Genomic DNA, 57,131 nt, shown 5'->3' on the forward strand with positions numbered 1-57,131 from the left:
TGGCCAGGAAGGTGATCAGCGCCACGAAGGAGCCGATCATGTAAATCTCGCCATGGGCGAAGTTGATCATCCCGATGATGCCGTACACCATCGTGTAGCCGATCGCGATCAGGCCGTAGATCGCTCCAAGCGACAAGCCGTTGATCAATTGCTGAAGAAAATATTCCATATCCTCATCCCACCTTCAGCGCGGCGCAAAGGCAGGGTGCGGCGGCACGGGCACACTCGGCACACCGGTCTCGCAACAGCAGCCCCCCCTGTCTGGTGCACTCTGTCTGGTGCAGCCCATCCATTCACCAAACGGAATGCCGTATCGTCCGGAATTCCGTCTATTGGTCTGACGGACCAAGATTTTTCCTGTTCGGAGGCGGCTCCTGCAATCCGGCTGGGCCGTCCGGCAAGTGCCTCTCCTGACCTTTTCGGTAGTACCAGCCTGACGGATTTTTGCAAGACAGATTTGTGTTGTCCGCATGCGTCGTGGCGAAGGGCAAGGGCCGGAAACGCGAAACGCCCCACCGGCGGCTGCCGGCAGGGCGTTCTGCAAGACGACGCAAACCGTTGGAAGGTCAGCGGACGGCGACGGACTGCTTGGTCGGGGCGGCGGCGACCTTCTGCTTCGGCTTGGCCGGAGCGGCGGCCTTGGCCGGCTTCGCCTTGGCGGTCGTGGCCTTCGCCGCCGGAGCGGGCGCGGCCGAGGCGACGGCGAAGACGGGGTCCGGATTGCTGACAACCTTCACGTCGCAGAGCGGGCGGCTGGCCAGATGCATCAGGCCGGCGTTCTTCTCATCGCTGGTCAGGGTGCGCAGGTCGTCCGCCGTCAGGTCCTTCGCGGCGACCGAGCGGTCGACGAAGTTGGCGCAATATTGCGGGATGCCGATGGTCGCGGCGCGGCGGCTGATCTCGTTCGCCAGCTCCGTCCGGAACATGTCGAACTGGCGCGTGGCATTGCCGCCGGCGCCCGAGCGCTTGTAGAAGCTGATCAGCGACGCTTCCGAGCTGGACAGCAGGGCGCGGTTCTTGACCGAGAAATCCTGGTACAGGTCGAACGGCTTCTTGTCCGGCATGACCGTGCGGCAGGTCAGGCCGACCACCATCATCTCGGTGTGCATGCGCATCAACTGCTCGGCCGCATGTTCGGCGCGGTTGTAGCACGCGGGCGTGGCCGGGGCGCTGGACTTCGCCGGGCGCGCAGCCTTGGCGGCGGCCGGCTTCGCCGGCTCCTTGGCGGCAGCGCCGGCGGACGCCGGCAGGGCGAGCAGCGCGCCGAGGACGGCGGCGCCGGTCAGGGCTTTGAGGGAATGGCGGAGGGCGGCGCGCTGGCGACTCATCAGGGGCTCCGGTGGCGCGGTACGACAGGACGGGTTCGGGCGGGAAACGGCATTGCCCGACAGTCGGCGACCTTCTACCCGAACGCCGTGACGGGTCAATGGGATTTGGCCGATGCTTGCGTTTTGTCCCATCGGCGCGGCGGGCAGGCAACGTCGGATCGCCGAAGGTCCCTCCCCTTCCGGACGGAGGAAGCGTGCGCCGCTGGACGGGAGCGGGCCGGCGACGCTATGGATTGGCAGAGCACAGTCGGACAGGTGACAGGGCATGGCAGCCACCGGATCGCAATCGGCCGGCACAGGGGCCGCGACGGAGTACCGGAGCGGGCACCGCATCGGCATCGACCAGGGAGGCACCAAGACCGAGGGCATCCTGCTCGACCGTCAGGGAAACCAGCTGGCGCGCCACAGAGTTCCCACGCCGAAAGGCGATTATGACGGCACCGTCGCGACCATCCGCGATCTGGTGGCCCGGCTGGAACGGGAAATCCCTGCCGGAAGCAGAGCGACGGTGGGTTTGGGCATTCCGGGCGCAATCTCCCCGGCGACCGGGCTGGTGAAGAACGCCAACTCCACATGGCTGATCGGGCGCGACTTCACGCGCGACCTGACCCGGGCGCTGGCCCGGCCGGTGCGGATCGACAACGACGCCAACTGCCTTGCGGTGTCGGAAGCGACCGACGGCGCCGGGGCCGGCTGCGGCGTGGTGTTCGCGGCCATCCTCGGCACCGGCTGCGGCGCCGGCATCGTCGTTCACGGCCGGGTGCTGGGCGGGCGCAACGCCATCGCCGGTGAGTGGGGCCACAACCCGCTGCCCTGGCCGACCGACGAAGAGCGGCCGGGGCCGGCCTGCTATTGCGGCAAGCAGGGCTGCCTGGAGAATTTCGTGTCGGGGCCCGCGGTCGCGGCCGACCATTTCGCGGCGACCGGCGAGAAGCTGGACGCCGCGGCCATCCTGGCCCGCGCCGCCGCCCCATCGGCCGGCGACGCCGGGTGCCGAGCGACGGCGGACCGGCTGGTCGGCCGGCTCGCCCGCGGTCTGGCGGCGGTCGCCAATCTGCTGGACCCTGACGTCATCGTGCTGGGCGGCGGTCTGTCGAACGCGGAATTGCTGTATGACCGGCTGCCGGCGGCGATGCAGCCCTGGGCCTTCAGCGACCGGCTGGACACGCCGGTGCGCCGCGCCCGCCACGGCGATTCCAGCGGCGTGCGCGGCGCGGCATGGCTGTGGCGGCCGGGAGAAATGCCAAGCGAGTAACCGCAGCTCAGTCGCGGCGCGCAGTCCGCGGGACTGGCGGAGCGTCGGCACTCTGCGGCGCTGCCATAATGCGCTTGGCGGCGGCGGGATCCACCGGCGGCGGCGTCAGCGAATGGGACGCGGAGTAATGCTTGTCCGTCCGTTTCACGTCGGTTCCGTAATGCGCCATGCCGGCCCGGTCCTTGCCCGCCTTCATCGCCCCCCAATGGGACGGAGCCGGGCCGGGCAGCGGCTGGGCCTGATCCAGGTTGCGCAGCAGCGGGCCGGTCGGGACCATCTGGTCGTACACCCAGGGCGCATATTCCTGCTTCTGGGCGTGGGCCGGCAGCGACAGCGTCATCACCGCCAGAGCGGCGGCGACGGCGGTCCGGATGGCGGTATCGGCAGAGAAGGCAACGCGGGTCATCGAACAGGCACCTTTCGTCCGGGAAAACGGATCGGAAGGGGCAGTCGAACGCAAAGCACCCGCGCCGTCCAATGCGGAGGCGCGTTACCCACCCCGGTCGCCGCATGCCCAAGCGGGGCATGGCTCCCGTCTTACGATAGGGCGCCGGGGCTATTCCGTCAGGAGGCCCCGTCAGGAGGCCGGCAGGCGGTAGAGCGTCAGGTGAAGGCGCTTGCCGGTGTTGTAGTTGAAGCCCGACAGATCGGCCAGCGGCAGCGGCGTGGCGGTGCCCAGGCTGTCGAGGAAGGCCGGCGCCTCGCGGTCCTCCACCAGGGCCAGCCCGCAGGCACGGTCCGCCGTCAGATGCGCCGCGGCGCCGGCACCATGGACCAGCCTGGTCGGCGTGCCGAGCAGGAAGACCAGGCTCGGCTCCGAATAGCCGGCGGTCGCCACCACGCTGTCCGGGCAGGGCCGGACCTGCGCCACCGCGCGCGCGGCCTGCCGGCTGACCCACACGCCGTCGATGTTCGGCAGCACGGCGGCATAGGTCCCGGCATAGAGCAGCGCCGCGGCACCGACCCCGGCGGCGAGCCCGCTCCGCCGCTCCCCACGCAGAAGCGAGCGCAGGGCGAGCGCGAAGAGGCCGCCGACCGCCGGCACCAGCGCCACCCCGACCGGATCGATCCGGCCATCGACCAGCCAGGGGATCACCGCCACCGCCAGCGTCAAGGCACCGAAACCGATCGTGCCCAGCGCCACCGCGGCGGCGACCAGCCAGCGGCGCGGCTTTTCTCGGCTGCGGTCGAAACCGTCGATCAGGGCCGCCGCAGCGATGGCGGCGATGGCCGGGAAAACCGGCAGGGTGTAGTGCAGGAGCTTGGTCGGCACCGCCTCGAACACCAGCCAGCTCGGGATTATCCAGGCGATGCAGAAACGCACGGCGTCCAGCCGGCGGCGCGCCCACACCCAGGGAACGGCCAGCAGGGCCAGCAGCGACCAGGGGGCGAAGGTCACCCAGAAGGTACCGAGGTAATAGCCGGGCGGCAGCCCCTTGCCCTCCTGCCCGCCCGACACCTTGCCCAGCATGTCGTGGCCGACGGATTCGGCGAAGAAGGCGCCCTTGCTCTTGATGGCGATGGCGATCAGCCAGGGGGCGGCGATGGCGACGACGATGCCGAGCCCGGCCAGCGGCTTCAGCCGCTTGAGCCACCCGGCCTCGCGGTCCCACAGGGCCAGCACCAGCACCGTGCTGCCGGACACCAGCAGGACCATCGGCCCCTTGACCAGCACGCCGATGCCGGCGGCGATCCAGAAGACCAGCGGAGCCACCCAGGCAGCGCGCCCGGCGGGAACGGGCCCGCGGCGGCCGAGATAGAGGTGGGCGAGCACCGCCTGCCCGATCACCACGGTGGAAAGCAGCACGGCGTCGGTCTTGGCCATCCGCGCCTCGACCCCCAGCACGACGCAGGAGGCCATCATCAGCCCGGCGATGAAGCCGGCCGGGCCGCCGAACAGCCGGGCCGCCGTCCAGGCGCTGGCGAGGACGGCCAGGATGGCGCCCAGGAACGAGGGGATGCGGTAGGTCCAGATGACCTTGTCGGCGCCGACCGGAATGCCGCGCACGGCATCGGCGGCGGCGGTCGCGGCAGTCTGCAGCCAGTAGATGCCGACCGGCTTCTTGTAGCGCGTCTCGTCCTGGAAGCGGATGTCGACATAGTTGCCGCTGTCCAGCATCTGCGACGATGCCTGGGCGAAGCGCGCCTCGTCCCGGTCGAAGGGCGGCAACACGGTGAAGCCCGGCAGGAACAGCGCCGCGGCGATCAGCGCCAGCAGCGCATAGGCCCAGATCGGCAGGCGGCTGGCCGGCAGATGGCCTTGCGGCGAGGACGCTGCGGTCACGGCTTGCTCGGCACCGCGCCGCCGGTGGCCTGCGACTTCTTGTGCGACCAGACGAAATAGACGTTGCGGGCGTAGATCACCAAGCCCATGCCCTGCCCCAGCATGAAGACCGGGTCGAAGCGGTAGAAGGCGTAGGCGAACAGCATGACGCCGCCGCCCAGCGAGAAGTACCAGAACATCTCCGGCACCACGCTGCGGCGCGCCTTTTCACTGGCGATCCACTGCACGATGAAGCGCATGGTGAACATCAGCTGGGCGAAAAAGCCGATGCCGACCCAGATCAGGTCGGTGGTGCTTTGCCCCTGGAACCACGCTGCGGCGCGCTCAATCATCGTTGAATCCTGTACCGAATGGGTCGCTGTGAGGGTCGATCGGCTTTGAAAGACGTCAGAGGCGTTCGGAGACCGGCGACATCTTCGTCCGCCGCTTCAACCAGTAAACGCCCAGCAGATCGATCACGCCGATCAGCCCGCGCCGCCAGTTGTTGTATTTTGACACACCGCGTTCGCGTGGGCGATGGTTCACCGGCACATAGGCCACCGGGTGGCCGTGGGCGCGGAACAGCGCCGGCAGGAACCGGTGCATCGCCCCGAAGAAAGGCAGGTCGAGGAAGGCGTCGCGACGGAACAGCTTCAGCCCGCAGCCGCTGTCGGTGCAGCCGTCCTGCAGGAAGGACTGGCGGACGGCATTGGCGATCTTCGAGGCCCAGCGCTTCGACAGCGTGTCCTGCCGCTTCTTCCTGAGGCCGCCGACCAGCACCGGCGCTCCCGCCTCGCCCGTCGACACCAGGGCGAACAGCGCCGGAATGTCGGCCGGATCGTTCTGGCCGTCGCCGTCGAGCGTCACCACGAACTCGCCGCGCGCCGCCTTGACGCCGCTGCGCACCGCGGCACTCTGGCCGGAACGCCGGACATGGCGCAGCACGCGCAGCCGGCCGGATTCGACCGCCGGGGCAAGGCGCGCCTGGGTGTCGTCGTCGGACTGGTCGTCGACGAAGATGACCTCGAAACCGCCGACCGGAGCCAGTGCCCGCTCGATCTCTTCGAGCAGGGGCAGCACGTTCTCGGCCTCGTTGAAAACGGGGACAACGACCGACAGCCGCACCGGCTGGCCGCTCTCCGGATAAATGCTCACGGTTTGCCATCCCATTCGCCAAACGGGCGGCAAATTACTCTCGCGGCGCGGCGAACGGTAGCGGAAAAGGATGAGACGGAAGCGGGGCAGATCCCCGCTTCCGTCCGATATGCGGATGCAGAGGCCGGATTACCCCTTCTTACCGGCGGTCTCGGGGACCAGCGGCAGCGGCACATAGCGCAGGTCGCCACCGCGGCTGACCAGCATCAACAGGGTCTTGCGCCCCTGTTCCTTCGCCTTGGCGATGCGGGTTTCCAGATCGGCGGCGGTCGCCACCGGCTCCTGCCCGGCCTCCACGATGACGTCGCCGAGATCGAGCCCGCGCTGCGAGGCCGCGCTGTCGCGGTCGACCTCGGTGACCACCAGACCGTCGACATCCTCGCCGATGGCGAAGGTCTCGCGCAGGCCGGGGGTCAAGGGAGCCAGCTTCAGGCCGAGCGCCGACTTGCTCTCCTCCGGCTGGGCGGAACGGGGGGCGCCGCTCGATCCCGACATCGCCAGCTGCTGCGGCTCGTCGCGCAGTTCGCCGACGGTGACCTGGATCGATTGCTGCTTGCCGCCACGCAGCAGGGTCATCGGCACGGTGCGGCCGATCTGCGTGGAGGCGACGAGGCGGGGAAGCTGGCGCATCTGCTCCAGCGGGTCGCCGTTGAAGGCGGTGATGACGTCGCCCTGGCGCAGGCCGGCCGAGGCGGCGGGACTGTCGGGCGAGATGCTGGTGACCAGAGCGCCGCCGGAGCCCTCCACGCCCAGGCTTTCGGCGATGTCCGGCGTCACCCGCTGGACCTGGACGCCCAGCCAGCCACGGCGCACCTTTCCGCCGTCCTTCAACTGGTCGATGATCGGCTTGGCCAGCGAGGATGGGATGGCGAAGCCGATGCCGACCGATCCGCCGGTCGGCGAATAGATGGCGGTGTTGATGCCGATCACCGCACCGCCGGCGTCATAGAGCGGACCGCCGGAATTGCCGCGGTTGATGGCGGCGTCGGTCTGCAGATACTCGTCATAGGGGCCCTGCTGGATGTCGCGGGCGCGGGCCGACAGGATGCCGGCGGTCACCGAGCCGCCGAGGCCGAAGGGGTTGCCGATGGCGACCACCCAATCGCCGACCTCCACCGCTTCGCTGTCGCCCCAATGGGCGGCGGTCAGCGGCTTGGCGCTCTCGACCTTCAGCAGGGCAAGGTCGGTCGGCGCGTCCGATCCCACCAGCTTGGCCGGCAGCCTGGTGCCGTCATGCAGGGTGACGGCGATTTCGGCCGCGTCGGAAACGACATGGTTGTTGGTGACGATCAGGCCCGACGGATCGATGATGAAGCCGGAACCGAGCGCCATGCTCGGCAGACCTTGCGGACCGCTCCCCTGCGGACCGCCATTCGGCCCGCTTTCCGGCGAGCCGTTGCCCTGGCCACCCCGCTGCCGGTTGCGGAATTCGCGGAAGAATTCCTCCAGCGGCGAGCCGGGTGGAATGTTCATCCCTTCCGGCAGCCTGCCACCACCCGCCGAGGGCTGGGGCGCCTGGGTGCTGGAGATGTTGACGACGGTGTCGATCTGCGTGCGGGCGAGGTCGCGGAAGGACGGCGGCGTGTATGTTCTGCTCGCTCCCGGCTGTGCCCCGACGGCGGGCGCGTCCTGTGCGGCGGCCGGCAGCGCTGGCAAAAACACCGCGCCGGACAGCAACGCGCACAGCGCCGCGGCCGGAAGGCGTCGGAAGATCGGGTACGAACGCGGCACGGGCGCATGCGGCATGGACGGTCTCCGCAAAAAAACGGTTGGGCGAATGCAGAAGAGTCGCGACCGACGGCTCCCCAAAAGACCCTGGGCCAAAAACCACCGAATGGCGGGCCCCGGTCGGGTTTGTTCTGAAACTGCAAACACGGAACCCCCCGTCCAGGGTCCATCGCACTTTTCAAAAGTCCGGCGACCGGAAGATGCCGGCGGCGGATTCGTTCCACTCTGGGTTTCGGAAAGCCAGCAGTTTTTAAAACCGCAGGCCTTCCACCAAGCATCGTGACCAGTTGTGACACCGGATACAAAATCACGATTCCGTGCAAAGTTATGCTGGCATTTTTGAGAAGAGTTTCCGATAGTCATCCATACCGAAAACATCGCCCGCCAGCGTGAAGCCTCGATGCTGCTGACGCACGCGCCCGCGTGGTCCCGCGTCCGAAGCGTGCGGTCCGGGTGGACATGCTGACGAATGACTGAAAATTCACTTTGGCAACCGAGCGATATAATGAACGCAGAAACCGGGAGCGAACCGGAGTCTCCCAAGAAGCGTGGGCGCATTCCGCAGTCGGCGTGGCCCCAAATTCTTGATCGCTACCGCAGCGGTGCAACCCTTTCGGCCATCGCACGCGAATTCGAATGCACCCCCAGTGCCATCTCCTACATCATCAAGAAGGCGGAGGCCGCCAGCGGCCAGGGCGATGCCGTCTCCGGTGATGCGCAGGACGATGCACAGATCGCCGACGCCGGCACGTCCGCCGACGCGGACACGGCAGGCGAAGCCGCCGCTCCGGTGACGGCTGTTCCGGAAACGCCGGCCGAAACGCCGGTGGCCGCGCCCGCCGAACCCGCCCCGGCGCCGGCTGCCGAGGCGCCGGCCGAACCGCGCCGCGCCGCCGGCCGCACCGGCCGGACCACGCTGACCCGCGCCTCCCGGCCGGAACCGGCTGCCGAACCGGCCCCGGCCGAAGCACCGGCAGCGGCACCGGCGCCCGCTCCGGCGCCGACGGAAACGCTGCGCCTGAACCGTCCGGACGCCACCCCGGCGGCCCCTGCCGCCACGCCGGCTCCGGCCGCACCGGTGGCCGCCGCGCCGGAGGCCCCGCGGGCTCCCGGCCAGCCGACCCCGCCGGTGGATGCGATCGAGGGCCGCCTGCGCGACACCGCCAAGGCCTGCATCTCCGCCTATCGCGGCTGGCGTCAGCAGCCGAGCGAGGCGACGATCCAGTCCCTGTCCGACACCGTGCACGAACTGCGCAAGGCCCTGGCCCGCGTGGAAATCGACATGTCGGCCAGCCGCCGCGAGGAACAGGCGATCCGCCCGATCCCGATCCCCGCGCATCGGGCTTCGCGCCGCCCGAACTGAGTGGACTTTTGAAAAAGCGGGTTTGAAAAAGCCCCTTTGAAAAGCCTCCGTCCCCCCGTGGGACGGAGGCTTTTTCTTGCCGCTTTTGCTGCCGCGCCTCGGCTTGCGTTTTTCGTGCAAAAGGGTCTTGACGGCCCCCTATCGAAAGGCTACTCCTCAGCGCCCCGATGGAAGGGTGGCCGAGTGGTTAAAGGCAGCAGACTGTAAATCTGCCCGCGTTAGCGTACGCTGGTTCGAATCCAGCCCCTTCCACCATCCCTGCGAAATCAATGCTTCGCAGGGCCGCCGTTCCAGACGGCGACTGTGTTGCAAACTCTCCCCTGGTTACAGCGATCCTGCGCCGTCGATGCGCGTCTTTATTGCTCGTTCGGCAGCGAGACATGCCCGACGGTGTAAAGTTGCATCGTCTCCGTCACCACCGGCGGCAGCCCGGCCCAGAGCGCGACTTTCGTCATCTTCCATCCCGTCGGATCGAACGCGGCAATGGCGGCCAATGCACCGGCGTCAATCGCCGACTTTGCCTCCGCGATGGCATCGTCCCGCTGTGACGCCAAGTCCGAATAGGCGGCAATCGCAGCGATGTCGCGGGTCGCATAAGTCGCGGCTTTCAAATTCCCCGACAGTTCCGCATGCCAAACCAGCCATGTCTGCACCGACGGCCAGCCGAAATCGCGTGTCAGTGCCGCAAAACCCGGACTGGAAAGAAAACTGTCGATCCCTTCCGGCTCATCCCACAGATAGAACGGCGCATAGAGGTTTTCCGCACCGGCAAAACCGGCGTCCTGCTTTCTTGCCGCGAGATAGGCTTTGAAACGCAGGCGCGGAAAGCCGTCGAGCAGCGGCCCCCTCTCACGAATGCGGCGGTCGATGATCGCCATGTCGTAATCGGCGGGCAGCACGAAGCTGTATTGCATGGCGATCATCGGGAAAGCTCCTCCTGCTCGACGGCTTCCATCCAGTGAACGGCGGTGCCGTCCCGCACCGGCTGGACGCTGACATAGCTGAACGGGCTGGACGGTGCCGCGCCATGCCAATGGCGTTCGCCGGGTGCGAACCAGATCGCGTCCCCGGTACGGACCTCGACCGGCTCGCCACCCTCGCGCTGCACGAGGCCGACACCGTCGAGCACGAAAAGAAGCTGTCCGGACGGATGGCTGTGCCAATGGGTCACGACGCCCGGCGGGATAAAGGCGCGCATCGCCGTCATCTCGCCCTCCGTCCGGCTCGACAGCAGCATCTGGACGAGGAAGGCGCCGTTGGCGATCCCTTCGGGCGCGGCAACGATGCCTTCGCCGGCGCGCCGGACGGTCATGGCCGGCGGGCAGGACATCTGCATTTCAAAGTAGCCGGTCATTGGGGCGCCTCCTGCGCTGGCAGTCCGGCGGACACACCGGATGCGAAAGACCAATCCTCGAAGGTCGAATCCGCGATCACGATCATCACGTCTTCCGGCCGCACGCCCGGTGACGCCGCAAGATTTTCGACCAGCCGCCGGTAGAAGCGCGCCTTGGTTTCCGGCGACCGCAGCTTTCCGGTGGTGATGTGAAAGACGATGAAGTCATCCGAGCGCGGACCGCCACGATAGGTCCGGTCGAAGACCAATTCATGCGGTTGATGCTGATGAATGGCCACGAAGCGGTCGTTCTCCGGAACCTCGAAGCAGTCGACCAGCGCACGGTCCAGACTGTCGGAGACGGCCGCGAGATAGGCCGGCGATTTTCCCGCGAGCAAAGAAATCCGTGTGAAGGGCATGGCATGCCGCTCCTGTTTGAGCGATTGACAGCCCCAGTATGGATGGAGATTATCATCCCGATAATCAGATTATTCTGAATGAATCGTCCTGTTTTACGGGATTTTTAAAATGCGCCTGACCAACCTCGACATGGACGCTCTGCGCAGTTTCGTCGCCGGCATCGACGCCGGATCCTTCGCTCAGGCCGCCGACCGGCTCGGGCGGTCGACATCGGCGGTCAGCGCCCAGCTCAAGAAGCTGGAGGAGCAGGCCGGGACGGCGCTGGTGCGCAAGTCGGGTCGCGGGTTGACGCTCACCGATGGCGGCGAGGTGCTGCTCTCCTATGCCCGGCGTCTGTTGAGCCTGAATGACGAGGCGATGAGCGCCGTTCGCGGCGCGGGGCTGGAGGGCTGGGTCCGGCTGGGAATCCAGGAGGATTTCGGCGAGACCGTGTTGCCGCAGGTTCTCGGCCGCTTCGCCCGCGCCCACCCCAAGGTCCGGATCGAGGGACGCATCGCCCGCAACAGCGAGCTGTCCGAAAAGATCGCCTCCGGCCATCTCGATCTGGCTCTGGCATGGGACGACGGCAGCGCATCGGCCACCGAGCGGATCGCGTCATTGCCGCTGTGCTGGCTGACCGCGGCGGAGGAGGCGCCAATCTGGCGGGCCGACGGGAACGAGCCGTTGCCGCTCGCCGCATTGGAGGCGCCATGCCTGCTGCGCACCATCGCCTGCGACCATCTGGACCGGCATGGAATTGCCTGGCGCATCGCCTTCGTCAGCCCGAGCCTGGGCGGCCTATGGGCGGCGACGGCGGCGGGGCTCGGCATCGCCCTGAGGACGCCGGTCGGCCGGCCGGCGGCGGTGCGCATGCTCGATCCCGTCGCCTGTGGCTTGCCGCAACTTCCGTCGCTCGGCCTCAGACTTTTGCGGTCCGACAGGGGGCCGAACCCGATTGGCGATCATCTCGCCACCATCATCCGGCAGGCGTTGCGCGAAACACTGCCGGTCGGCTGGATGCCGGAGACGCCACACACCGGCTGACGCCGGCCTCAAAGCGGCAGCGGATCGGCCGGCGTCACACGCGGGAAGCGTAGCGTGAAGGCAGTCCCCGCCGCTGGCCCGCTCTCCAGCCGCAGCCGGCCGCGCAGGGTGCGCGTGACCAGCCTGTAGACGATGTTCAACCCCAGCCCGCTGCCGCCGCGGTCGCGACTGGTGGTGAAGAAAGGCTCGAAGATTTTGCCGTGCAGGTCGGCCGGAATGCCGCGCCCGTCGTCGGCATAGACCAGTTCCACCTCTCCGCCCGTCACCGTGACCGTCACGGTCAGCCGGCCGCGCACGCCGGGCTCATAGCCGTGCAGGAGCGAGTTGATGACGAAATTGGTCAGGATCTGGCCGAAAACGCCGGGGTAGCTGTCGAGCGTCAGACCCTCCGGACAACGCACCTCGACCGAATGCCCGCTGCGGCGGATGCGCATGCCCAGGCTGCACAGAATCTCGTGGATGTACTGGTTCAGTTCGAAGACGCGGCGTTCCTCGCTGGCCTGGTCGACGGCGATCTGCTTGAAGCTCTGGATCAGGCGGGTCGCGCGCTCGATGTTCAGCAGCATCAGCTGCGTCGCCTCGTCGGCGATGTCGATGTAGTCCGCGAAATCGCCGCGCCGCAGGCTGCCGGCTTCGAAGAGATGCCGCAAAGCACGGGTCTTCTCCGCCAACAGAGAGGCGCCGGTCAGGGCAATGCCGACCGGCGTGTTGATCTCGTGTGTCACGCCGGCCACCAGCGATCCCAGGGCCGCCATCTTCTCCGCCTGGATCAGTTGGACCTGCGCCTCCTTCAAATCCTGCAAGGCCCGCTCGGCCTCATCCTTGGCGGCGCGCACCGCCTCGGCCGCGTGAACGCTTTCGGTGACGTCGGTATGGGCGCCGACGATGCGGACGATCCGGCCGTCATTTCCCGCCACGGCCAGCACGCGGGTTTCCAGGAAGATCGTCTGGCCGGACCGGTGGCGGAAACGCTGGATCTGGCGGCTTTCCGACCGGCGGCCGGTCGCCAGCTCCTCCACCATCTCCAGCGCGGCGTCGCGGTCCTGCGGATGGAGCAGTTCCTCCCAGCGGCGGCGGCTGTTGTCCATTTCCGCTTCGGAATATCCCAGCAGTCCCCACCATTGCGGGGAAAACCACACCTCCCCGCTGTGCAGGTCCCATTGCGAGATGCCCTCGCGCGCCGCCCGGATCGCCTGTTCCAGCAATTCCCGGCTGGAGGCCAGCTCGCGCTCCGCCTGCTTGCGGCGGGTGATGTCGGTGTAGGTGGTGACGAATCCGCCGTCGGGCAGCGGCAGGGTCACCGTCTCGATGATGACGCCATCGGGCAGGACACGCTCGTTGTAGAAGGGCCAGGGCGCCTTGCGGATATGATGCAGCCGCTGCGCCACCAGATCGTCGACATCGCCGCGGCCGTAGCCGCCCTGTTCCGCGATGTGGCGGACCACCGCCTCGTAAGGCTGGGCGTAGCGCGGGAATCCGGGGTCGATGTAGAGCAGTTCCAGCACGCGCCGGTTCCAGGCGACCAGCCGGAGGTCGCGGTCGAAGGCCATCACCCCCTGGCTGAGGCAGTCGAGCACCAAGCTGGTCTTCGCCCACGGTTCATGCTCCGCCGGGATGCCGGCAACGGCCGCCTCGACCGCCGTCAGCAGCCATTCGCCCGCTCCGCCGCTTCCCAGCGCCAATGTGACGGCGCTGCCGTCGGGAAGCCCAGACGTCATCGGCCGGCCGCGGCGCAGATCGGCCATCGCACCGCCCAGCAGGCTGCCGAACAGACCATCCAGCGTCGTGTTGCCGGCCACGGCGAACCGGGCCGCGAAGGCGGCATTGGCCCACACCAGACGTTCCTCGGCGTCGAAGCGGGCGAACCCGGTTTCCCACATGCCCGTGCCTACTCCCTCCGCTCAGTCCGCCAGCCACCGAAGTCGCGCGAAGACCCTACTCCAAATAGGATTGATTACGGGAATACTCACGAATTCAGACACGCAGATGGATTTGTCGTTTGCATTCTTATATCTCTGAAGTTGCCGGGCAAGCGCCATTGCGGGACTATTCCCGGGAAATCCCACGGACAGGCCTCTTGATTTTACGCGACCACGAAGCCTAATCCAGCGCCTATCGTGGGGTGCGGCAGTCAAGCCGTTGACGGGAAAAGGATTTGCATGATGGGGGATGTCGCGGCCTATGGCAGCCTGTTCCTGGTGGCGCTGGTGGCCGCGACGATTTTTCCCGCCCAGTCCGAGCTTCTGCTCGCCGGGCTGCATGCTTCCGGCAACTATCACGACGGCCTGCTGATTCTGGTGGCGACCGTCGGAAATGTCGCCGGCTCCACGATCAACTGGGCGCTCGGCCGCTATCTGATGCATTTTCAGGACCGCCGCTGGTTCCCGGTTTCCCGCCCGCTGGTCGAACGGGCGACCGGATGGTACCAGCGTTTCGGCGTCTGGTCGTTGCTGCTGGCCTGGGTGCCGGTGATCGGCGATCCGCTGACGCTCGTCGCCGGCATCCTGCGCGTCGACCTGCGCCTGTTCCTGCTGCTGGTGACCGTCGGCAAGCTGGGACGGTACGTTGTGCTGATTGTTGCAATTTAGCACAGCATAGTAGCAGTATTGTTCGTGATACCGTTTGAATCCGACAACAATGAGCTTGTGAACGGGCCCGCCGGCACAGTATTAACGGACCCCGAAACGCGGATCCCTCGAACCGGTGAAAAGCCTCGGACCTGAAGGGGCTTTTCGGAATATCGACGTTGTTTGACAGAGGTCAAACGCGCCGCATCGGCGGTCGACTATGCTCCGCGCCAACGTGGAACCGGAAATCAGGCGCATCGACATGCCAGACGGAAGCATCGTTCAGCAGGGCCCCGCCCAACCCGCCAAGGTTCCGCTGTACGAAAACCATAAGACGATTCATCCGAAGGCGGTCAAGGGCCTCTATCGCCGCCTGAAGACCGTCACCTTCTCCGTTCTTCTGGCACTGTTCTTCATCGCCCCCTGGATCCGCTGGGAGCGCGGTCCCGATGCGCCAGCCCAGGCGGTGCTGTTCGACCTGACCACGCCGCGCTTCTTCCTGTTCTGGATCGAGATCTGGCCGCAGGAGATTTACTACCTCACCGGACTCCTGATCGTCGCGGCGCTGGGCCTGTTCCTGGCGACGGCGCTGGCCGGGCGTGTCTGGTGCGGCTTCGCCTGCCCGCACACGGTGTGGACCGACCTGTTCGTGTGGATCGAGCGCGTCTTCGAAGGCGACCGGGCGGAGCGCATCCGCATGGACAAGCAGCCCTGGACGGCGCGCAAGATCCTGCGCAAGGCCGGCAAGCATGCCGGCTGGATTGCGCTGAGCCTCGTCACCGGCTTCGGCTTCCTCGCCTATTTCACCGACGCCCCTGCCCTGCTGCACGATCTGGCCACCTTCCAGGCCAGCTACGAGGCGACGTCGTTCTTCGGCATCTTTGTCGGCATGACCTATGTGATGGCCGGCTGGACGCGCGAGCAGATGTGCATGTACATGTGCCCGTGGCCGCGCATCCAGAGCGCGATGCTGGACGAACATTCGCTCGTCGTCACCTATCAGGTCGACCGCGGCGACAACCGCGGCCCGAAGCGCAAATCGCAGAGCTGGGACGAGCGCCGCGCCCAGGGCTTCGGCGACTGCATCGACTGCGGCCAGTGCGTGCAGGTCTGCCCGATGGGCATCGACGTCCGCACCGGCGAGCAGTCGGACTGCATCAACTGCGGCCTGTGCGTCGACGCCTGCGACAGCATCATGATCCAGCAGGGCCTGCCCACCCGCCTGATCGCCTTCGATTCACTGGCCGCCCAGGATACGCGGGCTTCCGGCAAGAGCTACCAGTGGCACCTGTTCCGTCCGCGCGTCATCGTCTATGCCCTGATGATGCTGGTCATCGGCGGTGCGATGGCCTGGAGCTTCGCGCTCCGCCCCAGCCTGAACATCACCGTTCTGCGCGACCGCGCCCCGCTGTTCGTGACGCTGTCCGACGGGTCGATCCGCAACGCCTACACCTTCAAGGTCGCCAACAAGACCCGGCAGAGCCGCTCCTACACCCTCAGCGTCGCCGGCCTGCCCACCGCCGACATCAAGGTGATCGGCGAGGCGGAAGACGAGGCCGCCGCCCACACCGCCATCATCTCGGCGGAGCCGGACAGCGTCGCCACCTACCGCGTCTATGTGACGGCCCCGCGCACGGCACTCACCGCCGCCTCCCTTCCCCTGACCTTCCAGCTGTCCGACACCGGCACCGCCGAGAAGAACAGCCGCGACAGCGTCTTCCTCGGCCCCGCCAACTGACGGTCGCCAACACCTCGGCATGAGCGCGAAAGGCGGTGGCCGTCGGAACGGCCTACCGCCTTTCGCTTTTGTGCGCAAAGGAGGGACGCCCGCATGGACAGTTTGCGCGGGCACCCGAGCCACTCACCTGACTCAAGCGAACGCAGACTGGGCCACGGGAACACCGTGCCGCCCGGCAGCTTGGTGACGGGTGGCAGCGAGGTGAAGATCCCATGCTTTTTGAATTCGAACCATCGGGCATCAACGACACCTATCTGCGCCTGACCCGCAACGGGCTGTCCTGCATCGTTGCACCGGCCGGGGCATGGAACGGGCTCGTCCGGGTGAATTACATCGTGGCCGGCGCCCCCGGCAGCAGCGAACCCTACATGATCTTCCGCAGCCTCGATGTCGGCTGGGACGATGGCCGCTTCTGCTGGAAGGGGCGCGCGTCGCCGGTGACGACCAACTCGGCCATGGTCGACATCCTGCTGGATCGCGGGATGGTGACGGAGGCGGAGGCGGAACGGTTGCTTTTCGGCATCAACACGCCGGCGGCCGGCGCCACGTCGGACGAGTCGCTGATGATCCGCGCTCTGCTCGCCGGCTGCAGCTTCACCCCCGTCTACGATCAGCAGCCGCTCAGCAGCGAACCGCCGACGGTCGCCGGCTTCGCCATGCGCACCCTGTCCGATCCCGGCGCCTTCATGCTGGAGGCCCGCAACGGCATCCCCATCCTGGACAGCGAGGCGCGCGACGCCCTGCGCCGGCTGGTCGGCGTGGTGATGTGACGCCCTGTCCCTCCGTCTTTGGTCGAAGATCGCGGTGAAGTGGGTCGATTCCTTGCCCAAAGGCGTAGGGGTTAGACCTTCGGGCGATAGAAACTGTCACAGTGCCAGGACATTCTTACTGCAACTGCTCACAGGAGCCACGCCGCCGCCGACTCAACCCCTTGCGAGAGAGTCCGACCAGCCATGAACGCCAGACTGTCCCACCGCTGCACCTCCCTGTTCGACCGCGCCCGCGCCGCTTGGCTCAGCCAGCCGTTGGCCCGCAGGCTGGCCTCCCGCAAAACCACCGGGCGCCCCCGGATGTCGATGGAGTTGCTGGATCTGGAACTCTTCCGCATCGACATCGGTCATTGAAGGCCACAGCCCGGTCCTGTTCAGGAACTGCCCTATTTCAGCAGATGCTCGTACCGCGCATCGGTCAGCGTCTTCATGAAGGCGACCAGCGCCTTGACGCGGCGCGTATCCAGGGCGGGCGCCGATTCCAGTTCCTTTGACGACAGGTTCGCCGCCACCTCCGGCGGTCCCCAGGGCTTGCCCGTCTCCGGGTTGAGCGCGGCCTTCTCCGTCCGGTTGTTGTAGTGGTCGTAGAAGCGGACCACCGTTTCCAGATCCTTGAACACCCCGTTGTGCATGTAGGGGCCGGTCACCGCCACGTTGCGCAGGGTCGGCGTCTTGAATTTCCCCTCGTAAGCGGGCTTGGCCGCCGCCGGATTGTCGTGCAGCCCGCGGTCGGCGAAGCCCGGCTTGGCCGTCGCCTCGCGCAGGGCGGGATTGGCCGGCACGCCGATGTTGTGGTGTTCGTAATTGGTGAAGGTCTCGCCCGCGGCAGCCGGCATCAGCTTCAGCTTGTGGCACTGGTTGCAGTTGGTGAACTGGGTGGAGAAGAACAGGGTCATCCCCAGATCCTCCTCTGCCGTCATCTTGTACTCGCCACGCAGGGAGCGGTCGTATTTCGAGTCGAAGGGCGCGAAGCGGTCGGTCTTCTCGAAGGCGGCGATGCTGTCGCTCATCGCGTCATAGGCGCGCTCCGCATCGTCCAGCACGCCGGCGCCGTAGAGCGCCACGAAGGCACGGGCATAGCCGGGATTCTCCGCCAGCCGGGCGCGTGCCTGCTCCTTGGACGCCAGTCCCATCTCCGCCGGGTTCAACGGCGGACCGCCGGCCTGATCCTTCAGGGTGGCGGCGCGGCCGTCCCAGAACTGCCCGCCGACCGCCTTGCCGTCGGCCTTGATGTGGAAGGACGGCGTGAAGGCAGCATAGCTCGCCGTCGGCGCGTTGCGGTCGCCCACCGATTTGCCGTTGTCGCCGACCGACGCCGCCCCGCCCGCCCCGCCGGTGCGCGGATCGGCAAAGCCGAAATCCGGATTGTGGCAGTCGGCGCAGGACTGGGTGCGGTTGGCCGACAGGGCGGTGTCCGAGAACAGCGCCTCCCCCAGCTTCTCCTTGCTTGAGAGATCAGCAGCGAACGCCGCCCCGCCTCCCGCCAGACCGGCCGACAAGAGCGCCAGCGCCAAGGCACGGGGCAGGAAAACGGGGAGGGTGGACATGATGACGCTCCTGGCAACGGCCGCTGACTGAGGCCGACACTGAGCGTCAAAGGTTAAACGAGAGTGAGAATTGTTATCAATTGACCTGCGCGGAAGAGGGGTGGGGCGAAAGGTCGCTGACCGGCAAAGGCTCCGGCCCGATCAGCCCGGCCCGTTTCCTTCCCCCTCGGTCAGCAGCCGGCGGATGGCGTTGACCAGCGGCTTCATGTGGAAGGTCGAGTCCGGCGAAACCGCGACGGTTCCGCCGGCCGCCTCCACCGCCTCGGCCACCACCGGACCGACGGCGGCGATGCGCGTCCTGGCAAAGCCCTGACGGAAGGCGTCGCCAAGGCCGCAGGCCTCCGCCACCTCATGCAGGCGCCGCACCTGGGGGGAGGCGGTGAAGGCGACGAAGTCGATGCGCCCCTCCGCCATGTCGCGGATCGCCGCCTGGACGGCGCCGGTCTCCGAATCGTTGGCGTAGCGGTAGGGGGTGACCGCCACCGGCTGGCCGCCGCGCGCCCGCACCGCCTCCAGCAGCGGTTCGTTCGGGTTGTCGGGATAAAGCTGGATACCGACGCGGCGGCCGGACAGATCCTCGTCCCCCAGCATGGCGATGACGCCGTCAGTGGTCGGGGCGGGAGCGGATTTGTAGGGGGCGCAGCCGATCTCGCGGAGCGCCTTCACCGGCTTCGGGCCACGGACGAAGACCCGCGCGCGGCCGATGGCGGCGATCACCTCGGCCTCGCGCTCCATGGCGCGGGCGACGGTCATCAGCCGCCGCAACCCTTCGCCGGTCAGCAGGACGATGTCATCAAACCCCTCGGTCAGCAGCCGGTCCAGCCACGCCCGTGCCGGTGCCGGGTCGTCGAGGTCGAGGATTTTCACCATCGGGCAGCGGATCGTCTCGGCCCCATGCTGTTCCATCATGCCGGCGAACAGGTCGAGGTCCCGGCTTTCCGGCACCAGAATCCGCTTTCCCGCCAGATCGCCGCTCTGTCCGGCCATGGTCCCGCTCCCGTGATCGCCTGTGTGGTGACGTCGAGACTAACAGCAGGCGGCGGGCGCGGTCACGCGGGATGGAACGGCGGCCCCCAGCCGGAGACCGTCGAACGGTCTTGAGGCGAACGGCCTTGACAAGCGATCCGCAGGCATCTCCCCATCACGCGGCCCCACGATGGCTGCGCATGACGATCCGGAACGACGCTATGGCCTTCTCCCCGCTCCTGGCGGTTTTCCTCTTCGCGGTGGCGATCTGCGCGTCCTGGGCGATTCTGCGCCTCGTTCCCCGTCCGCTTCGCCCGCAGGCCGGCGCAGACAGCAGGAATGATGGCCGAACCGATGGCCGGTATGCCGCCATCGACGGGATGCGCGGGCTGCTGGCCTATGCCGTGTTCATCCATCACGGCATCATCACCTGGCAATATCTCCACACCGGCCTTTGGACGCTGCCGCCCTCCCGGCTCTACACCCAGTTGGGACAGAGCAGCGTGGCGCTGTTCTTCATGGTCACCGCCTTCCTGTTCTGGGACAAGCTGCTGAAGGCCGGACCGGAGATGGATTGGCCGGGCTTCGTGTCGTCCCGCATTTACCGCGTCTATCCGGTCTATGCGGTCGCCGTGCTGCTGGTCGCGGTGCTGGCGCTGGCCTCGACGGGTTTCGAAGTCAGGACCGGTCCGCTCGACCTGCTGCGCCGGCTGATCGGCTGGGCGACCTTCAAAGCGCCGCCGATCAACGGCCTGGAGAATACCGGGCAGATCGTCGCCTACGCCACTTGGTCCCTGCCCTACGAGCTGCTGTTCTACGCGGCGCTGCCCGCACTCGCCTTCCTGGTCACGCCGGCCCACCGGCTGCGGCCGGCCCTCGTCTCGGTCGCGGCGACGCTGATTCTTCTGCTCTACTTCCGCAATTTCAGCCTTGCGGTGCTGGAGTGCTTCCTCGGCGGCATCGCCGCCGCCCATGCGATCCGCCGGCCCGGACTTGTCCGGTTCGCGCGGTCGGGCCGCGGTCTGGCGGTGGCGCTCGCCGGCTTGTCGGCGGCTGTGGCAGGTTTCGACACCGCCTATGCGCCGCTCCCCGTGCTGGGGCTCGGCCTGTTCTTCGTCGCCATCGCCGCCGATCAGAGTTTCCGCGGCGCCCTGACCTGTCAGCCGGTTCTATGGCTGGGGGAAATCAGCTACGGCGTCTATCTGCTGCACGGGATCGTGATCTGGACAACGATCACCGCCAACGCTCCCGTGCGTTCCCTTGTCGGGGAAGACGCAGGGCTGTACGCGCTGGCGCTGGCGGGGACAGGCATCCTCGTCGTGGCGGTCGCCAGCCTCGTCCATCTGGCGATCGAGCGGCCGGCGATCATGGCAGGCCGGCGGAGCCGCGCCCTGCGTCGGAACGACCGTGCCGAGCGCGTCCCGGCCTGACGGATCCCGGCTATCTCACTCTACCCCCGCCGGCAGTGCAGCAGGCTGAACAGCCCGAAGGGCGGCAGCGTGCGGATGCTCTCCACCGCCAGCCGCGATCCGGTCATCATCGCATCCAGCGTGAAGTCCGGCCGCCAGCCGAGCTTCTTCGACAGGGGCGACAGCCACCCTTCCACCGCGCGGCGGACACCGGCTTCGGGGGCGGCGAAGTGGTTGACGATCACGATGTCACCGCCGGGCTTGCAGACGCGCTCCAGCTCGGCCATCGTGCCCTGGGGATCGGGGACGACGGTCATCACATACATGGCGACCACCACGTCGAAGCTGCCGTCGGCGAAGGCCAGCTTGCCGGCATCCATCTCCAGCAGCCCCTCGACATGGTCGAGCTTCTCGCGCTCCACCCGCTCCTGCGCCACCTTCAGCATGTCGGTGGACAGGTCGATGCCGACGACGCGGTTGTCCTTGCGGTAGTCGGACAGCGACAGGCCGGTGCCGACGCCGACCTCCAGAATGCGCAGGCCGCCGCGGCGGTTCAGCCACTCCACCGCCGCATGCCGGCCCGATGCCAGAAGCACCCCGAACACACGGTCGTAGAAGCCGGCGTAGCGGCGATAAGCGGCGCGAATGGATTCGGCGTCCATGATCCTGTCCCCCCGTTTCGATCCCGTTGCCGGCAGTTGCGGCAAGGTCGAGCCCAAGCCGTCGGCGGCGCACCATAGCCGGCTTTCGTGCATCATGAAAGTGACGCAAACAACAAAACCCGGCCAATGTCACGCATCGGACGGCTGTTCATTTGACATAGGCATAGAAATGATTCTCCGGGATTTCCTGATCCGGCTTTCTTGATTGAACGTTCATTCAAAATCCGACACTGCTTTACAGCTCCGTCGTTCCGTCGGAAAAGGCGCTGGACAGCATCGCCCCGGCGGCTCCATAGACAGGCATGGCCGACACCGTTTCCCCCCGTCCGCTGCGCCACCGCAGGATGGCGATCCTCGTCGCGGCGCTGGCCGCGGTGACGGCACTGGCCTGCTGGGGCGCCTATCGCTGGGCGGAGGCGGAAGCGCGGGCGGCGCTGACCCTCAACGGCGACCAGCGTCTCGGCCTCTATGCCAGCAGCATCCGCAACGCGGTCGGCCGTTACGACTATCTGCCCTTCCTGCTCGCCCGCGACCATGAGGTGCTCGACCTGCTCGATGCTCCTTCGGACCTGCGGCGCGACGCCGTGAACCGCCGGCTGGAGACGGCGAACGCGGCGGCCGGGTCGGCGGCGCTCTATGTGGTGGACCGCAAGGGATTGGCGCTGGCGGCCAGCAACTGGGCCGATCCGGTGCAGAGCTTCATCGGCCATACTTACGACTTCCGCCCCTATTTCCGTCAGGCGGTCGAGAGCGGCAGCGGCCGCTATTTCGGCATCGGCGTCACCACCGGCCTGCCCGGCTATTTCCTGTCGCACGCGGTGCGTCAGGGCGAGGCTCTGACCGGTGTCGCCGTGGTCAAGATCGATCTGGAAACGGTCCAGCGCGACTGGGCGGCCGGCGGCGAGCGGGTGCTGGTGACCGACGAGAACGGCATCGTCTTCCTGTCCAGCCATGCCGAATGGAAATACCGCGCCCTGCGCCCGCTGCCCGACGCGGTGACGGCCCGGCTGGCCCAGACCCGCCAGTATGACCGCAGCGACCTGCCCCCCCTCGGCCTGGGTGACGGCCCGCTGATGGAAAACGGCGCCCGGCTGGTCAGCCTTCCGGTTTCCGGTCCGGGGGCAAACCGCCGCGCCTTTCTGATGCAGGAGCTTGCCCTGCCGGAGTTCGGCTGGACCATCCGCTTCCTGTCCGACCTGGAGCCGGTAAAGGCGGAAGCAACCGGGGCCGCCATTCTGACCGCCATGGGCATCCTGCTGCTGGCCGCGGCCGCCGCATTGGGCTGGCTGCGGCGCCAGACCCTGCGGCTCCAGCGTGAGGCGCGGGTGACGCTGGAACGCCGGGTGGAGGAGCGCACGGCCGAACTGGTGACCGCCAACCGCATCCTGCGCGACGCGCAGGAGGAGCTGGTGCAGGCCGGAAAGCTGGCGGCACTCGGCCAGATGTCGGCGGCGCTGGCCCACGAGATCAACCAGCCGCTGGCCGCCATCCGCACCTTCGTCGCCTCCACCCGGCTGCTGGCGGAACGGGGGGAAACGGCGATGGTCCGCGACAACCTCGCCATGATCGGCGATCTGGCGGAACGGATGGCCCTGCTGTCCGGCCATTTGAAGGAGTTCGCCCGCAAGGGGCCGGCACGGGTGGAGGCCGTTCCGGTCGCCCGCGCCTTGGACCGCGCGCTGGCCCTGCTCGCCTCCCGTCTGCGCGAGGAGGAGGTGCAGGTTGACCGGTCGATCCCGCCCGACGCCCGCGTGCGCGGCGATGCGGTGCGGCTGGAGCAGGTCTTCGTCAACCTGCTGCGCAACGCCGCCGACGCCATGGAGGGCAGCGGGGACCGGCGCCTGACTCTGACCGCCACCCGCAACGCCGAGGGCTGGGAGATCCGCATCCGCGACACCGGCACCGGCATCGCCGAGGCGCACCAGTTCCAGCTGTTCGACCCCTTCTTCACCACCAAGGAGGTCGGACAGGGGCTTGGCCTCGGGCTGTCGCTGTCCTATGGCATCGTGCGGGACTTCGGCGGCACGCTGCGGGCGGAGAACAACCCCGAGGGCGGCGCCTGCTTCGTCGTCCAGCTGCCAGAGGCACAGTGAGGGCCAGATGAAGACCGATCCGCTTGCCACCCCCGTGCTTTTCATCGACGACGAGCTGGCGATGCGCGTGTCGGTGACGCAATGGCTGCAACTGGCCGGCTTCGCGGCACAGGGCTTCGAGACGCCACAGCTGGCGCTGGACCTGCTGTCGCCCGACTTTCCCGGCGTGCTGGTGACCGACGTGCGGATGCCGCGGATGGACGGCATGGCCGTGCTGGAACGGGCGCTGGAGCGCGACGCCGACCTGCCGGTGATCCTGGTGACCGGCCATGGCGACGTGGCCCTAGCGGTGGAGGCGATGCGGCGCGGCGCCTACGACTTCATCGAGAAACCCTTCGAACCCGACCATCTCGTCGCCGTCCTCCGCCGCGCGGTGGAGAAACGTCGTCTGGTGCTGGAGAATCGCGGCCTGCGCCGCCGCGCGGCCGGCGGCGGGATCGAGGCGCGGCTGATCGGCACCTCTCCCGCCATCGCCGAGTTGCAGCGCGACCTGATCGACCTCGCCGCCACCAGCGCCAGCGTGCTGATCCATGGCGAAACCGGCACGGGGAAGGAGCTGGTCGCCCGCTGCCTGCATGATTTCGGCTCGCGTGGAGAAAAGGGCGCCTTCGTCGCCGTCAATTGCGGCGCCATCCCCGACAGCATGGCGGAGAGCGAACTGTTCGGGCACGAGCCCGGTGCCTTCACCGGCGCCACCCAGCGCCGCGCCGGCAAGCTGGAGCATTCGAGCGGCGGCACCCTGTTCCTCGACGAGATCGAGAGCATGCCGCTCGCCATCCAGGTCAAGCTGCTGCGCGCGCTCCAGGAACGCACCATCGAACGGCTGGGCTCCAACAAGCAGGTCGCGGTCGATCTGCGGCTGGTCGCTGCGACCAAGATCGACCTGCTCGACCTCAGCGAGGCGGGGGGTTTCCGCGCCGACCTCTATTACCGGCTGAACGTGGCTGAACTGCACATCCCGCCGCTGCGGGCGCGGGCGGAGGACATTCCGCTGCTGTTCGACTATTTCACCGCCGAGTTCGCCGCCCGCCATAGCCGCGAACCGCGTCCGCTGGAGCCGGCCGACTTCGACGCCCTGCTCGCCCACGACTGGCCCGGCAATGTGCGGGAGCTGCGAAATCTGGCCGAACGCCATGTCCTGTCGGTGGGGCGTAGCAGCGTTGCCGGCCTGCTGCGCCGCCGCCCCGTTGGGGGAGAGGCGGCGGCACCACCGCGCGCCCTGGCCGATCAGGTCGATGCCTTCGAAAAACGGGCGATCGAACAGGCGCTGGAGCGCTGCAAAGGCGACATCAAGGCAGTGATGGATCTGCTGGACATCCCCCGCCGCACGCTGAACGAAAAGATGGCCCGCCACGGCCTGGACCGCACGCGCTTCCTGCCGCGGGGATAGCCGACCGTCACCACCAGTGGCGCTGCTGGCGGCCGGTGCGCAGGCGGGCCATTTCGACGGTCGTCGCCGGCTCCTCCGGCTTGCGCAGATCCTTCACCACCGCCAGCAGCGCACCGTCACGCTCGACCTCCGCCACCGTCGGGCCGGCCATCAGCGTGTCGCAATCCTCCTGCGTCGGCGCGATGAAGAAATCGGCGCGGGTCCAGTCGGTGACCCAATGCAGGTTGGCCGGCGCCAGCTTCTCGAAGGCCAGCGGTTCGGCGCAGACGGCGACGCTGTAGCTGCGGTGGCGGTGGGTGCGCGCCTCCTCCGCGGCGATGACCTCCGACAGATCCTCGACCGCTTCGGGCAGGCTGTTGGCCCAGTAATCGACATCGTATTTGCGCACCGCGCCGGCGACGCCGCCGACCAGCTCGTTGAAATAGACATATTCGTTGGGGTGCAGCGACTCCAGGACCACCGCCTCGCGCCCCAGGACCAGCGCCAGCGCAATCCCGGCCAGCACGGCGGCAGACAGTCCCCGCCCGGTGCGCTGGGACACGCCGAACCTCCAGGCGCCGGCCCAGCCGAGCAGCCGGTCGAGCCCGATGCCGCCCAGCACGGCCAGCGGCTGCAGCACGAACAGGAAATGGCGGATCGCGGTATAGCCGGGCGCATGGGTGACGGTGAACCAGACCACCGGAAACAGCGCAGCCAGCGCCACCAGCCCGCAGCCGACCGCGCGGGCGATGCCCTCCCCACCGGCCAGCCGGTCCCGATGCATCGCCGCCGGCAGAACCAGCAGCCCCAGCACGGCACCGCCCAGCATCACCAGCGGCAGCTTGATCCCGAGATACCAGACCAGATAGCTGCGCGGCACCTCGTACATCCAATAGTCGGTGCCGCCTAGCAGGGTACGGATCGGGTAATGGAAGTGCGAGAAATCGGCCAGCGCCCGCAAGGGGTTCAGTGGCTCCAGCACCGCCCAGGGCCAGAAGACCGCCATCAGCGCGTAGGCGACCGGCAGCGCCGGCAGCAGGCGCAGCGCTCCCCGCCCGGTCTCGCGCAGCCGGGCGGCGGATATGCCGCCCACCAGCAGCCACCCCGCCAGCATCGCAGCCGCATAGCCGACCAGCAGCAGCGCCCCGACCCGGATGCCCAGCGCCAGCCCGACGACAATGCCGAATCCCAGCACCGTGGGCAGGCGCGGCCGCGGCATCTGCCCGGCCAGCCGGACCAGCAGCGCCATCCCCGCCATCATCAGCACGGCGAAGGGCACGTCCTTGGTGTGGTTGAACAGCCCGCCATACCAGGGACCGCACAGCGCCAGCAGCGCCCCGGCGAGGAATCCGGCCCGCGGCCCGGCCAGCCGGCGGCCGACGCCCCACACCACCGCGACCCCCGCCACCCCGATCAGGGCACACAGCAGATGCCGCGTCTCGTACGGGTCGAAGGGCAGCAGCGGCGCCAGCGCCACCGCCGCCATGTCGAACAGTCCGCCATAGAGATAGAGGTTCTTGTAGGTAAAGGCCGAATCGTCGCCGAAGCCGCTGTGGTACCAGTCGATCAGCTTGGCGCCGTAGACATGCTGCACCTCCTCGTCGTTGGAGATGCCGTACTGCCGGAAGGTGACGGCGACCAGCACCAGAAGGGCCAGCAGTCCCAATACCGCGGCAAAGTCCCACCGCTCGCCGATCGGACGGCGCAAAAAGCTGGTCCTCCCCGTCACCCCACTCCCCCGCTTCCCGTCCGCCTGCATGCCGAAGTCCGGATGCCGAAGTCCGAGCGCAGGAAGCACCGGCCGCCGTGGCTTGTCATGTGAAATCTCTGCCACAGTCGCACCGAGCCGTCCGCACACCGAACGTCGCGGCAAAACATGGGAGGGCCTGACGCGACATAAAGCCTGCTTTAGCTCATTGACGTTGACTTCCCCCCGGCACCCGTGGCGAAATCGTCGGCACAGGGGATTGTTCATGGCCGAACGGGATCGGGTATATGGCGTGACGGAACTGGCGGCGGAGTTCGACCTCACGCCGCAGGCGCTGCGCTATTACGAGGAAAAGGGGCTGCTGGCTCCGCAACGCGCCGGGGGGCGGCGGGTGTTCACCTACCGCGACCGCGCGCGGCTGATGCTGATCCTGAAGTTCCGCCGGGTCGGCTTCTCGCTGGAGCAGATCGCCGAATATCTCGCCCACTACCGCTCCGGCCGGCCCAGCGCCGGGCAGTACCGCGACGGGCTGCGCAAAATCCGCGCCCGCCTCGTTGAGCTTGAGCGGATGCGCTCCGAAATCAGCGAGGTGATCCTTGAGCTGGAGGCGATGGAGGCAGACGCCGAACGGCGGCTCACCGCCTGCATGCATGACGATGCCCGACAACCAGACGACCCACCACCAGACGACCCAAGAGCAGACTGCTCAAAACCAGAAGCGACCAAACCGGGAGTGAAACGATGCTGCGCGGAATGATGATGAATGGCCCCCTGCTGGTGACGTCGATCCTGCGTCACGCAGCGCTCTACCATGCCGACACCGAGATCGTGTCGCGCACCACCGAGGGGCCGATCCACCGCTACACCTATGCCGACGCCTGGGTCCGCGCCCAGAAGCTGGCGAACGCGCTGGCAGCGTTGGGCATGAAGCCGGGCGACCGCATCGGCACGCTGGCCTGGAACGGCTACCGCCACCTGGAATGCTATTACGGCATCGGCGGCTCGGGCATGGTCTGCCACACCATCAACCCGCGCCTGTTCCCGGAACAGATCGCCTACATCGTCAACCACGCCGAAGACCGGCTGCTGTTCACCGACCTGACCTTCCTGCCGCTGCTGGAGGGCATCGCCCACGAGCTGACCGGGCTGAAGGGCATCGTCGTGATGACCGACCGCGCCAACATGCCGGCCTCCAGCCTGCCCAACCTGCTGTGCTACGAGGATCTGCTGGCCGACCAGCCGGACAGCTTCGACTGGCCGGAGCTGGACGAGAACACCGCCTGCAGCATGTGCTACACCTCCGGCACCACCGGCAATCCGAAGGGCGTGCTGTATAGCCACCGCTCCTCCTACCTGCATGCCATCGCCGCCTGCCTGCCCGACGTGTTCGGCCTGTCGGCGTCGGACGTGGTGCTGCCGGTGGTGCCGATGTTCCACGTCAACGCCTGGGGCGTGCCCTATGCCGCGCCGATGGTCGGCGCCAAGCTGGTCTTCCCCGGCGGCAAGCTGGACGGCGCCAGCCTCCATGAGCTGTTCGAGGCCGAGAAGGTCACCAACAGCGCCGGCGTGCCGACCGTCTGGCTGGCGCTGCTGAACTGGCTGGACGCCAACAGGAAGAAGCTGACAACCATGCGCCGCATCGCCATCGGCGGTTCCGCCTGCCCGCCGGTGATGATCCAGCGCTTCCAGGAGATGGGGGTCGAGGTCCTGCATGCCTGGGGCATGACGGAAACCAGCCCGCTCGGCCTCGCCAACACGCCGAAGGGCAAGCACCGCGGACAGGATGCCGAGGCGGCCCTGGCGCTGGCCTCCAGGCAGGGGCGGCCGATCTGCGGCGTGCAGTTCCGCGTCGTCGACGGCTCCGGCAACGATGTGGCACGCGACGGCACCAGCTTCGGCCGGCTGCTGGTGCGCGGCCCGACCGTCTGCTCCGGCTATTTCGGCGTGACGGAAAGCCCGGCCCACCAGACGGTGCCGGGCTGGTTCGAGACCGGCGACGTGGTGACGATGGACGCCGACGGCTATGTCCAGATCGTCGACCGCACCAAGGACGTCATCAAGTCGGGCGGCGAGTGGATCAGCTCCATCGACCTGGAGAACATCGCCGTCGGCCATCCGGGCGTCCAGGAGGCCGCCGCCGTCGCCGTGCCCGACGAAAAATGGGGCGAGCGCCCGATGCTGGTCGTCGTCCGCAAACCGGACTCCAGCGTCACCCGCGAGGAACTGCTGGCGGTCTTCGACGGCAAGGTGGCGAAATGGTGCATCCCCGACGATGTCCGCTTCGTCGACAGCCTGCCCCACACCGCCACCGGCAAGCTGCTGAAGAGCGAGATCCGCCACATGCTGGCCGACCGCGAAGGGGTGTGACCGGAGAAGAATCGGGCCGGAAAAGAAACGGGCCGGACGGTATCGACCGTCCGGCCCAGTGTCCCCGCCGAACCGGCGAGGACGACGCACCCGAGGGAGGAGCGCGCAACCGAAGTCAGATTACCGGCAGCGGATCGGGGCCACTTGCCCGTCTGCGCCAGAAACTCTGCAAATTCCCGCCATCGAAGCCGTCAACGCTCCGACCGCACCCGCGCCACGGCGTCGCGCCAGCCGCCATAGAGGCGGTCGCGCTTGCCCTGCTCCATGCGCGGTTCGAACCGGCGTTCGCTGCGCCACGCATCGGACACCGACTCCAGCCCGTCGAACACGCCGACCTTCAGCGCGGCGAGGCAGGCGGCACCGAGCGCCGTGGTCTCGATCACCTTCGGCCGTTCGACCGGCATGTTCAGCAGGTCGGCCAGGAACTGGCAGAGCCAGTCGTTGGCGGCCATGCCGCCGTCGATGCGCAGCGCATTGATGGTACCGCCCCAGTCGCCGGCCATCGCCTCCATCAGGTCGCGGGTCTGGAAGGCGACCGCCTCCAGCGCCGCGCGGGCGATATGGGCCGGGCCGACATCCAGCGTCATGCCGAAGATCGCGGCGCGAGCGGCCGAATCCCAGTGCGGAGCACCCAAGCCCACGAAGGCCGGGACGAAATAGACGCCGTGGCTGTCGGGCACGCGGGTCGCCATGTCGTCGGTCTGGCTGGCATGGGTGATGATGCCGATACCGTCGCGCAGCCACTTGATGGCCGCACCCGCGACGAAGATCGAGCCTTCCTGCGCGTAAGCGGTCTTGCCGTTCAGCCGGTAGGCGACGGTGGTCAGCAGCCGGTTCTTCGACACCACCGGCGTCTCCCCGGTGTTGATCAGCGCGAAGCAGCCGGTACCGTAGGTCGATTTCGCCATGCCCGGCGTCAGGCAGGCCTGCCCGAAGGCCGCCGCCTGCTGGTCGCCGGCAACGCCCGCGATGGGAATCGGCCGGCCGAGCAGCTCCGGCTCGGTGGCGCCGAAATCGTCGGAGCTGTCGAGCACCCGCGGCAGCATGGCGCGCGGCACCCGGAACAGCCCGAGCAATTCGTCGTCCCAGTCCTGGGCATGGATGTCGAACAGCATGGTGCGCGAGGCGTTGGTCGCGTCGGTCGCATGCACCTGCCGCCCGGTCAGGTGATAGATCAGGAAACTGTCGATGGTGCCGAAGCACAGCTCGCCCCGCTCGGCCCGCGCGCGGGCGCCCGGCACATGGTCGAGGATCCAGGCGATCTTGGTGGCGGAGAAATAGGCGTCGATCAGCAGGCCGGTCCTGGAGCGCACCAACTCGGCATTGCCCGCCGCCACCAGATCGTGGCAGAGCGCGGCGGTGCGGCGGTCCTGCCAGACGATGGCGCGGTGGATCGGCTCGCCGGTCGCGCGGTCCCACACCACGGTGGTTTCGCGCTGGTTGGTGATGCCGATGGCGGCGATGGCGGACACGTCGACCCCGGACTTCTCCACCGCTTCGCGCGCCACGGTGCGCACGTCGCGCAGGATGTCGGCGGGATCATGCTCGACCCAGCCGTCGCCGGGGTAATGCTGGGGGAACTCGCGCCGCGCTTCGGCCAGCGGCGTCCCCCGGCCGTCGAACAGGATCGCCCGTGACGAGGTGGTGCCCTGGTCGATGGCGAGGATGTGGCCGGCCTTGCTCATGGAAGCGTTCCCTCGTGAATTCTTGGACTTCATACCCTCTCCCGCCCCGGGAGAGGGAGGGACCCGCCAAAGGCGGGAGAGTGAGGACAATCCGAACATGGATCTTGTTCCTTGGATTACCCCTCACCCTTCCCAAGCTTTGCTTGGGCCCCTTCCCTCTCCCGGGACGGGAGAGGGAACCTTCAGAAAAATAAAGTCGGGGCGGCAGCATGCCGCCGCCCCGCAGTTTACCCCTGGCCCAACCAGGACGAAGTGCCAGGAGGAGAACCGTTCTGCCGGCCCGTTACTGGGCGCGGCCTTCCTTCCACGCCTTCAGCAGGTCGTCATAGGCGATGGTCTGGCCCTTGGGCTTCTCGTTGTCGAGCTTGGCCTTCGGGGCGCCGGGGGCGGCGAACCACTCCTTGGCGTCCTTCTTCGGGTTCAACTTCGGCGCGCACTCGCCGCCGATGTTGGCGCGCTCCATGCGGGCCAGCACCTGCTCCATCTGCTCGGCCAGATTGTCCATCGCCTGCTGCGGGGTGCGCTCACCCGTGACGGCTTCGGCGATGTTCTGCCACCACAGCGGGGCCAGCTTCGGATAGTCCGGCACGTTGGTGCCGGTCGGCGTCCAGGCGACGCGGGCCGGGCTGCGGTAGAACTCGACCAGACCGCCCAGCTTCGGCGCCACCTGGGTCATCGCGTCGGACTTGATGTCGCTTTCGCGGATCGGCGTCAGGCCGACCAGCGTCTTCTTCAGCGACGCGGTCTTCGACACGGTGAACTGGGCGTAGAGCCACGCGGCCTTGCGGCGCTCGGCCGGGGTGGACTTCAGCAGCGTCCACGACCCCACGTCCTGGTAGCCGAGCTTCATGCCCTGCTCCCAATACGGACCGTGCGGCGAGGGGGCCATGCGCCACTTCGGCGTGCCGTCGGCGTTGACCACCGGCAGGCCCGGCTTGGTCATGTCGGCGGTGAAGGCGGTGTACCAGAAGATCTGCTGGGCGACGTTGCCCTGGGCAGGCACCGGACCGGCTTCGGAGAAGGTCATGCCGGCGGCTTCCGGCGGCGCGTACTTCTTCAGCCAGTCGATGTACTTGACCAGCGAATAGACGGCGGCCGGGCCGTTGGTGTCGCCGCCGCGGGCGACCGAGGCGCCGGCCGGGCGGCAGCCCTCGACGCGGATGCCCCACTCGTCCACCGGCTTGCCGTTCGGCAGGCCCTTGTCGCCGGCGCCGGCCATCGACAGCCAAGCGTCGGTGAAGCGCCAGCCGAGCGACGGGTCCTTCTTGCCGTAATCCATGTGGCCGAAGACGCGGACGCCGTCGATCTCCTTCACGTCGTTGGTGAAGAACTCGGCGATGTCCTCGTAGGCCGACCAGTCGAGCGGGACGCCCAGATCGTAGCCGTACTTGGCCTTGAACTTCTCCTTCAGGTCGGGACGGGCGAACCAGTCGGCGCGGAACCAGTAGAGGTTGGCGAACTGCTGGTCGGGCAGCTGGTAGAGCTTGCCGTCCGGACCGGTGGTGAAGCTGGTGCCGATGAAGTCCTTGACGTCCAGCGTCGGCAGGGTGACGTCCTTGCCTTCGCCGCCCATGAAGTCGGACAGCGCGATGGCCTGGCCGTAGCGGACATGGGTGCCGATCAGGTCGCTGTCGTTGACGTAGGCGTCATAGACGTTGCGGCCCGACTGCATCTGCGTCTGCAGCTTCTCGATGACGTCGCCTTCCTGGATCAGGTCGTGCTTCAGCTTGATCCCGGTCAGCTCGCTGAACAGCTTGGCCAGCGTCTTCGATTCGAACTCGTGCGTCGTCAGCGTTTCGGAGACGACGTTGATCTCCATCCCCTTGTAGGGCTCGGCGGCCTTCACGAACCACTCCAGCTCCTTCATCTGCTCGTCCTTGGACAGCGTGGAGGGCTGGAGTTCCTCGATGATGCGCTTGGCGACGGCTTCCTGGTCCGGCGTCATGGCGGCGGACGGGCCGGCCGAGGCCATCGCCAGCAGGACGCCGATGCCACCGGCCATCACGGCCCCGGTCAGGCGGCGCCGCAGAGAATGACGCGAAGTCTGTTGCTGAAGCATGCTTCCTCCCACTTGATCGACTTGGTGTCGGGTTGACGTTTCGTATTGCTCTTACCAGCGGAAACCACCGCTCTTCCCGTCATCCCCGCAGCCCCGCGGGGAACGGATTCCTTGAAAACCTTGTCGTCTCCTCAGCCGAAGCGGATCACCCGAACCGGATGATCAGGGCGATCCACACCAGCGAGACCGCAGAGGCGCCCCACAGCGACGCGTCGGTCGCGGCGAGCCAGCCCAGATGGATGAAGGCGCTGCCGAGCAGGCCGATGAACAGGCGGTCGCCGCGGGTGGTGCGCATCGGCAGGAAGCCCTTGGCCTCCACCGTCGGCGACACCACTTCCCAGACCGTCATGCCGGCCAGCATCAGGGCAATGCACAGGAAGAAGATCGCGGTCGGCGTGGTCCACGCCATCCATTCCATATCCATGACGCGGCCTCCTTCAGACGCGACCCAGGGCGAAGCCCTTGGCGATGTAGTTGCGGACGAACCAGATCACGAGCGCGCCCGGCAGGATGGTCAGCACGCCGGCGGCGGCCAGCAGGCCCCAGTCCATGCCCGACGCGCTGACGGTGCGGGTCATGGTGGCGGCGATCGGCTTGGCGTCGACCGAGGTCAGCGTGCGGGCCAGCAGAAGCTCGACCCAGCTGAACATGAAGCAGAAGAAGGCGGTGACGCCGACGCCGGCCCGGATCATCGGCAGGAACACCGTGCCGAAGAAGCGCGGGAAGCTGTAGCCGTCGATGTAGGCCATCTCGTCGATCTCGCGCGGCACGCCCGACATGAAGCCTTCCAGGATCCAGACCGCCAGCGGCACGTTGAACAGGCAGTGCGCCAGGGCGACGGCGATGTGCGTGTCGAACAGCCCGACCGTCTGGTAGAGCTGGAAGAAGGGCAGCAGGAACACGGCCGGCGGCGCCATCTTGTTGGTCAGCAGCCAGAAGAAGACGTGCTTGTCGCCGATGAAGCGGTAGCGCGAGAAGGCGTAGGCTGCCGGCAGCGCCACCGTCAGCGAGATGATGGTGTTCAGCGTCACATAGTAGATCGAGTTGATGTAGCCGCTGTACCAGCTGGGATCGGTGAAGATGATGGCATAGTTGCGCAGCGTCGGGTTGTGCGGATACAGCGTCAGGCCCGACAGGATCTCCTCGTTCGTCTTGAAGGACATGTTGACCATCCAGTAGATGGGCAGCATGAGGAAGATTATGTAACAGACCAGGACGATGGTCCTGTTGGACACCCGCGCCGAAGAGCGGCGGATGTTTGCCGGGGCCGCCAGCGAACCGGGAGCGAGAACCGCAGCCTTGCTCATTTCTTCTCTCCCTCGCCGGTGCGGGTGATGATGGTGTAGAAGATGAAGCTGAACAGCAGCACGATCAGGAAGTAGACGATGGAGAAGGCCGCGGCCTTGCCGATGTCGAACTGACCCACCGCCATCTGCGTCAGATACTGGCTGAGGAAGGTGGTGGAGTTGCCGGGGCCGCCGCCGGTCAGCACGAACGGCTCGGTGTAGATCATGAAGCTGTCCATGAAGCGCAGCAGCACCGCGATGATCAGGACGCCGCGCATCTTCGGCAGCTGGATGTAGCGGAACACCGCCCATTTCGACGCGCCGTCGATCTTGGCCGCCTGATAGAAGGCCGGCGGGATCGACTGGAGGCCGGCGTAGCACAGCAGAGCCACGAGGCTGGTCCAGTGCCAGACGTCCATCACCAGCACCGTCACCCAGGCATGGGCCGAATTGTTGGTGTAGTTGTAGTCGATGCCGATGGCGCGGAAGGTGGCGCCGAGCAGGCCGATGTCGCCGCGGCCGAAGATCTGCCAGATGGTGCCGACCACGTTGAACGGGATCAGCAGCGGCAGGGCCAGCAGCACCAGCGTCAGCGACGTCTTAGCGCTGCGACCGCCGGGCATGCCGAGCGCGATCAGGATGCCCAAAGGGATCTCGATGGCCAGCACCGCCAGCGAATAGACGATCTGGCGGACCAGCGCATCGTGCAGCCGCTCGTCCTTCAGCACCGCCTCGAACCATTCGGTGCCGACGAAGAATGTCTGGCCGGGGCCGAAGATCTCCTGCACCGAGTAGTTGACCACCGTCATCAGCGGCACCACGGCGCTGAAGGCGACGATCAGAAAGACCGGGATGATCAGGAACCAAGCCCGGTTGTCCTGGACCTTATCCATGGCTCATGGCTCCTTCAACCGACCAGATGACTGTCGCGGTAGAGCTTGGTCCACCGGGTGGGGAAACGAATGGCGGCGTCGAGGGCCGGGATCTCCTGCTCCTCGCTCAGCCGCACCTTCAGCGTGTGGTTGTTCAGCCGCACCGTCGCCAGCTTGGAGGTGCCGAGATCGTCGACGCCGGTGACCTGCACCGGGATGGCGCCGGCGTTGCCGCTGCGGGTCAGTTCCAGGAATTCCGGCCGGATGCCCAGCTCGAACTTGCCGCCCACCCGGCCGCCGGCCGACGACACGGCGCGGTCGGGCAGCGGGATGGCGATGCCGTCGACCAGCGCATGGTCGTTGCCCAGCGTGCAGGGCATCAGGTTGATGCCGGGGCTGCCGATGAAATAGCCGACGAAGGTGTGCTCGGGGTTCTCGAACAGCTCCTGTGGGGTGCCGAGCTGGACCATGGCGCCTTCGTACATCACCGCGACCTTGTCGGCGAAGGTCAGCGCCTCCACCTGGTCGTGGGTCACGTAGATCATGGTCAGGCGGTATTCCTCATGGATCTGGCGCAGCTTGCGGCGCAGGATCCACTTGGTGTGCGGGTCGATGACGGTCAGCGGCTCGTCGAACAGGATGGCCGCCACGTCCGACCGCACCAGACCGCGGCCCATGGAGATCTTCTGCTTGGCGTCCGGCGTCAGCCGCTGGGCGCGCTTCTTCAGATCGGCGGTCAGGTCCAGTGCCTCGGCCACCTGCCGCACGCGGCGGTCGACGTCCGCCGCCGGAACCTTGCGGTTGCGGAGCGGGAAGGCGAGGTTCTCGTACACCGTCATGGTGTCGTAGATGACCGGGAACTGGAACACCTGGGCGATGTTGCGCTCTTCCGGGGTGCAGCGGGTCACGTCCAGCCCGTCGAACAGCACCCGTCCCTCGCTGGGCACCAGCAGGCCGGAGATGATGTTCAGCAGCGTGGACTTGCCGCAGCCCGAAGGCCCCAGCAGCGCATAGGCCTTGCCGTCCTCCCACTCCTGCGACAGGCGGCGGAGCGCGTAGTCCTCAGGCTTGCTGGGATGCGGGTGATAGGAATGGCCGAGATTGTCGAATTGGATGGTCGCCATCGCTCCCGCCCCCCTTAAGCGATGTTGCGCAGCGCGCCGCGCCGCCAGTTGGGTGCCGCCACCAGCTTGCCCACGGAGGAGAAGACGAAGATGCGGTCGGGATCGGCATAGACCTGGATGTCGCTGCCGATCGGATGACTGTGCACCCCCTCCTCGCGCGCGATCAGCGTGCTGTCGCCGTGGCGCAGATGGACGAAGGTCTCCGACCCGCTGATCTCCGACAGGGCTACCTTGCCCCGGATCGGCACCAGCCGCTCGCTCCGCCGCAGCACCGTCAGGTGGTTGGCGCGGATGCCGACCTTGCAGGGACCGGCCGGCAGGTTGCGGTCGTGGGCGGACAGCGGCAGGCTGGTGCCGTCGGACAGGGCCACGCGGTCGTTGGTCAGGATCGCGTCCACCACATTCATCGGCGGGTCGCTGAACACCTGCGCGCATTCCAGCGAGGCCGGCGTGTGGAACACGTCGCCGGTCGCCCCGGTCTGCAACATCCGCCCCTCGTGCAGCACCGTCACGTTGCCGCCGAGGATCAGCGCCTCCTGCGGTTCGGTGGTCGCGTAGACGACGGTGGTCTTGCCGTCCGCGAAGATCTCGCGCAGTTCGGCGCGCAGCTCCTCGCGCAGCTTGTAGTCGAGGTTGACCAGCGGCTCGTCGAGCAGAAGCAGGCCGGCGCCCTTCACCAGGGCCCGCGCGATGGCGCAGCGCTGCTGCTGGCCGCCCGACAGCTCGGCCGGCAGCCGGTCGAGATAAGGCGTGATCCGCAGCATGGCGGCGGTGCGCCGCACCTTGGCGTCGATCTCCGCCTTGTCCTTGCCCTGGCGGCGCAGCGGCGAGGCGATGTTCTCGAAGACCGTCATCGCCGGATAATTGATGAACTGCTGGTAGACCATCGCCACGTCGCGATGGCGCACCGATGTGCCGGTCACGTCCTTGCCGTTTTCCAGCACGCGCCCGGCGCTGGGCGCATCCAGCCCGGCCATCAGCCGCATCAGCGTCGTCTTGCCGGCCAGCGTCCGCCCCAGCAGCACATTGAAACTGCCGGGTTGCAGCTCCAGCGACAGGGGATGGAGATGCTGCTCGGCGCCGACGCGCTTCGCCACGCCTTCCAGTGTGAGTGTCACCGCGTTCCTCCCATCGACCGCAGGGTGGCGGTATCGCCGCCCGTACCCCTGTTGGCCGTTGCTTCGCGGCGCCGGTCGAACCAGCCGCCGATGGCCTCCCGGACATTTGCGTCCAGGTGCAGCCCAAGTTTGGAGCGCCGCCACAGGAAGTCGTCGCCGGTCATGGCGAACTCCTCCCGCGCGGCATAGTCGAGTTCGGCCTCATGGACGCCGCCCCCGAAATCGATGCCCAGATCGTCCAGCCCCTTGGCGTCGCCCAGCAGCCGCTCGACCCGCGTGCCGTAGGCGCGCGCCAGCCGCAGGGCCAGCGCATCGGGCAGCCAGGGCCGGCTGCGCTTCAAGCCCGCCAGGAAGCCGGCGAAATCGGCGTTGGCGATGTCGCCGCCGGGAAGCGCCACGTCGGCGGTCCAGGTGATGCCGCCCTTGCCCAGCGCCTTGCCCAGCTTTTCCGTCGCCTCCTCCGCCAGCCGGCGGAAGGTGGTGATCTTGCCGCCGAAGATCGACAGCATCGGCGCGTCGCCGGCCGGCTCGTCCATCTCCAGCACATAGTCGCGGGTGACGGCCGAGGCATTGCCGCTGGCATCGTCGAACAGCGGCCGGACGCCGCTGTAGGTCCACACCACGTCGCTCTCGTGCACCGGCTTGGCGAAGTAGCGCGACACCGCCCGGCACATGTAGGCGATTTCCTCAGGGGAGATCGCCACCGCGCCGGGATCGCCCGAATAATCGAGGTCGGTGGTGCCGATCAGGGTGAAATCGCGCTCGTACGGGATGGCGAAGACGATGCGGCGGTCGTCGTTCTGGAAGATGTAGGCATGGTCGCCGTCGAACATCTTCGGCACGACGATGTGGCTGCCCTTGACCAAACGGACCGACTTGTCGACGGTGACGCCGGTGCGCTTGGCGATCATCTCGCGCACCCAGGGGCCGGCGGCATTGACCAGCGCGCGGGCGCGGACGGTGCGGGTGGCGCCGGTGCGGGTGTCGACCAGCGTCGCTTCCCACAGGCCACCCTTGCGTTCGGCCTTCTCGCAGCGGGTGCGGGTCAGGATTTCCGCGCCGCGGGCCCGCGCGTCCATCGCGTTCAGCACGACCAGCCGGCTGTCCTCGACCCAGCAGTCCGAATATTCGAACGCCTTGGTGAAGCCGCCCGCCAGCGGCTTGCCCGCCGGCGCGCTGGTCAGGTCGACGCCGTGCGAGCCCGGCAGCAGCTTGCGCTTTCCAAGATGATCGTAAAGGAACAGGCCGATGCGGACCATCCAGGCCGGCCGCATGCTGCTGTCGTGCGGCAGGACGAAGCGCAGCGGCCAGATGATGTGCGGCGCGGCGCGCAGCAGCACCTCGCGCTCTTGCAGCGCCTCGCGCACCAGACGGAATTCGTAATATTCGAGATAGCGCAGGCCGCCGTGAATCAGCTTGGTGCTGGCCGACGAGGTGGCGCCCGCAAGGTCGCCCTGTTCGCACAGCACCACCGACATCCCGCGCCCGACCGCGTCGCGGGCGATGCCCGCCCCGTTCACGCCGCCGCCGACGATCAGAAGGTCGGTAACCGCGGACTCGTTTGCCATGGGTTCCTCTCCGTACCGCGGCGGTTCCTTCTCGAACCCAGCCGCTTTCGTTTCGGAACATAGAATGTTCGTTCGCGTTTGAAAAGGAAAATGTTTGTTCAACGGATCATGTTTCCGAGGCTACGCCGGATCGGGCATCTTTCCTATCGGAAATAAGGCTGATCCGGCTCCCCTCCCCGGACCCGGCTCACGCCGCGCGGATGCGGCCCAGCAGACGGTCGATATCCTCGCTCAGGCTTTCGGACCGTTGCGAAAGCGCGCGGGTGGCGTCCACCACCTGGGCGGCGGCGCTGCCGGTGCGGTTCACCGCGTCGTCCACCGACACCACCGTGTCGGCGATGCTCTGCACCGCGTCGGAAGCGTGGTTGATGCTGCGTGCGATCTCGTCGGTGGCGGCGGACTGCTCCTCCACCGCGGCGGCGACCATGGCGGTGATCTCGTCGATGCGGCTGATGGTGCGGCCGATGTCGTCGATGGCCGACACGGCTCCCTGCGCCGTCGTGCGCACCGCCTGGACCTGCTGGGCGATCTCCTCCGTCGCCTTGGCAGTCTGGCCGGCGAGGCTGCGCACCTCCTCCGCCACCACGGCGAAGCCCTTGCCCGCATCGCCAGCGCGCGCCGCCTCGATGGTAGCGTTCAGGGCCAGCAGGTTGGTCTGCCCGGCGATGGCGTTGATCATGCCGACCACGTCGCCGATCTTCTGCGCCGCTGTCGCCAGTTCCACCATCAGGTCGTTGGTGCTGCGCGCCTCCTCCACCGCACTGCGGGCGATCTGGCTGGAATCGCCGACCCGCCGGGTGATCTCGCCGATGGAGGCGGAAAGCTGGCTGGCGGTGGCGGCCACCGTCTGCACGTTGGTCGCGGTGTCGGCGACCGCCGACCGCACGTCGGTCATCCGGCGGCAGGTCTGCTCGGCGGTGGCGGACATCCCCTCCGACGCCTCGCGCATGTCGGCCGATGCGGCGCTGATGTGGCGTGACGCCTCCTTCACGCTGGCCTCGATGCTCGCGGTGATGGACTGGATGGTGCGCGACCGCTCGGCATCGGCCGCCTGCTTCATCGCGTCCTGTTCCTCCTGCAAGCGGGCGATCTCGGCGCTCTTGTCGCGGAAGACGCCGACGATCCCCGCCATCTCGGCGATTTCGTCGCGCCCGCCGACCGCGGCGTCGGCAGCCAGATCGCCGCCGGCCACGGCGCGCATGGCGTCGATCACCCGCATCAGACGCCGGGTCAGCCGGTTGCGGACATAGAACCACGCGATCAGCAGGCTCGACAGCACCACGACCGCAGCAGCGCCGCCCTGGACCGCGACCGCACCGGAAATCGCCGTTTCGGTCCGCGTCACGTCGGCATCGGTGCGCTCCTGCTGGTGGGCGACCACCGCATCGATGGTGCCGTTCAAATCGGTGGTCAGCCGCACCGTCTCGGCCAGCGCGCTTTCGATGTCGGCGGTGATGCGCGCCTGTTCGTCGCGCAGGCGGAAGACGCTGCCGGCGCCACCGCCGAAAGCGGCGAGCCCATCGCGCGCCTTCACCAGCGACGGCCGGTCCGGGCTGTCCTTCGGCAGGGCGCCGATGGCGTTGTCGACGCGAAGCAGCGCCCAATTGTACTTCGACCGGATGTTGTTCAACGTCGCCCCATGCGGCACGCTGGAGGCGGCGGCGATCATGCCGAAGGCGAGATTGCCGTTGGCCTGCACGTTCATCAGCTGGGTGATGACCGGCAGTTCCTCCTGCGCCAGCCGGCGGCCCAGCCCGGTTGCGGTGTCGACCGCCTGCGCGGCGGCCAGATCGCCCACCACATTGTTGACCGACAGGGTTGACACCTCCAGCAGCGGCGCCACCAGATCGGTGAAGTCCTCGTGCGCCATCACCGCGTCGGCGACCAGCGTGTTGAGCTTCTCCTCCATCGCCAGCCGTTCGGCGGTGCGCTTGCCCAGCGTGTCGAGTGCAGCCCCCATGCGCTCCAGCAGCTTGGCGACCGCGTCCGCATCCGCGGCCATGCCGTCGGCTCCTCCGCCGGCCTGACTCCGCATCGCCCCGATGCGGTCGCGCAGGCCCGCCAGCCGTTTGGTCAGGCCGTCCATCCGCTCCGTCAGCTCCGCCGCATCGCGCGAGGCCGCCACCGCAGGCGCGTCGGCGGCGATCGCGGTGCTGTCCTTCGCCAGAGTGAGCGAGCGGACGATGGCCGGCACGCTGCTGCGGCCAATTTCACCCATCGAGCGCCCGGTCTCGGTCAACGACCACCACGCCATCACGCTGGCGAAGGCGGCGAGTATCGCCACCCCGCCGAAAGCCAGAAACAGCCGCCCCTGAATGCCGAGCCGAACACTTTGCCGCCCCCCGGCTGGCGTCAGTTGCGTCATATACCTCTCCTATACGTTATCTTTATGTCGGCAGGCCGGACCGTTGAACGTCGCGACAAGTTTGAAGGATGGCGGCGACAGCCGTCAGTCGCGGCAAACCCTGATCGGGCTGACGCCATCGGGCAGACATCGGAACCGCGTGGATCCTGTCATAGCATGCGCGTTCATTTTCGTAAAGAAACATGCTTGTGCTACGAACAATATCGGGCGTACGGTGCCGCAACTCCAGCCGTGCGCCGGAACCGGCGCCTTTTCGCTTTGACCCATCGCGCGCATCTGATTCACTCACGACCCTTTCGAGACCGGAGACAGCCCACCGATGGATGCGCGCCTGGACGCCGAACGCCGCCAGCAGGAAATCGTGGCTCTGGTCCATGCCAGGGGCATGGTGCAGATCCAGTGGCTGGCCGAACATTTCGATGTCACGCCGCAGACCATCCGCCGCGACATCGAGCATCTGGCCGGCCAGTCGGCCGTGCGGCGTTTCCGTGGCGGCGTCACCGTGCCGTCCAGCGTGGAGAACATCGCCTATTCCACCCGCCAGACCCTGATGGCGGAGGAAAAGCGCCGCATCGCCGAACTGGTCGCCCGCCATGTGCCGGAGGATGCGTCGCTGTTCCTCAACATCGGCACGACGACGGAGGCGGTGGCCCAGGCCCTGCTCGGCCACAAGCGGCTGCGGGTGCTGACCAACAACCTGAACGTCGCCACCATCCTGCACAAGAACACGAACTTTGCCCTGTCCATCGCCGGCGGCCTCGTGCGCGAGCGCGACGGCGGCATCATCGGCGAGGCGACGGTGGAGTTCATTCGCCGCTACAAGGTGGACATCGGCATCATCGGCATCAGCGGCATCGACAGCGAAGGCGACCTGCTGGACTACGACGAGCAGGAGGTCCGCGTCGCCCGCGCCATCATCGAAAGCTCGCGCCGGGTCTTCCTGGTCACCGACCACACCAAGTTCGGCCGCAACGCCATGATCCGCATGGCCGACGTCAGCGTGCTCGACGCGCTGTTCACCGACCGCCTGCCACCGGCCGAGCTGATGGAGGTGCTGAGCAACGCCGACTGCCAGGTGCATGTCGCCGACGGCAGCGACGCGGCCAACGGCGACGGGGAGGAGGCGGAGGAGTAGGCGGATACCCCTCGTTTCAGCGAAACAGCTTCAAACGCGGCACCCCGGCCTGCGGCCCCGACGCCGCTTGCCGAACCGCGTCATCGCCTCCACTCTGTGATGTTGGGCCTGATGAAAAGCAGTTGGCCCACCCAACAGAGATGAGTAGGTGTGCGGTGATCATCGAAAGCGACCTCAAGCTCGACTTCAAGGATGTGCTGATCCGGCCGAAACGCAGCACGCTGCAGAGCCGCAACGACGTGGATGTCAACCGGACCTTCACCTTCCTGCACACCCAGCGCGACTGGACCGGCTTTCCGCTGATCGCCGCCAACATGGACGTCACCGGCAGCATGGGCATGGCACGCGCACTGTCTCGCTTCGGCGCGATGACCGCCCTGCACAAGCACTACAAGGCCGAAGAGCTGGCCGACTTCTTCCGGGCCGAAGCTGAATCGGCCACCCTGTCCAACGTCTTCTATTCGATGGGCATCGCCGAGGCCGACCACGACAAGTTCCTGGCGGTGAAGGCCAAGGCGCCGGTGGGGAAGATCTGCCTGGACGTCGCCAACGGCTATACCGAGCGCTTCGTCGAGGTGATCGCCCGCCTGCGCCAGGAGAATCCGGACGCCGTCATCATGGCCGGCAACGTCGTCACCGGCGACATGACGGAGGCGCTGCTGCTGGCCGGCGCCGACATCGTCAAGGTCGGCATCGGGCCGGGTTCGGTCTGCACCACCCGCAAGATGACCGGCGTCGGCTATCCCCAGCTGTCGGCCATCATCGAATGCGCCGACGCCGCCCACGGGCTGAAGGGGCAGGTCTGCGGCGACGGCGGCTGCACCGTGCCGGGCGACATCTCCAAGGCTTACGGCGCCGGCGCCGACTTCGTCATGCTGGGCGGCATGCTGGCCGGCCATGACGAGTGCGAGGGCGAGATCCGCTACGAGGACCGGGACGGCAACCGGGTGCCGGTCGCCATGACCTTCTACGGCATGTCGTCGGACACCGCGATGCACAAATATTCCGGCGGCGTCGCCTCCTACCGCGCGTCGGAAGGCAAGACGGTGGACGTCCCCTATCGTGGCCCGGTTGAGAACACGATGCAGGAGATCATGGGCGGCGTGCGCAGCATGATGACCTACATCGGCGCCACCCGGCTGAAGGAAGTGCCGAAACGCACCACCTTCGTCCGCGTCGGCGCCCAGCTGAACACCGTGTTCGGCGGCTGACCGGCCTCCCGACCGCATGGCAGGGTCCTGCGGCACCCCGTCGGAATCGCGTCATCCGATTCTTGTCTCTTGGTCCCGTTCCGTTCTACTGCTTGGGTAAGCGGCGAATCGGATCTTTGCGGGAACGAGAGAGCTTATGGACGGGGTGCCCGGCAGCGGAGCGGACGTGATCCGCGCCCAGTTGCCGACCCTTCCGGACACGCCCGGCGTCTATCGGATGCTGGCGGCCGACGGGTCGGTCCTTTATGTCGGCAAGGCGAAGAACCTGAAGCGGCGGGTGGCCAGCTACACCCGGACCGACGGGCTGCCCAACCGCACCCGGCGGATGGTGTCGCTGACCCGCTCCATGGAGTTCGTCACCACCCACACCGAGGCCGAGGCGCTCCTGCTGGAAGCGAACCTGATCCGCAGCCTGCTGCCGCCCTTCAACATCCTGGTGAAGGACGACCGCTCCTTCTCCTACATCGTCATCGGCCAAAGTAATAAGAGGGGCGGGCATGATTTCCCCCGCCTGATGCATCACCGCGGCAGCGCCGAGCGGCGCGGCACATCGGGAAAGGGCAACCGCCGCGAGTCCGACCTGTTCGGCCCCTACGCCTCGCCGCATCTGGTCGGCATGACCATCGCCGCCCTGCAACGCGCCTTCCTGCTGCGCACCTGCGACGACGGGGTGTTCGCCTCGCGCACCCGGCCCTGCCTGCAACATCAGATCAAGCGCTGCTCCGCTCCCTGTGTCGGCCGCGTCGACGAAGAGGACTACGCCGCCCAGGTCCAGGGCGTGCGCGACGTGCTGTCCGGCCGCAGTGCGGAGGTGCAGGCGGAGTTCGCCCGCCACATGCTCGACAGTTCCGACCGGCTGGAATACGAGGACGCCGCCCGCTGGCGCGACCGCATCCGCGCCCTGACCGCGCTGCAAAGCCGCCAGGACATCAACCTGGAGGACACGCTGGGCGATGCCGACGTGCTGGCCCTGCACCGGGACGGCGGTGCGGCCTGCGTCCAGGCCTTCTTCTTCCGCGGCGGCCGCAACCAGGGCACCCGCGCCTTCTTCCCGCGCGTGGATGCCGAGGAGGAGCCGGGCGACATCCTGGCCGCCTTCGCCGCCCAGCTCTATGCCGATACCCCGCCGCCGGGCCTGCTGCTGCTGAGCGAGCCGGTCGAGTCAGCGGAGCTGCTGGAGGAAGCGCTGAGCCTGTCCGCCGGGCACCACGTCGCCGTCGAATGCCCGAAACGCGGGCCGAAGCGCCGCGCGGTCGAACACGCGCAGACCAACGCCCGCGACGCTCTGGGCCGCCGGCTGGCCGAGCGCTCCACTCAGGCGACGCTGCTGGAGGGGGTGGCGCGCGTCTTCGGCCTGCCCGACGCGCCGCGCCGGGTCGAGATCTACGACACCTCGCACATCCAGGGCTCCTTCCCGGTCGGCGCCATGGTGGTGGCCGGGCCGGAGGGGTTCCAGCGCAATGCCTACCGCCGTTTCTACATCCGCGATCCCGAGGCCGCCGGCAACGATTACGCCATGCTGCGCGAGACCTTCACCCGCCGCTTCCACCGCAGCAGCGATGCTGGCCGGGATTCGGGGCAATGGCCCGACCTCGTCCTGATCGACGGCGGTCTGGGGCAGCTGAACGCGGTGAAGGACGAGCTGGCGATGCTCCAGATCACCGACATACCGCTGGTCGCCATCGCCAAGGGGCCGGACCGCAACGCCGGACGGGAGCGCTTCTTCCGCCCCGGACAACCGCCGCTGACGCTGGAACCCAACGATCCGGTGCTGCATTTCCTGCAAAGGCTGCGCGACGAAGCCCACCGCACCGCCATCGACAGCCACCGTGCCCGCCGGATGAAGGCGATTTCGCACAGCCGCATCGACGGCATCCCCGGCATCGGCCCGGCCCGCAAGAAAGCGCTGCTGCACCATTTCGGCAGCGCCACCGCCGTCGCGTCCGCCGGCCTGAAGGATCTGGAGGCCGCCCCCGGCATCAGCGAGGCGATTGCGCGCAAGCTCTACGAACATTTCCACGGATAGGCGGTTACGGCACACTCTTCCCCGTGAACGGATTCCAGCCCAGCGCCGCCAGCGCCGCCCAGGCAGTGGCGCCCAGATGGGGCCGGCGATAGTAGAGGAAATCGTCGGTCTTGCTGTCCGGCCCGATGGCGAGCCCGGTGGACAGCACCTGCGGCCGGGTGGCGTAGAGATAGCCGCCGGGGCTGACTTCCTTCAGAATCTCGCCGAACAGCCGGTCGGCATCGCCGCGGCGGCCGACACTGCGGTAGGCGAGCGCCGCCTGCGCCGTGCCCTCCACCCACATGCCGTCGCGGTCGTCGTTGAAGTCGAACCCGCCGTCGGCGCCATGGGCGCGCTCCGCATAGGCGAGTGCTGCCCGCCACGCCTCCGGCGCCTTCGGCAGCAGCAGCGGCCAGAGCTGCGCATCGAGGCCGGAGGTCGAGGTGCTGACCGTCACCCCGTCCGGCGCGGTGCCGATGGGGAAATGGTCGCCGCCCGCCGTCCACAGCGTGTCGAGGAAGGCACGCGCCTCGCGCTCCGGTCCGGCGAAATCATCGCCCGAACTGTCTCTGGAACTACTGTCTGCGGAACTCTTGCCGAGCCAGGCGAACAGCGCGACCAGATCGGTGTTGTGCTCCGTCGATTTCCAGGTCAGCGGCTGCGGCGCGTCGTCGAAGCCCTGGACGCCGCCGTTGAAGCCGCCGGGACCGCGCGGGTCGCGGGTGTGCTCCACCGCCCAGCGCGCCAGTTCGACCGCACCGTCGCGGAAGCGCTTTTCGCCGGTGGCGTCGGCCAACGTCAGCAGGGCCAGACCGGCCCAGGCGACATTCCCGGTGGCGGTGCCGACCTGATAGGGGTCCTCGCCCCAATGGTTGCCGACGGCATCCCACCAGCCGTTGGGCGGGATCGGCCGCTGCTTCTGCGCACCGGCCCGATAGGTGTTGCGCAGCCGCCCCTTCCAGCCGGCACGGTCGAGCGACACCGCGTCGAGCAGCGCCTCGCCGATACGCAACGCCTTGTCGCGCTGGCCGCAAGCCGTCAGCGCCATGATCGCCAGCGCGTTGTCGTAGGTGAAGGCGGCATTGGACAGCGCCGGCTCCGAAGTCGGGCCGGGCGCATAGGAATTGTCGTAGCTGCGCAGGAACAGCGGCCCGCGCCCGGACACCTCGTCGACGCGCGCGGCCAGCGTGCCGCAGGTCTTCTGCGCCAGTTCCTTCGCCGGCTGAGCCGGCGCGGCGGTTGCGGGAGTCATCAGGGCGGACATTCCAAGGGCGAGCGCCGCCAGCGCGGCACGGCCGAACCGCATCCCTCGCCGGGAAAACACCCGCCCGATGTTTGCACAGTTGGAGCTTGCACGCCTGGACATCGACACCGCCGGCCAATTCAAAGAGGCCCCTGATATGGCCCCTTTGCCGGCCGACGGCAACCGAACGGACTCCGCCCTCTCCCCGGACGGGAAAGGGCGGAGCCAACCGGCTTACAGCGGCGCCAGACCGGCCATGATGTGCGTCTTGCGCTCGGCATAGGCGCTGCCCAGCTCGGCGGCGCGGTCGTCGTCCAGGGCCTCCTTGGCCTCCTCGAACAGTTCCTCCTCCTCCTCGTCCAGGTGGTGGCGGACCAGTTCGCCCAGCACCTGGAGCTTTTCCTTCCAGCCGCTGTCGGTGGTCTTCATCGCGTTCAGCTCGTCCAGCAGGCCGTTGATGAGGTGATGCTCGTTCAGCCCCTCGACGGTTTCCGACTTCGCTTCCTTCACCTTCTTCAGAGAGGCGTAGAAGACACCCTCCTCCACCTTCGAATGGGCCCACAGCTCGCGCTGCAGTTCCTCGAACACGGCGCGGCCGCTGCCGTTGGCCTTCTCGGTCTTGTCCAGAAGGCCGCGGATGGTGTCGTGGTCGGTCTTGATGCGGGCGAAGATGTCGGCCTGGGTACCGGTGGTCTTGCTGGCCATCGTCGGGGTCCTTGGCAATTGGGGGCAATCGTTGAGGGCAATCGTTCTGGGAACATGGTGAACGGTTGCCAGTAGAACCCCGTCGCGGCCGGACTGTTCCCGGCCGCGTCCCTTTCGGCATGGCCTTACACCTTTACCCGCGCGGGTGCGTTTCCACGAATTCGCGCAGGGTGTGCATCAGATCCACCGCATGGGCGACCTGCCCATGGGCGCAGGCTTCCGCGATGTCGTCGGCGATGATGTGGGCGATGCGGTCGGCCCCGCCGGGGCAGTGGGCAAGGCAATGCCCCATCTCCACGGCGACCATTTCCGGAACATGTTCGTGTTCGGCAATCGCGTCGATCTCGGCTTCGGTGAGATCGCTCAGCGCGATGCAGTCCTTGATCGTCAACATGGCGCGTTCCTCCCGGGAACGGCCGGACTGCCCTGCTGGCAGGGTCGTAGAACGGTCCTGCTTTAAACGGCATCCCTGCAAATGCCGGAGCCGCACGGGCCCCCGCCAACAGTGGGCGACGGGGAAACCGCGCGGCCGGAGACCGGCAAAAATCAGTGAGCCATCAGAACCGGCAGCCCGGCGTGGTTCAGCACGTAGCGCGTGACACCGCCCAGGATCATTTCCCGCATCCGGCTGTGGCCATAGCCGCCCATGACAAGCAGGTCGGCGCCCAGCTCAACGGCTTTCTTGGTGACCGTCTCCCCAACGGGTTCCGATCCCGGATGCAATACAGTTAACTCCGGGTTAACCCCTTGCCAAGCGAGATATTGGGCAATGCGACGTCCTGTCGCGCCCTCGGTAACCGAAGTTTCGGCGGTCAGCACATGGGTGCGGTCGGCGCTGCGCAGGAAGGGCAGAGCCGCGGCGACGGCGCGCGTCGCCTCCGTCTTGCCGTTCCAGGCGACGGCGACGGTGTGGCCGATTTCCGCCGGCAGGGTCTTCGGCACCAGCAGCACCGGCCGGGCGGAGCCCAGCAGCGCCGTTTCCATGGTGGTGTAGCCCTGCGTGTCGGCTTCGATGGAGGTGTGGGCGCAGACGATCAGGTCGGACAGGCGGCCTTCCGCCGGCACGACGTCCTCGATCCGGCCGATCACCTCGCGCCAGGAGGCGGACGGCGCCTCGACCCCGCCGGGGACGTCGCGGATCTCGAACCCGGCCTCGGCGACCGCGGTGTCGAAATGGCGGCGGGCGGCGGCGCGATGGTTGTTCGACTCCGTCTCCGCCGCGCGCATGATCTCGTCCACCATGGCGCCGGACATGCCCTCGCCCAGCATCGGCACGGCATCGCGCGGGTCGAGGCGGACGAACAGGCCGACGAGGTGGGCGTCGAAGTCCCGCGCCACCGCCACCGCGCCCTTCAGGGCGACCGGATCGTTGTCACTGCCGCACAGCGGCACAAGGATGGTCTTGTAGGTCATGGACTCCTCCCGGACCGGTTCGAGCGGCCCTTCCCGGACGGCGGCGGCCCACCCGCCGGTGTGGCGGGCGATTCTCACCCTTGCCGTCATTTGCCCCGTCGTCGCTGCGGTCCGCGGCCCGGGGCGGAGGCCGCCAACCTTTAAAGATATGGCCCTTAACGCGTTGTCTCACCTCGAATTAGGCCAAGCTTGCACGGGCGTCGTCCAGCACATCCGACGCAACCCTGCCAGAATCCAGGCGCGCCCAGCCGATGCTCCCCAGATCGTAGGATTCCTGCCGTTCCACCACCTCGGCGGTGGCGTCGGAGGCATCGTTGCGACGATTGGTCACACGCTCCACCCGCTCCGTCAGCGGTGCCTCCAGCCAGATGCCGTCGAAGCGGACCCCGGCCCCGGCGGCGACCGCCGCGATCCGGTTGCGCTCGTCGGGCCGGGCGCTGACCGCATCGACCACCACGGCCTGACCGGCGGCCAGCACCGCCGCAGCCCGCCGGTAAAGCTCGCCATAGACCCGCTCCGTCATGGCCGGGCCATAACCCTCGGCCGGCAGCCGGTCGCTGTCGGCCACCCCGCACAGCCGCTTGCGCAGCACGTCGCTGCGCAGGACCACCGCACCGGGCGGCGGTCCCAACTCCGGCGCGACCTCCTGGGCCAGCCGCGTCTTGCCGCTGCCGGACAGCCCGCCGACCGCGACCAGCCGCGCCGGCACCGGGTCGAGCACGGCAAGCGCCTGCTCCAGATAGCGCCGTGCCTCCCCGGCCAAAGCCTCGTCCGCCGCCCCCTCCAGCCGCAATGCCGCGGCCGACACCTTGGCCCGCACCGCCGCCCGCAGCGACAGGAACAGCGGCAGTGCCGCCAGCCCGGCGTAATCGCCCGTCTCTTCCAGATAGCGGTTCAGCACGGCATTGCCCAGCGGCCGCAGCCCGCGGTGATCCAGGTCCATCAGCAGGAAGGCAAGATCGTAGAAGACATCGGCGACCGCCAGCGACTCGTCGAACTCGATGGCGTCGAACAGGGTCGGCTCGCCATCCAGCAGGACGATGTTGCGCAGATGCAGGTCGCCATGCCCGTGGCGGACGAACCCCGCCCGCCGCCGCTCCTCCAGCACCGGCGCCAGCCGGTCGAGCGCATCGCCGGTGCGCTCCGCCAGCAGATCCACCATCGTTGCGGGGAACAGGTCCGGAGCGGCCCGCAGATCCGCGACATTGCCGTCGGCCACCTCCCGCATCGCCTCCACCCCGCCGCCATCCGGCCGGGGAGCGGCCTCGCGGTGGAAGGCGGCGATCCGCTCGGCCAGACGGCGCATCAGGGCGGGGGTCAGCGCCTGCCGCTCCGCCATGCGGTCGAACAGCGCCTCGTCCGGAAAGCGCGCCATCGACACCAGCCAGTCGATGGCTCCGCCTGCACCCCCGCTCTCGTCCAGCCACAGCCGGCCATCGTCCCCGCGGCGGATGGCGACCACGCCGCGGTAAAGTGCCGGCGCGGTGCGGCGGTTGATCGCCAGTTCCTCGGCGCAGGCGGCGTGGCGCTTCCCGACCGTCGAGTAATCGAGATAGGGATAACGCACCGCCCGCTTCAGCTTCAGCGCCCTGTCCCCCGTCAGGAACACCGATGCCGCGTGGGTGTCGATCCGCTCGACCGCCAGCCCGCCATGGGTGTGCGGATCGCCGAGAAAGGCGATCACCTCCTCTTGCTGCCCGGCGGCGGAACACCGGCCGGCAGACGGTTCGGCAGGATGCGCGGTCATGACGATAGAATAACAGACCATGATCCTGCCCCGCTCCTGCTTTCATGGTTGAAACGCAGATGGCGATGACGACATCCTAGGGGTAGTGCCGATACACCATGGGTCAGGTGCCACGCCCCTTCGTTATAGTGGCCGGACCTCATGGTCCGACCCGATTTGCCGTGAATAGGGCCATGGGGAGGGGGTGCTCGTGAAACGCCTGCGCAGCAGCCACCAGAGGAACCGCCTGCCGGCCGTCCTGGCCGCCAGCCTGCTCGGGCTCGCCCTGACGGGGGGCGGGGTTGCGCGGGCGGAGTCGATCGACGCCGACGGCCGGTTCGGCAACTGGGCGCTGGGCGGCCTCGCCTACAGCCTGCAGCCGCCGCCGGAAAGCAACCTCACCGTCCTGAACAGCAAGGTGCGGATCGGATCCTCGCTGGTCCCGCAGATCGAACCCTATGTCAACATCCAGCCCTGGATCGGACCGGCCACCGGCAGCAGCCTGACCCCGCGCAGCGCCGTGACCAGTCTTTCCGGCGGCCTTTCCGGGGGCCTGAGCGGCGGCGTGCTGGTCGACGTGCCGCTCGGCTCCTTCGTCTTCACCCCCAGCGTCGGCGCCGGCACCCTGCCCACCGCCCGGCGCGAAGGCGCCCCCACCACCGAATTCCGTTCGCAGCTGGAATTGGGCTATGAGTTCGACAACAAGTCGCGCTTCAGCCTGGGCTACAGCCGCATCGTCAACGACGCCGCGGCGGGCGATCCGGCAGCCGGCACCAACAACGTCTTCGGCTTTTACTATCGCCTGCCTTTCGGCGGCCCGTGACCGCCCGAACAAGGCCGGGACAGGGCCGGGACATCGTGCCGCGGCGTCCGGTGCGGTGAAAGCGCGCGCAACGGTAGCGTCTTAACCGCATTTTAAACATGGTTGGCTCAAGTGGACGCGGACCGAACGCTCCCTGGGGAACCCACCATGGCCACCAAGCGCAAGACCGCCTCCACCGCCGCTCCCGCAACCGCTCCTGCCGCCGCCGCGCCGGTGTTCGAGGCTCCGGTGGAAAGCTGGGCCGACACCATCCTGCGCACCAACTTCGCGTCGGTGGAACAGGACAGCATCGTCCTGCTGCAGGCGGCCGGCGCCCTTCTGGAATCGGACTCGCCGGACAAGGTGACCGTCACGCTGGACCAGAATCTGAAGCTGTGGATCGCCATCAAGACGGTCCTGCTGAACAGCGACTGCCCGGTGGAGCCGGAGGTGAAGGCCAACCTGCGCAATCTGGCGCAGTATGTCGTGTCCACCACCATGCTGGCGACCCAGGGCGCCATCGAGACGGCCAAGCTGGTCTCGCTCGCCCGTCTGAACATGAACATCGCCGAGGGGCTGCTGAGCGGCCACCGCAACCGCATGATCCAGGAGCGCGCCTATCAGATCTGGGAAGAGGACGGCCGTCCCGAAGGCCGCGAGCAGGAGCACTGGCTGCGCGCCGAGGCGGAAGTCTCCGGCCTGTTCAAGGCCCAGTCCTGACGGACAACTGAAGCGGGTTTACGCAACACCGCCATTCCCCACCGGCATGACCGCCCGTGTCGCGACACCGTGACGCGGGCGGCAACGCTTGGTAGGCTCGGCGCACCGTGACAGTCCCGCCTCAATCCACCCCCCTCACGCACAAGCGCGTCGACGACACGCCCCGCGGCATCGCCTCGATGCTGATGTCGGTGCTGTTCTTCTCGCTGATGAACGTCCTGGCGAAGCTCCTGATGGACCGCTTCCCGGTGACCGAAGTGATGTTCTTCCGCAGCCTGTTCGCGCTGATCCCGGTCTGCCTGTCGATCCATCTCGGCACCGGATTCGCCACCACGCTGCGCACCCGCTATCCCTGGGGCCATATGGGGCGGTCGCTGATCGGACTGACCACCATGGTCGCCATGTTCTGGTCCTTCCACCTGCTGCCGCTGGGCGACGCCATCGCGCTGAACTTCGCAGCCCCCCTGTTCCTCACCGCCCTGTCGGTGCCGCTGCTGAGCGAGAAGGTCGGCATCCATCGCTGGAGCGCCGTTCTGGTCGGCTTCGCCGGCGTGCTGATCATCGTGCGGCCGAGCGGCGACGTGCTGAACCTGGGCGCCATCATCGCGCTGTGCGGCGCGCTGACCAACGCGCTGGCGATGATCGCCATCCGCCAGTTGAGCCGGACGGAGCGGCCGGACACCATCGTCTTCTACTTCACCCTGCTGACCACCGTCCTGCTCGGGCTGTCGCTGCCCTTCTCCTGGGTCACGCCGGACCCGATGGACTGGCTTCTGCTGCTGGTGACCGGCCTGTTCGGCGGCTGCGGCCAGCTGATGCTGACCCGCGCCTATTCGCTGGCGCCGGCGGCCGTGGTGGCGCCGCTGAACTACACCTCGCTGCTGCTGGCGGTCATCTTCGGCTGGTTCATGTGGGGCGAGGTGCCGACCGCGACCATGGCCGCCGGGGCCGCCGTGGTGATGGCGAGCGGCCTCTACATCCTGCACCGCGAAACCCGGCGCCGCACCACCGTGACCAAGCCGCTGCCGGCCGGCGACGGCGACTGAGCGCAGTCAGGCCTCGAAATTTCGGCCGACCGCCGCGCGTCATAGTTTCGCCATCCCGCGATGATGGGCTGTACCATCGATTTGAGGTGAACGAACCGGCGGGCAAAAGCCGCCGGCGGCGCCTATATGATTGGTTCGCGAGAAGCATCACCGGTCCGCGGCAGTCGACCCGCCGGACCGGCTGCCTTACGGCGCGAAGGGGGCGGCATGAAGCAGAACGAGCGGCGCGGCGAGCCCGGGGTTGAGCGAGGGCAAAACGCGGACCCGGCGGACGGCGTGACGGAACCCCGGTTCCGCCTTGCCCAGGCGCGCGCGGCGCTGCTGTGGGAACGGCTGGGGCCGGCCTTGTGGGCGCCGTTGTCGGTGCTGGGCGGCTTCCTGGCACTCGCTTTGCTCAACCTGCCGATCCTGCTGCCGGGCTGGCTGCATGGGCTGGCCCTGCTGGTGCTGGCCGCCGCCTTCCTATGGTCGCTCACCGTCGGTGTCCGGCGTTTCCGCGCCCCGGTCGAGGACGAGGCCCGCCGCCGGCTGGAGCGCGACAGCGGCCTTTCCCACCGTCCGCTGCACACCCTGCGCGACCGCCCGGCCGGCAATGACCCGACCGCACAGGCACTGTGGCGCCTGCATCAGGAACGCACGCGCGCCGCCATGCGCGTCCTGCGCGTGGCGTGGCCGGGAACCGAGGTGCCGTCGCACGACCGCTATGCCCTGCGCGCCCTGGTGATCCTGACGCTGGTGGTCGCCGGAGCCGCCGCCTGGGGCGACTGGCGCCCGCGGATCGCCGCCGCACTGACCCCGCAATTCTCCGGCGGCACCGCCACCGCGGCGGCGACGCTGGATCTCTGGATCAACCCGCCCGACTACACCGGCCTGCCACCGGTCTTCCTGAAATCCGGCTCCACCGCGAAGCCCGCCGCCCAGCCAGGAGCCCAGCCGGCAACCCAGCAGACCGCTACCGGCACCCCTGCCGCGGACCAGCCGGTCCACATCCCGCAGGGCAGTCTGGTGCTGGCCCGCGTCACCGGCGGCAGCGGCACTCCCAGCCTGGAGGCCGGCGACCAGACCGGCCCGTTCGAGGCGGTGGATTCCACCAATTTCCAGGTGCAGAAGCCGGTGACCGGCGGCACCCGCATCACCGTCACCCAGGGTGGGCGGACGCTGGGCTCCTGGCCGATCCAGGTGGTGCCCGACCGCGCGCCGATCATCGCCCACGCCAGCCCGCCCGCCGCCGGCGAACGCGGCGCGTTGAAGCTGGACTATGCCGCCCGCGACGATTACGGCCTGACCGAGGTGAAGGCGCAGATCCGTCTCGCCCCGGAGACGCCGCCCGCCCCTGCCCCCGGCGCGGCGAAACCCGATACAGCGCCCAAGCCGGAAAAGGCCGGCACCGAACAGGTGCTCGAATTTCCGCTGTCGCTCCCTGGCGTCCGCCCGAAGGACGCGCGCGGCACCGCCTTCCAGGACCTGACCGCCCATCCCTGGGCCGGCATGCCGGTGACGGTGCGGCTGACCGCGGCCGACGGCGCCGGCCAGACCGGCCGTTCGGAAGATGCGGCGATCATCCTGCCGGAACGCACCTTCAACCATCCCGTCGCCCGCGCCATCGTCAACCAGCGCAAGATCCTGACCCGCAGCCCGCAGGAGTCCCGCGTCCAGGTCGCCCGCGCGCTGGCGGAGATCTCCGCCCGGCCGGACAGCTACGGCAACGACATCGTCGCCTTCCTGTCCCTGCGCACCGCCCTGGCCCGGCTGATGCTGGACCAGAGCGCCGAGGCCGTCCCCGCCCTCCAGCAGCTTCTGTGGGAAACCGCGCTGCGCATCGAGGACGGCGGCCTGTCGCTGGCCGAGAAGGACCTGCGCGACGCCGAAAAGCGGCTGTCCGAGGCTCTCGACAAGAACGCCTCCGACGAGGAGCTGAACCGCCTGATGGACGAGTTGCAGGCGGCGCTCGACAAGTTCATGGACGCCATGGAGCAGCGGATGCTGGAAGCCATGCAGCGCGGCGAGCAGATCCCGATGGTCCCGCCGGAGATGGCGGACAAGATGACCGACCGCAACGACCTCCAGCAGATGCTCGACCGCATGCGCGAGATGGCGCAGACGGGGTCGCGCGACGCCGCCCGGCAGATGCTGTCCCAGCTTCAGCAGATGCTGGAGAACATGCGCTCCGGCGCCATGGCCCAGATGAACCAGCAGAACGGCCAGCAGCAGCAGAACCAGGCCTGGGAGATGATGCAGCAGTTGCAGAAGCTGGCGCAGCAGCAGCAGCAACTCCTCGACCAGAGCTTCCGCCAGTCGCAGGAGTCGATGGACCAGCAGGGGCAGCAGGGCGACCAGCCCCGCGGCCGCCAGCCCAACCAGCGCCGGAACCAGCAGGGCCAGCAGCAGAATTCGGGAAGCCCGACCATGCAGAAGCAGGCCGAGCAGCAGGAGGCGCTGCGGCGCCAGCTGGGCGAGCTGATGCGGCGCATGGGCGAACAGCAGGGCGGCGAAATCCCGCAACCGCTGGGCCGCGCCGAACGCGCCATGCGCGACGCCGCCCAGGCCTTGCAGCAGGGTGCCCCCGGTGCTGCGGTTCCGTCGCAGACCGAGGCGATGGAACAGCTTCAGCAGGGCATGCAGGGCATGGCCGAGCAGATGGCCCAGCAGATGATGGGCCAGGGCGGGCCGGCGATGATGGGCCAGCAGGGCCAGATGCCACGCCAGGGCCGGGGCCGCGACCCGCTTGGCCGCCGCCCGTCGGGCTACGGCATGCAGGACTCCAACGACGTGAAGATCCCGGAGCAGTCGGAACTCCAGCGCGCCCGTGAAATCCTCGACGAACTGCGCCGCCGCTCCGGCCAATACGGCCGCCCGCAGGAGGAACGCAACTACATCGACCGGCTGCTGAAGCAGTTCTGACGACCCGCTTCCGGCGGCCTAGGCACAAAAAACGGGACCGGCACTGGCCGGTCCCGCTCGACGGACATCTTCACACTGTCCTGCCCGTCATTCCTTCGGACGGTCGTCGCCCGGATTGTGGTTGGCGGCGTGGTCCTGCATCTGTTCGGTCTGAACGGCTTTGCTGTCCAGGCCGCGGGCATCGGAATGACGGGATTTGTCGCGGTTCGACAGCACCATGTTGTCGCCGATGGCGCCGGCCGGCAGATCGGTGGTGGCCCCGGTTCCGGTGCCCTTGCCCTGCCCGCTCGGGCTCATGTGCTTCTTGCTGGCGTTCGCCATCGCGTGTTCTCCATCGGTTGGCCACCCCGGACCGCCGGGACATGGACTCCCGGCGGCGGGCGGCTGGGTTTCAGGAAATCGCTACCGGATCACTGCTGGTTCGGCTGCGGGGTGCGCGGCTGGGTGCTGTCCAGGCTGTTGGCGATGCCATGCGCCGCGTCGCCGCCGGCCGCGCCCGTGTTGTGGCCGGTGGCGTTGTGGTCGGCGCTGCTGCCGCTGCCGGTGCCGTGGCGCTTGCCCAGCGAGACGGTGGTGTCGTCGTACTTGAACTCCGCCATCTGCTTGACCTGATCCTCGGTCACCTGCCGGGCGACGAAGCGGTTGCCGTCGGGACGCAGCAGGTTGTAGTCCAGCGCCACATGCTTGGCGCCGATGCCCAGCACGCCGCCGCGGTTCAGGATCACCTGGGTGGCCTTGCCGGTCTGGGCGTCGAGGATGATGTCGGCAACGTCCCCCAGCTTCTTGCCGTTCTCGCCATAGACATCCTTGCTCATCATCTTCTCGAAGCTGGTGCTCTGCTGGGCGGTACCGCCGGCAGCGGATGCGACTCCCGGGCGCATGTCGCGGACGTGGCGCAGATGCTGTTCCAACGTCGGCAAGGTCTGCTCGGCGAAGCGCCGCAGATCGGCGTCCTTGCCGTTCTCCGCCTGCTGGCGGAACAGGGTGACGGCGGTCTGGTGGGCGTCCGTCTGGCCCTGGAGATAGGCGGAATCGAACTGGTCGCCCTTCAGGCCGCGCAGCTTGTCCAGCTTCTGCTGGTGT

General features: G+C 67.9%; 51 protein-coding genes and 1 tRNA gene (1 of these 52 running past the window's edge). 21 read left to right on the forward strand and 31 right to left on the reverse strand.

Going from position 1 to position 57,131, the window contains the following annotated elements:
* Both VH569_RS27440 and VH569_RS27445 read right to left on the reverse strand, forming a co-directional pair.
* A partial coding sequence (locus tag VH569_RS27440) for an ABC transporter permease subunit (RefSeq protein WP_423319691.1) occupies positions 1-169 on the reverse strand: 169 nt, incomplete at its 3' end.
* Positions 170-566: 397 nt separating this feature from the next.
* Positions 567-1,328 carry a hypothetical protein gene (locus VH569_RS27445; RefSeq protein WP_423319533.1) on the reverse strand — a complete coding sequence of 254 codons (762 nt, stop codon included), beginning with the start codon at positions 1,326-1,328 and terminating at the stop codon, positions 567-569.
* A gap of 265 nt (positions 1,329-1,593) precedes the next feature.
* On the opposite strand from VH569_RS27445, the gene VH569_RS27450 reads away from it, so the two are divergent.
* A complete protein-coding gene (locus tag VH569_RS27450) occupies positions 1,594-2,583 on the forward strand; it encodes an ROK family protein (RefSeq protein WP_423319534.1) in 990 nt (329 codons plus the stop codon).
* A gap of 7 nt (positions 2,584-2,590) precedes the next feature.
* Here the strand turns inward: VH569_RS27450 and VH569_RS27455 are convergent, their stop codons facing one another.
* The 5 genes from VH569_RS27455 to VH569_RS27475 form a co-directional block, all read right to left on the reverse strand.
* Positions 2,591-2,989, reverse strand: a complete 399-nt coding sequence (locus VH569_RS27455; RefSeq protein ID WP_423319536.1) for a hypothetical protein — start codon at positions 2,987-2,989, stop codon at positions 2,591-2,593.
* A gap of 171 nt (positions 2,990-3,160) precedes the next feature.
* On the reverse strand, positions 3,161-4,867 hold the full coding sequence (locus VH569_RS27460; RefSeq protein WP_423319538.1) for an ArnT family glycosyltransferase: 1,707 nt from the start codon (positions 4,865-4,867) through the stop codon (positions 3,161-3,163).
* Positions 4,864-5,199 (reverse strand): lipid-A-disaccharide synthase N-terminal domain-containing protein, encoded by a 336-nt coding sequence (locus VH569_RS27465; protein WP_377807783.1) that lies wholly within the window; start codon positions 5,197-5,199, stop codon positions 4,864-4,866. The genes VH569_RS27460 and VH569_RS27465 overlap by 4 nt, the downstream gene beginning before the upstream one ends.
* A gap of 55 nt (positions 5,200-5,254) precedes the next feature.
* Entirely contained in the window at positions 5,255-6,016 is a 762-nt protein-coding gene (locus VH569_RS27470; protein ID WP_423319539.1) for a glycosyltransferase family 2 protein, read from the reverse strand.
* Positions 6,017-6,130: 114 nt separating this feature from the next.
* Positions 6,131-7,747: a DegQ family serine endoprotease gene (locus VH569_RS27475; protein ID WP_423319541.1), complete on the reverse strand. Its 1,617-nt coding sequence runs from the start codon at positions 7,745-7,747 to the stop codon at positions 6,131-6,133.
* Between the two features lie 487 nt (positions 7,748-8,234).
* On the opposite strand from VH569_RS27475, the gene VH569_RS27480 reads away from it, so the two are divergent.
* The gene (locus VH569_RS27480; RefSeq protein ID WP_423319543.1) at positions 8,235-9,092 is read left to right on the forward strand and encodes a hypothetical protein; all 858 of its coding nucleotides are present in this window, start codon (positions 8,235-8,237) and stop codon (positions 9,090-9,092) included.
* Between the two features lie 169 nt (positions 9,093-9,261).
* Positions 9,262-9,347, forward strand: a tRNA-Tyr gene (locus tag VH569_RS27485).
* A 101-nt stretch (positions 9,348-9,448) separates the two neighbouring features.
* Here VH569_RS27485 and VH569_RS27490 read toward each other — a convergent pair.
* From VH569_RS27490 to VH569_RS27500, 3 genes are read right to left on the reverse strand one after another with little or no spacing between them, the layout of a single operon-like run.
* Positions 9,449-10,015, reverse strand: coding sequence for a DUF4865 family protein (locus VH569_RS27490; RefSeq protein ID WP_423319545.1), 567 nt, complete (start codon positions 10,013-10,015; stop codon positions 9,449-9,451).
* A complete protein-coding gene (locus VH569_RS27495) occupies positions 10,012-10,446 on the reverse strand; it encodes a cupin domain-containing protein (RefSeq protein ID WP_423319547.1) in 435 nt (144 codons plus the stop codon). The genes VH569_RS27490 and VH569_RS27495 overlap by 4 nt, the downstream gene beginning before the upstream one ends.
* Positions 10,443-10,844 (reverse strand): tautomerase family protein, encoded by a 402-nt coding sequence (locus VH569_RS27500; protein ID WP_423319548.1) that lies wholly within the window; start codon positions 10,842-10,844, stop codon positions 10,443-10,445. Before VH569_RS27500 ends, VH569_RS27495 begins: the two co-directional genes overlap by 4 nt.
* Before the next feature lie 109 nt (positions 10,845-10,953).
* Here VH569_RS27500 and VH569_RS27505 point away from each other — a divergent pair, with 109 nt between their 5' ends.
* Entirely contained in the window at positions 10,954-11,868 is a 915-nt protein-coding gene (locus VH569_RS27505) for a LysR substrate-binding domain-containing protein (protein ID WP_423319549.1), read from the forward strand.
* 8 nt (positions 11,869-11,876) lie between these two features.
* Here VH569_RS27505 and VH569_RS27510 read toward each other — a convergent pair whose 3' ends face one another.
* Positions 11,877-13,748: a PAS-domain containing protein gene (locus VH569_RS27510; RefSeq protein WP_423319550.1), complete on the reverse strand. Its 1,872-nt coding sequence runs from the start codon at positions 13,746-13,748 to the stop codon at positions 11,877-11,879.
* Positions 13,749-14,027: 279 nt separating this feature from the next.
* Between VH569_RS27510 and VH569_RS27515 the strand changes: the two genes are divergently transcribed.
* The 4 genes from VH569_RS27515 to VH569_RS27530 all read left to right on the forward strand — a co-directional run bounded on the left by VH569_RS27515 (position 14,028) and on the right by VH569_RS27530 (position 17,297).
* On the forward strand, positions 14,028-14,456 hold the full coding sequence (locus VH569_RS27515; protein ID WP_423319551.1) for a YqaA family protein: 429 nt from the start codon (positions 14,028-14,030) through the stop codon (positions 14,454-14,456).
* Positions 14,457-14,697: 241 nt separating this feature from the next.
* Complete coding sequence (gene ccoG / locus VH569_RS27520; protein WP_423319553.1) at positions 14,698-16,173, forward strand: cytochrome c oxidase accessory protein CcoG; 1,476 nt, start codon at positions 14,698-14,700, stop codon at positions 16,171-16,173.
* A gap of 212 nt (positions 16,174-16,385) precedes the next feature.
* Positions 16,386-16,943, forward strand: a complete 558-nt coding sequence (locus tag VH569_RS27525) for a hypothetical protein (RefSeq protein ID WP_423319555.1) — start codon at positions 16,386-16,388, stop codon at positions 16,941-16,943.
* 183 nt (positions 16,944-17,126) lie between these two features.
* Positions 17,127-17,297: a hypothetical protein gene (locus VH569_RS27530; RefSeq protein WP_423319557.1), complete on the forward strand. Its 171-nt coding sequence runs from the start codon at positions 17,127-17,129 to the stop codon at positions 17,295-17,297.
* A 32-nt stretch (positions 17,298-17,329) separates the two neighbouring features.
* On the opposite strand, the gene VH569_RS27535 is transcribed toward VH569_RS27530, so the two are convergent.
* Together VH569_RS27535 and VH569_RS27540 are read right to left on the reverse strand one after the other, a co-directional pair.
* Positions 17,330-18,490 (reverse strand): cytochrome-c peroxidase, encoded by a 1,161-nt coding sequence (locus VH569_RS27535; RefSeq protein ID WP_423319559.1) that lies wholly within the window; start codon positions 18,488-18,490, stop codon positions 17,330-17,332.
* Between the two features lie 141 nt (positions 18,491-18,631).
* Entirely contained in the window at positions 18,632-19,477 is an 846-nt protein-coding gene (locus tag VH569_RS27540; RefSeq protein WP_423319561.1) for a uroporphyrinogen-III synthase, read from the reverse strand.
* Positions 19,478-19,656: 179 nt separating this feature from the next.
* Here VH569_RS27540 and VH569_RS27545 point away from each other — a divergent pair, with 179 nt between their 5' ends.
* Complete coding sequence (locus VH569_RS27545; protein WP_423319563.1) at positions 19,657-20,886, forward strand: acyltransferase family protein; 1,230 nt, start codon at positions 19,657-19,659, stop codon at positions 20,884-20,886.
* Positions 20,887-20,906: 20 nt separating this feature from the next.
* On the opposite strand, the gene VH569_RS27550 is transcribed toward VH569_RS27545, so the two are convergent.
* The gene (locus VH569_RS27550; protein WP_174474859.1) at positions 20,907-21,527 is read right to left on the reverse strand and encodes a class I SAM-dependent methyltransferase; all 621 of its coding nucleotides are present in this window, start codon (positions 21,525-21,527) and stop codon (positions 20,907-20,909) included.
* Here VH569_RS27550 and VH569_RS27555 point away from each other — a divergent pair.
* The 3 genes from VH569_RS27555 to VH569_RS27565 all read left to right on the forward strand — a co-directional run bounded on the left by VH569_RS27555 (position 21,526) and on the right by VH569_RS27565 (position 25,010).
* On the forward strand, positions 21,526-21,732 hold the full coding sequence (locus tag VH569_RS27555) for a hypothetical protein (RefSeq protein WP_423319565.1): 207 nt from the start codon (positions 21,526-21,528) through the stop codon (positions 21,730-21,732). The genes VH569_RS27550 and VH569_RS27555 overlap by 2 nt on opposite strands.
* A 97-nt stretch (positions 21,733-21,829) precedes the next feature.
* Entirely contained in the window at positions 21,830-23,620 is a 1,791-nt protein-coding gene (locus VH569_RS27560; protein ID WP_423319567.1) for a sensor histidine kinase, read from the forward strand.
* 7 nt (positions 23,621-23,627) lie between these two features.
* Positions 23,628-25,010 (forward strand): sigma-54-dependent transcriptional regulator, encoded by a 1,383-nt coding sequence (locus tag VH569_RS27565; RefSeq protein ID WP_423319569.1) that lies wholly within the window; start codon positions 23,628-23,630, stop codon positions 25,008-25,010.
* A 7-nt stretch (positions 25,011-25,017) separates the two neighbouring features.
* Here VH569_RS27565 and VH569_RS27570 read toward each other — a convergent pair whose 3' ends face one another.
* Complete coding sequence (locus VH569_RS27570) at positions 25,018-26,697, reverse strand: glycosyltransferase family 39 protein (protein ID WP_423319571.1); 1,680 nt, start codon at positions 26,695-26,697, stop codon at positions 25,018-25,020.
* Between the two features lie 265 nt (positions 26,698-26,962).
* Between VH569_RS27570 and VH569_RS27575 the strand changes: the two genes are divergently transcribed.
* Positions 26,963-27,454, forward strand: coding sequence for a MerR family transcriptional regulator (locus VH569_RS27575; RefSeq protein ID WP_423319573.1), 492 nt, complete (start codon positions 26,963-26,965; stop codon positions 27,452-27,454).
* Positions 27,439-29,064, forward strand: coding sequence for a 3-(methylthio)propionyl-CoA ligase (locus VH569_RS27580; RefSeq protein WP_423319575.1), 1,626 nt, complete (start codon positions 27,439-27,441; stop codon positions 29,062-29,064). The genes VH569_RS27575 and VH569_RS27580 overlap by 16 nt, the downstream gene beginning before the upstream one ends.
* A 191-nt stretch (positions 29,065-29,255) precedes the next feature.
* Here the strand turns inward: VH569_RS27580 and glpK are convergent, their stop codons facing one another.
* The 9 genes from glpK to VH569_RS27625 all read right to left on the reverse strand — a co-directional run bounded on the left by glpK (position 29,256) and on the right by VH569_RS27625 (position 41,141).
* Positions 29,256-30,749, reverse strand: a complete 1,494-nt coding sequence (gene glpK / locus VH569_RS27585; protein ID WP_423319577.1) for a glycerol kinase GlpK — start codon at positions 30,747-30,749, stop codon at positions 29,256-29,258.
* 283 nt (positions 30,750-31,032) lie between these two features.
* Positions 31,033-32,808, reverse strand: coding sequence for an ABC transporter substrate-binding protein (locus VH569_RS27590; RefSeq protein WP_423319579.1), 1,776 nt, complete (start codon positions 32,806-32,808; stop codon positions 31,033-31,035).
* Positions 32,809-32,953: 145 nt separating this feature from the next.
* Positions 32,954-33,232, reverse strand: coding sequence for a DUF2160 domain-containing protein (locus VH569_RS27595; RefSeq protein ID WP_423319581.1), 279 nt, complete (start codon positions 33,230-33,232; stop codon positions 32,954-32,956).
* A gap of 13 nt (positions 33,233-33,245) precedes the next feature.
* Positions 33,246-33,998 (reverse strand): ABC transporter permease subunit, encoded by a 753-nt coding sequence (locus tag VH569_RS27600; protein WP_246307146.1) that lies wholly within the window; start codon positions 33,996-33,998, stop codon positions 33,246-33,248.
* 113 nt (positions 33,999-34,111) lie between these two features.
* Positions 34,112-34,987, reverse strand: a complete 876-nt coding sequence (locus VH569_RS27605) for a carbohydrate ABC transporter permease (RefSeq protein ID WP_109049476.1) — start codon at positions 34,985-34,987, stop codon at positions 34,112-34,114.
* Positions 34,988-35,001: 14 nt separating this feature from the next.
* Positions 35,002-36,090, reverse strand: a complete 1,089-nt coding sequence (locus tag VH569_RS27610; RefSeq protein WP_109049475.1) for an ABC transporter ATP-binding protein — start codon at positions 36,088-36,090, stop codon at positions 35,002-35,004.
* A 14-nt stretch (positions 36,091-36,104) separates the two neighbouring features.
* Positions 36,105-37,208: an ABC transporter ATP-binding protein gene (locus tag VH569_RS27615; protein ID WP_423319584.1), complete on the reverse strand. Its 1,104-nt coding sequence runs from the start codon at positions 37,206-37,208 to the stop codon at positions 36,105-36,107.
* Complete coding sequence (gene glpD / locus VH569_RS27620) at positions 37,205-38,776, reverse strand: glycerol-3-phosphate dehydrogenase (RefSeq protein WP_423319586.1); 1,572 nt, start codon at positions 38,774-38,776, stop codon at positions 37,205-37,207. The genes VH569_RS27615 and glpD overlap by 4 nt, the downstream gene beginning before the upstream one ends.
* Positions 38,777-38,963: 187 nt before the next feature.
* Entirely contained in the window at positions 38,964-41,141 is a 2,178-nt protein-coding gene (locus tag VH569_RS27625) for a methyl-accepting chemotaxis protein (RefSeq protein WP_423319588.1), read from the reverse strand.
* Positions 41,142-41,472: 331 nt separating this feature from the next.
* Here VH569_RS27625 and VH569_RS27630 point away from each other — a divergent pair, with 331 nt between their 5' ends.
* The 3 genes from VH569_RS27630 to uvrC all read left to right on the forward strand — a co-directional run bounded on the left by VH569_RS27630 (position 41,473) and on the right by uvrC (position 45,513).
* Positions 41,473-42,276 carry a DeoR family transcriptional regulator gene (locus VH569_RS27630; RefSeq protein WP_377807835.1) on the forward strand — a complete coding sequence of 268 codons (804 nt, stop codon included), beginning with the start codon at positions 41,473-41,475 and terminating at the stop codon, positions 42,274-42,276.
* A gap of 155 nt (positions 42,277-42,431) precedes the next feature.
* A complete protein-coding gene (locus tag VH569_RS27635) occupies positions 42,432-43,487 on the forward strand; it encodes a GMP reductase (RefSeq protein ID WP_423319590.1) in 1,056 nt (351 codons plus the stop codon).
* A gap of 136 nt (positions 43,488-43,623) precedes the next feature.
* Entirely contained in the window at positions 43,624-45,513 is a 1,890-nt protein-coding gene (gene uvrC, locus VH569_RS27640) for an excinuclease ABC subunit UvrC (RefSeq protein WP_423319592.1), read from the forward strand.
* 4 nt (positions 45,514-45,517) lie between these two features.
* Here uvrC and VH569_RS27645 read toward each other — a convergent pair whose 3' ends face one another.
* From VH569_RS27645 to VH569_RS27665, 5 genes are all read right to left on the reverse strand, one after another.
* Entirely contained in the window at positions 45,518-46,744 is a 1,227-nt protein-coding gene (locus VH569_RS27645; RefSeq protein ID WP_423319594.1) for a hypothetical protein, read from the reverse strand.
* A 225-nt stretch (positions 46,745-46,969) separates the two neighbouring features.
* Positions 46,970-47,440 carry a hemerythrin domain-containing protein gene (locus tag VH569_RS27650; RefSeq protein ID WP_423319596.1) on the reverse strand — a complete coding sequence of 157 codons (471 nt, stop codon included), beginning with the start codon at positions 47,438-47,440 and terminating at the stop codon, positions 46,970-46,972.
* A gap of 133 nt (positions 47,441-47,573) precedes the next feature.
* A complete protein-coding gene (locus tag VH569_RS27655; RefSeq protein ID WP_109049467.1) occupies positions 47,574-47,834 on the reverse strand; it encodes a hypothetical protein in 261 nt (86 codons plus the stop codon).
* 152 nt (positions 47,835-47,986) lie between these two features.
* On the reverse strand, positions 47,987-48,853 hold the full coding sequence (locus VH569_RS27660; RefSeq protein WP_109049466.1) for a universal stress protein: 867 nt from the start codon (positions 48,851-48,853) through the stop codon (positions 47,987-47,989).
* A 178-nt stretch (positions 48,854-49,031) separates the two neighbouring features.
* Positions 49,032-50,621 (reverse strand): AAA family ATPase, encoded by a 1,590-nt coding sequence (locus tag VH569_RS27665; protein ID WP_423319599.1) that lies wholly within the window; start codon positions 50,619-50,621, stop codon positions 49,032-49,034.
* Between the two features lie 169 nt (positions 50,622-50,790).
* Between VH569_RS27665 and VH569_RS27670 the strand changes: the two genes are divergently transcribed.
* The 4 genes from VH569_RS27670 (at position 50,791) to VH569_RS27685 (ending at position 56,048) form a co-directional block, all read left to right on the forward strand.
* Complete coding sequence (locus VH569_RS27670) at positions 50,791-51,402, forward strand: hypothetical protein (protein WP_423319600.1); 612 nt, start codon at positions 50,791-50,793, stop codon at positions 51,400-51,402.
* A 147-nt stretch (positions 51,403-51,549) separates the two neighbouring features.
* The gene (locus VH569_RS27675; protein WP_423319602.1) at positions 51,550-52,101 is read left to right on the forward strand and encodes a DUF2934 domain-containing protein; all 552 of its coding nucleotides are present in this window, start codon (positions 51,550-51,552) and stop codon (positions 52,099-52,101) included.
* A gap of 107 nt (positions 52,102-52,208) precedes the next feature.
* The gene (locus VH569_RS27680) at positions 52,209-53,147 is read left to right on the forward strand and encodes a DMT family transporter (protein WP_109049463.1); all 939 of its coding nucleotides are present in this window, start codon (positions 52,209-52,211) and stop codon (positions 53,145-53,147) included.
* Positions 53,148-53,423: 276 nt separating this feature from the next.
* Complete coding sequence (locus tag VH569_RS27685; RefSeq protein ID WP_423319604.1) at positions 53,424-56,048, forward strand: TIGR02302 family protein; 2,625 nt, start codon at positions 53,424-53,426, stop codon at positions 56,046-56,048.
* 87 nt (positions 56,049-56,135) lie between these two features.
* Here VH569_RS27685 and VH569_RS27690 read toward each other — a convergent pair whose 3' ends face one another.
* Together VH569_RS27690 and VH569_RS27695 are read right to left on the reverse strand one after the other, a co-directional pair.
* The gene (locus VH569_RS27690; protein WP_423319606.1) at positions 56,136-56,369 is read right to left on the reverse strand and encodes a hypothetical protein; all 234 of its coding nucleotides are present in this window, start codon (positions 56,367-56,369) and stop codon (positions 56,136-56,138) included.
* 89 nt (positions 56,370-56,458) lie between these two features.
* A protein-coding gene (locus tag VH569_RS27695) for a DUF4142 domain-containing protein (protein ID WP_423319608.1) crosses the window boundary here: on the reverse strand, positions 56,459-57,131 show its 3' portion. Its footprint extends 323 nt past the window's final position; only the last 673 of its 996 coding nucleotides appear in the window; its start codon lies off the right edge, out of view; its stop codon occupies positions 56,459-56,461.

It is taken from the genome of Azospirillum sp. 11R-A (assembly GCF_049472615.1).
GTDB lineage: Bacteria > Pseudomonadota > Alphaproteobacteria > Azospirillales > Azospirillaceae > Azospirillum > Azospirillum palustre.

Coding starts and splice junctions, on each gene's coding strand:
- VH569_RS27610 (WP_109049475.1), bottom strand. CDS start 36,090: ATGGCGACCATCCAATTCGACAATCTCGGCCATTCCTATCACCCGCAT.
- glpD (WP_423319586.1), bottom strand. CDS start 38,776: ATGGCAAACGAGTCCGCGGTTACCGACCTTCTGATCGTCGGCGGCGGC.
- VH569_RS27595 (WP_423319581.1), bottom strand. CDS start 33,232: ATGGATATGGAATGGATGGCGTGGACCACGCCGACCGCGATCTTCTTC.
- VH569_RS27475 (WP_423319541.1), bottom strand. CDS start 7,747: ATGCCGCATGCGCCCGTGCCGCGTTCGTACCCGATCTTCCGACGCCTT.
- VH569_RS27650 (WP_423319596.1), bottom strand. CDS start 47,440: ATGGCCAGCAAGACCACCGGTACCCAGGCCGACATCTTCGCCCGCATC.
- VH569_RS27565 (WP_423319569.1), top strand. CDS start 23,628: ATGAAGACCGATCCGCTTGCCACCCCCGTGCTTTTCATCGACGACGAG.
- uvrC (WP_423319592.1), top strand. CDS start 43,624: ATGGACGGGGTGCCCGGCAGCGGAGCGGACGTGATCCGCGCCCAGTTG.
- VH569_RS27660 (WP_109049466.1), bottom strand. CDS start 48,853: ATGACCTACAAGACCATCCTTGTGCCGCTGTGCGGCAGTGACAACGAT.
- VH569_RS27580 (WP_423319575.1), top strand. CDS start 27,439: ATGCTGCGCGGAATGATGATGAATGGCCCCCTGCTGGTGACGTCGATC.
- VH569_RS27560 (WP_423319567.1), top strand. CDS start 21,830: ATGGCCGACACCGTTTCCCCCCGTCCGCTGCGCCACCGCAGGATGGCG.
- VH569_RS27540 (WP_423319561.1), bottom strand. CDS start 19,477: ATGGCCGGACAGAGCGGCGATCTGGCGGGAAAGCGGATTCTGGTGCCG.
- VH569_RS27450 (WP_423319534.1), top strand. CDS start 1,594: ATGGCAGCCACCGGATCGCAATCGGCCGGCACAGGGGCCGCGACGGAG.
- VH569_RS27525 (WP_423319555.1), top strand. CDS start 16,386: ATGCTTTTTGAATTCGAACCATCGGGCATCAACGACACCTATCTGCGC.
- VH569_RS27510 (WP_423319550.1), bottom strand. CDS start 13,748: ATGTGGGAAACCGGGTTCGCCCGCTTCGACGCCGAGGAACGTCTGGTG.
- VH569_RS27495 (WP_423319547.1), bottom strand. CDS start 10,446: ATGACCGGCTACTTTGAAATGCAGATGTCCTGCCCGCCGGCCATGACC.
- glpK (WP_423319577.1), bottom strand. CDS start 30,749: ATGAGCAAGGCCGGCCACATCCTCGCCATCGACCAGGGCACCACCTCG.
- VH569_RS27590 (WP_423319579.1), bottom strand. CDS start 32,808: ATGCTTCAGCAACAGACTTCGCGTCATTCTCTGCGGCGCCGCCTGACC.
- VH569_RS27480 (WP_423319543.1), top strand. CDS start 8,235: ATGAACGCAGAAACCGGGAGCGAACCGGAGTCTCCCAAGAAGCGTGGG.
- VH569_RS27445 (WP_423319533.1), bottom strand. CDS start 1,328: ATGAGTCGCCAGCGCGCCGCCCTCCGCCATTCCCTCAAAGCCCTGACC.
- VH569_RS27550 (WP_174474859.1), bottom strand. CDS start 21,527: ATGGACGCCGAATCCATTCGCGCCGCTTATCGCCGCTACGCCGGCTTC.
- VH569_RS27500 (WP_423319548.1), bottom strand. CDS start 10,844: ATGCCCTTCACACGGATTTCTTTGCTCGCGGGAAAATCGCCGGCCTAT.
- VH569_RS27455 (WP_423319536.1), bottom strand. CDS start 2,989: ATGACCCGCGTTGCCTTCTCTGCCGATACCGCCATCCGGACCGCCGTC.
- VH569_RS27605 (WP_109049476.1), bottom strand. CDS start 34,987: ATGGATAAGGTCCAGGACAACCGGGCTTGGTTCCTGATCATCCCGGTC.
- VH569_RS27535 (WP_423319559.1), bottom strand. CDS start 18,490: ATGTCCACCCTCCCCGTTTTCCTGCCCCGTGCCTTGGCGCTGGCGCTC.
- VH569_RS27675 (WP_423319602.1), top strand. CDS start 51,550: ATGGCCACCAAGCGCAAGACCGCCTCCACCGCCGCTCCCGCAACCGCT.
- VH569_RS27545 (WP_423319563.1), top strand. CDS start 19,657: ATGACGATCCGGAACGACGCTATGGCCTTCTCCCCGCTCCTGGCGGTT.
- VH569_RS27645 (WP_423319594.1), bottom strand. CDS start 46,744: ATGACTCCCGCAACCGCCGCGCCGGCTCAGCCGGCGAAGGAACTGGCG.
- VH569_RS27690 (WP_423319606.1), bottom strand. CDS start 56,369: ATGGCGAACGCCAGCAAGAAGCACATGAGCCCGAGCGGGCAGGGCAAG.
- ccoG (WP_423319553.1), top strand. CDS start 14,698: ATGCCAGACGGAAGCATCGTTCAGCAGGGCCCCGCCCAACCCGCCAAG.
- VH569_RS27530 (WP_423319557.1), top strand. CDS start 17,127: ATGAACGCCAGACTGTCCCACCGCTGCACCTCCCTGTTCGACCGCGCC.
- VH569_RS27655 (WP_109049467.1), bottom strand. CDS start 47,834: ATGTTGACGATCAAGGACTGCATCGCGCTGAGCGATCTCACCGAAGCC.
- VH569_RS27555 (WP_423319565.1), top strand. CDS start 21,526: ATGATCCTGTCCCCCCGTTTCGATCCCGTTGCCGGCAGTTGCGGCAAG.
- VH569_RS27505 (WP_423319549.1), top strand. CDS start 10,954: ATGCGCCTGACCAACCTCGACATGGACGCTCTGCGCAGTTTCGTCGCC.
- VH569_RS27465 (WP_377807783.1), bottom strand. CDS start 5,199: ATGATTGAGCGCGCCGCAGCGTGGTTCCAGGGGCAAAGCACCACCGAC.
- VH569_RS27600 (WP_246307146.1), bottom strand. CDS start 33,998: ATGCTGCCCATCTACTGGATGGTCAACATGTCCTTCAAGACGAACGAG.
- VH569_RS27575 (WP_423319573.1), top strand. CDS start 26,963: ATGGCCGAACGGGATCGGGTATATGGCGTGACGGAACTGGCGGCGGAG.
- VH569_RS27665 (WP_423319599.1), bottom strand. CDS start 50,621: ATGGTCTGTTATTCTATCGTCATGACCGCGCATCCTGCCGAACCGTCT.
- VH569_RS27515 (WP_423319551.1), top strand. CDS start 14,028: ATGATGGGGGATGTCGCGGCCTATGGCAGCCTGTTCCTGGTGGCGCTG.
- VH569_RS27490 (WP_423319545.1), bottom strand. CDS start 10,015: ATGATCGCCATGCAATACAGCTTCGTGCTGCCCGCCGATTACGACATG.
- VH569_RS27470 (WP_423319539.1), bottom strand. CDS start 6,016: ATGGGATGGCAAACCGTGAGCATTTATCCGGAGAGCGGCCAGCCGGTG.
- VH569_RS27625 (WP_423319588.1), bottom strand. CDS start 41,141: ATGACGCAACTGACGCCAGCCGGGGGGCGGCAAAGTGTTCGGCTCGGC.